General features: G+C 60.8%; 51 protein-coding genes and 1 pseudogene (1 of these 52 only partly in view). 17 read left to right on the top strand and 35 right to left on the bottom strand.

Annotation, left to right across the window (positions count from 1 at the left end; all coding sequences use genetic code 11):
* A protein-coding gene (antA, locus tag F8N80_RS23355) for an anthranilate 1,2-dioxygenase large subunit (RefSeq protein ID WP_150746286.1) crosses the window boundary here: on the bottom strand, window positions 1-776 show its 5' portion. It extends 625 nt beyond the left edge of the window; the window shows 776 of its 1,401 coding nt (coding positions 1-776); the start codon lies at window positions 774-776; its stop codon lies beyond the left edge, outside the window.
* Between the two features lie 479 nt (window positions 777-1,255).
* On the opposite strand from antA, the gene F8N80_RS23350 reads away from it, so the two are divergent.
* Complete coding sequence (locus tag F8N80_RS23350; protein WP_150746285.1) at window positions 1,256-2,245, top strand: AraC family transcriptional regulator; 990 nt, start codon at window positions 1,256-1,258, stop codon at window positions 2,243-2,245.
* Window positions 2,246-2,449: 204 nt separating this feature from the next.
* Here the strand turns inward: F8N80_RS23350 and F8N80_RS23345 are convergent.
* A pseudogene (locus F8N80_RS23345) lies at window positions 2,450-2,668 on the bottom strand (MBL fold metallo-hydrolase); the annotation flags it as partial.
* Between the two features lie 443 nt (window positions 2,669-3,111).
* Between F8N80_RS23345 and F8N80_RS23340 the strand changes: the two are divergent.
* A complete protein-coding gene (locus F8N80_RS23340) occupies window positions 3,112-3,366 on the top strand; it encodes a hypothetical protein (RefSeq protein WP_224790745.1) in 255 nt (84 codons plus the stop codon).
* Window positions 3,367-3,540: 174 nt separating this feature from the next.
* On the opposite strand, the gene F8N80_RS23335 is transcribed toward F8N80_RS23340, so the two are convergent.
* The 7 genes from F8N80_RS23335 to pchA all read right to left on the bottom strand — a co-directional run bounded on the left by F8N80_RS23335 (window position 3,541) and on the right by pchA (window position 11,022).
* Window positions 3,541-5,148, bottom strand: a complete 1,608-nt coding sequence (locus F8N80_RS23335) for a PHA/PHB synthase family protein (RefSeq protein WP_150784772.1) — start codon at window positions 5,146-5,148, stop codon at window positions 3,541-3,543.
* Between the two features lie 134 nt (window positions 5,149-5,282).
* Window positions 5,283-6,290: an MBL fold metallo-hydrolase gene (locus F8N80_RS23330; protein ID WP_150746283.1), complete on the bottom strand. Its 1,008-nt coding sequence runs from the start codon at window positions 6,288-6,290 to the stop codon at window positions 5,283-5,285.
* A 144-nt stretch (window positions 6,291-6,434) separates the two neighbouring features.
* Window positions 6,435-6,803 carry a c-type cytochrome gene (locus tag F8N80_RS23325; protein WP_150784771.1) on the bottom strand — a complete coding sequence of 123 codons (369 nt, stop codon included), beginning with the start codon at window positions 6,801-6,803 and terminating at the stop codon, window positions 6,435-6,437.
* A 60-nt stretch (window positions 6,804-6,863) separates the two neighbouring features.
* A complete protein-coding gene (locus F8N80_RS23320) occupies window positions 6,864-8,432 on the bottom strand; it encodes an FAD-binding oxidoreductase (protein WP_150746281.1) in 1,569 nt (522 codons plus the stop codon).
* Between the two features lie 13 nt (window positions 8,433-8,445).
* Window positions 8,446-9,138 carry a hypothetical protein gene (locus tag F8N80_RS23315; protein ID WP_150784770.1) on the bottom strand — a complete coding sequence of 231 codons (693 nt, stop codon included), beginning with the start codon at window positions 9,136-9,138 and terminating at the stop codon, window positions 8,446-8,448.
* Window positions 9,139-9,148: 10 nt separating this feature from the next.
* On the bottom strand, window positions 9,149-9,484 hold the full coding sequence (locus F8N80_RS23310) for a c-type cytochrome (RefSeq protein WP_150746463.1): 336 nt from the start codon (window positions 9,482-9,484) through the stop codon (window positions 9,149-9,151).
* 53 nt (window positions 9,485-9,537) lie between these two features.
* Entirely contained in the window at window positions 9,538-11,022 is a 1,485-nt protein-coding gene (pchA, locus tag F8N80_RS23305) for a 4-hydroxybenzaldehyde dehydrogenase (RefSeq protein WP_150746464.1), read from the bottom strand.
* Window positions 11,023-11,364: 342 nt separating this feature from the next.
* On the opposite strand from pchA, the gene F8N80_RS23300 reads away from it, so the two are divergent.
* On the top strand, window positions 11,365-13,218 hold the full coding sequence (locus F8N80_RS23300) for a sigma-54-dependent Fis family transcriptional regulator (protein WP_150746465.1): 1,854 nt from the start codon (window positions 11,365-11,367) through the stop codon (window positions 13,216-13,218).
* A gap of 236 nt (window positions 13,219-13,454) precedes the next feature.
* Here the strand turns inward: F8N80_RS23300 and F8N80_RS23295 are convergent, their stop codons facing one another.
* Window positions 13,455-14,390 carry a SphA family protein gene (locus tag F8N80_RS23295; protein WP_150784769.1) on the bottom strand — a complete coding sequence of 312 codons (936 nt, stop codon included), beginning with the start codon at window positions 14,388-14,390 and terminating at the stop codon, window positions 13,455-13,457.
* A gap of 204 nt (window positions 14,391-14,594) precedes the next feature.
* Entirely contained in the window at window positions 14,595-15,479 is an 885-nt protein-coding gene (locus F8N80_RS23290) for a helix-turn-helix domain-containing protein (RefSeq protein WP_150746467.1), read from the bottom strand.
* A 200-nt stretch (window positions 15,480-15,679) separates the two neighbouring features.
* On the opposite strand from F8N80_RS23290, the gene pobA reads away from it, so the two are divergent.
* Together pobA and F8N80_RS23280 are read left to right on the top strand one after the other, a co-directional pair.
* Window positions 15,680-16,867 carry a 4-hydroxybenzoate 3-monooxygenase gene (gene pobA, locus F8N80_RS23285; protein ID WP_150746468.1) on the top strand — a complete coding sequence of 396 codons (1,188 nt, stop codon included), beginning with the start codon at window positions 15,680-15,682 and terminating at the stop codon, window positions 16,865-16,867.
* A gap of 172 nt (window positions 16,868-17,039) precedes the next feature.
* Window positions 17,040-18,263, top strand: a complete 1,224-nt coding sequence (locus F8N80_RS23280) for an OprD family porin (RefSeq protein WP_150746521.1) — start codon at window positions 17,040-17,042, stop codon at window positions 18,261-18,263.
* Window positions 18,264-18,334: 71 nt separating this feature from the next.
* Here F8N80_RS23280 and F8N80_RS23275 read toward each other — a convergent pair whose 3' ends face one another.
* A complete protein-coding gene (locus F8N80_RS23275) occupies window positions 18,335-19,261 on the bottom strand; it encodes a helix-turn-helix transcriptional regulator (RefSeq protein WP_224790744.1) in 927 nt (308 codons plus the stop codon).
* A 370-nt stretch (window positions 19,262-19,631) separates the two neighbouring features.
* Between F8N80_RS23275 and F8N80_RS23270 the strand changes: the two genes are divergently transcribed.
* Window positions 19,632-21,311, top strand: coding sequence for an arylsulfatase (locus tag F8N80_RS23270; RefSeq protein ID WP_150746470.1), 1,680 nt, complete (start codon window positions 19,632-19,634; stop codon window positions 21,309-21,311).
* Window positions 21,312-21,446: 135 nt separating this feature from the next.
* Here F8N80_RS23270 and F8N80_RS23265 read toward each other — a convergent pair whose 3' ends face one another.
* The 6 genes from F8N80_RS23265 to F8N80_RS23240 form a co-directional block, all read right to left on the bottom strand.
* Complete coding sequence (locus F8N80_RS23265; protein ID WP_150746471.1) at window positions 21,447-22,748, bottom strand: OprD family porin; 1,302 nt, start codon at window positions 22,746-22,748, stop codon at window positions 21,447-21,449.
* Window positions 22,749-22,862: 114 nt separating this feature from the next.
* On the bottom strand, window positions 22,863-23,342 hold the full coding sequence (locus tag F8N80_RS23260; RefSeq protein ID WP_150746472.1) for a MarR family winged helix-turn-helix transcriptional regulator: 480 nt from the start codon (window positions 23,340-23,342) through the stop codon (window positions 22,863-22,865).
* Window positions 23,343-23,415: 73 nt separating this feature from the next.
* Window positions 23,416-24,555 (bottom strand): cyclohexanecarboxyl-CoA dehydrogenase, encoded by a 1,140-nt coding sequence (aliB, locus tag F8N80_RS23255; RefSeq protein WP_150746473.1) that lies wholly within the window; start codon window positions 24,553-24,555, stop codon window positions 23,416-23,418.
* Between the two features lie 59 nt (window positions 24,556-24,614).
* Window positions 24,615-25,397 carry an enoyl-CoA hydratase-related protein gene (locus F8N80_RS23250; protein WP_019689441.1) on the bottom strand — a complete coding sequence of 261 codons (783 nt, stop codon included), beginning with the start codon at window positions 25,395-25,397 and terminating at the stop codon, window positions 24,615-24,617.
* A 31-nt stretch (window positions 25,398-25,428) separates the two neighbouring features.
* The gene (locus tag F8N80_RS23245; RefSeq protein ID WP_150746474.1) at window positions 25,429-26,196 is read right to left on the bottom strand and encodes an SDR family NAD(P)-dependent oxidoreductase; all 768 of its coding nucleotides are present in this window, start codon (window positions 26,194-26,196) and stop codon (window positions 25,429-25,431) included.
* 39 nt (window positions 26,197-26,235) lie between these two features.
* Window positions 26,236-27,831, bottom strand: coding sequence for an AMP-binding protein (locus tag F8N80_RS23240; RefSeq protein WP_150746475.1), 1,596 nt, complete (start codon window positions 27,829-27,831; stop codon window positions 26,236-26,238).
* A gap of 229 nt (window positions 27,832-28,060) precedes the next feature.
* Here F8N80_RS23240 and F8N80_RS23235 point away from each other — a divergent pair, with 229 nt between their 5' ends.
* From F8N80_RS23235 to F8N80_RS23195, 9 genes are all read left to right on the top strand, one after another.
* The gene (locus F8N80_RS23235) at window positions 28,061-28,837 is read left to right on the top strand and encodes an enoyl-CoA hydratase (RefSeq protein ID WP_150746476.1); all 777 of its coding nucleotides are present in this window, start codon (window positions 28,061-28,063) and stop codon (window positions 28,835-28,837) included.
* 51 nt (window positions 28,838-28,888) lie between these two features.
* Window positions 28,889-29,749: an enoyl-CoA hydratase/isomerase family protein gene (locus F8N80_RS23230; protein ID WP_150746477.1), complete on the top strand. Its 861-nt coding sequence runs from the start codon at window positions 28,889-28,891 to the stop codon at window positions 29,747-29,749.
* A gap of 48 nt (window positions 29,750-29,797) precedes the next feature.
* Window positions 29,798-30,994, top strand: coding sequence for an acyl-CoA dehydrogenase family protein (locus F8N80_RS23225; protein WP_150746478.1), 1,197 nt, complete (start codon window positions 29,798-29,800; stop codon window positions 30,992-30,994).
* A gap of 11 nt (window positions 30,995-31,005) precedes the next feature.
* Window positions 31,006-32,148 carry an acyl-CoA dehydrogenase family protein gene (locus F8N80_RS23220; RefSeq protein ID WP_150746479.1) on the top strand — a complete coding sequence of 381 codons (1,143 nt, stop codon included), beginning with the start codon at window positions 31,006-31,008 and terminating at the stop codon, window positions 32,146-32,148.
* A 62-nt stretch (window positions 32,149-32,210) separates the two neighbouring features.
* Window positions 32,211-32,960, top strand: coding sequence for an electron transfer flavoprotein subunit beta/FixA family protein (locus tag F8N80_RS23215; RefSeq protein WP_150746480.1), 750 nt, complete (start codon window positions 32,211-32,213; stop codon window positions 32,958-32,960).
* A complete protein-coding gene (locus tag F8N80_RS23210) occupies window positions 32,960-33,922 on the top strand; it encodes an electron transfer flavoprotein subunit alpha/FixB family protein (protein WP_150746481.1) in 963 nt (320 codons plus the stop codon). Before F8N80_RS23215 ends, F8N80_RS23210 begins: the two co-directional genes overlap by 1 nt.
* The gene (locus F8N80_RS23205) at window positions 33,915-35,429 is read left to right on the top strand and encodes a 3-hydroxyacyl-CoA dehydrogenase (protein WP_150784768.1); all 1,515 of its coding nucleotides are present in this window, start codon (window positions 33,915-33,917) and stop codon (window positions 35,427-35,429) included. Before F8N80_RS23210 ends, F8N80_RS23205 begins: the two co-directional genes overlap by 8 nt.
* Window positions 35,430-35,431: 2 nt before the next feature.
* Window positions 35,432-36,634, top strand: coding sequence for a 3-oxoadipyl-CoA thiolase (locus tag F8N80_RS23200; protein WP_150784767.1), 1,203 nt, complete (start codon window positions 35,432-35,434; stop codon window positions 36,632-36,634).
* A 35-nt stretch (window positions 36,635-36,669) separates the two neighbouring features.
* On the top strand, window positions 36,670-37,851 hold the full coding sequence (locus F8N80_RS23195; RefSeq protein WP_150746484.1) for an acyl-CoA dehydrogenase: 1,182 nt from the start codon (window positions 36,670-36,672) through the stop codon (window positions 37,849-37,851).
* A gap of 112 nt (window positions 37,852-37,963) precedes the next feature.
* Here the strand turns inward: F8N80_RS23195 and F8N80_RS23190 are convergent, their stop codons facing one another.
* From F8N80_RS23190 to F8N80_RS23130, 13 genes are all read right to left on the bottom strand, one after another.
* Window positions 37,964-38,653, bottom strand: a complete 690-nt coding sequence (locus F8N80_RS23190; protein WP_150746485.1) for a nitroreductase — start codon at window positions 38,651-38,653, stop codon at window positions 37,964-37,966.
* A gap of 87 nt (window positions 38,654-38,740) precedes the next feature.
* On the bottom strand, window positions 38,741-39,508 hold the full coding sequence (locus F8N80_RS23185; protein WP_150746486.1) for a MaoC family dehydratase: 768 nt from the start codon (window positions 39,506-39,508) through the stop codon (window positions 38,741-38,743).
* 5 nt (window positions 39,509-39,513) lie between these two features.
* On the bottom strand, window positions 39,514-40,272 hold the full coding sequence (locus F8N80_RS23180; RefSeq protein WP_150746487.1) for a 3-hydroxybutyrate dehydrogenase: 759 nt from the start codon (window positions 40,270-40,272) through the stop codon (window positions 39,514-39,516).
* Window positions 40,273-40,286: 14 nt separating this feature from the next.
* Entirely contained in the window at window positions 40,287-42,239 is a 1,953-nt protein-coding gene (locus F8N80_RS23175) for an AMP-binding protein (RefSeq protein ID WP_150746488.1), read from the bottom strand.
* A gap of 30 nt (window positions 42,240-42,269) precedes the next feature.
* On the bottom strand, window positions 42,270-43,253 hold the full coding sequence (locus tag F8N80_RS23170; RefSeq protein WP_191632967.1) for a branched-chain amino acid ABC transporter permease: 984 nt from the start codon (window positions 43,251-43,253) through the stop codon (window positions 42,270-42,272).
* Window positions 43,254-43,257: 4 nt separating this feature from the next.
* Complete coding sequence (locus tag F8N80_RS23165) at window positions 43,258-44,145, bottom strand: branched-chain amino acid ABC transporter permease (RefSeq protein WP_150746490.1); 888 nt, start codon at window positions 44,143-44,145, stop codon at window positions 43,258-43,260.
* Between the two features lie 21 nt (window positions 44,146-44,166).
* On the bottom strand, window positions 44,167-45,432 hold the full coding sequence (locus tag F8N80_RS23160) for an ABC transporter substrate-binding protein (RefSeq protein ID WP_150746491.1): 1,266 nt from the start codon (window positions 45,430-45,432) through the stop codon (window positions 44,167-44,169).
* Window positions 45,433-45,490: 58 nt separating this feature from the next.
* On the bottom strand, window positions 45,491-46,213 hold the full coding sequence (locus F8N80_RS23155; RefSeq protein WP_150746492.1) for an ABC transporter ATP-binding protein: 723 nt from the start codon (window positions 46,211-46,213) through the stop codon (window positions 45,491-45,493).
* On the bottom strand, window positions 46,206-46,964 hold the full coding sequence (locus tag F8N80_RS23150; RefSeq protein WP_150784766.1) for an ABC transporter ATP-binding protein: 759 nt from the start codon (window positions 46,962-46,964) through the stop codon (window positions 46,206-46,208). The genes F8N80_RS23155 and F8N80_RS23150 overlap by 8 nt, the downstream gene beginning before the upstream one ends.
* 73 nt (window positions 46,965-47,037) lie before the next feature.
* A complete protein-coding gene (locus tag F8N80_RS23145) occupies window positions 47,038-47,295 on the bottom strand; it encodes a hypothetical protein (protein WP_150746494.1) in 258 nt (85 codons plus the stop codon).
* 616 nt (window positions 47,296-47,911) lie between these two features.
* Window positions 47,912-48,835 (bottom strand): sugar ABC transporter substrate-binding protein, encoded by a 924-nt coding sequence (locus F8N80_RS23140; protein WP_150746495.1) that lies wholly within the window; start codon window positions 48,833-48,835, stop codon window positions 47,912-47,914.
* Window positions 48,836-48,883: 48 nt separating this feature from the next.
* A complete protein-coding gene (locus F8N80_RS23135; RefSeq protein WP_150746496.1) occupies window positions 48,884-50,038 on the bottom strand; it encodes a phytanoyl-CoA dioxygenase family protein in 1,155 nt (384 codons plus the stop codon).
* Window positions 50,035-50,886, bottom strand: coding sequence for an SDR family oxidoreductase (locus tag F8N80_RS23130; RefSeq protein ID WP_150746497.1), 852 nt, complete (start codon window positions 50,884-50,886; stop codon window positions 50,035-50,037). The genes F8N80_RS23135 and F8N80_RS23130 overlap by 4 nt, the downstream gene beginning before the upstream one ends.
* A 124-nt stretch (window positions 50,887-51,010) precedes the next feature.
* Here F8N80_RS23130 and F8N80_RS23125 point away from each other — a divergent pair, with 124 nt between their 5' ends.
* On the top strand, window positions 51,011-52,036 hold the full coding sequence (locus tag F8N80_RS23125; protein WP_150746498.1) for a LacI family DNA-binding transcriptional regulator: 1,026 nt from the start codon (window positions 51,011-51,013) through the stop codon (window positions 52,034-52,036).
* A gap of 1 nt (window position 52,037) precedes the next feature.
* Here F8N80_RS23125 and F8N80_RS23120 read toward each other — a convergent pair whose 3' ends face one another.
* From F8N80_RS23120 to F8N80_RS23105, 4 genes are read right to left on the bottom strand one after another with little or no spacing between them, the layout of a single operon-like run.
* Window positions 52,038-52,871 (bottom strand): 3-keto-5-aminohexanoate cleavage protein, encoded by an 834-nt coding sequence (locus F8N80_RS23120; RefSeq protein ID WP_150746499.1) that lies wholly within the window; start codon window positions 52,869-52,871, stop codon window positions 52,038-52,040.
* Window positions 52,872-52,896: 25 nt separating this feature from the next.
* A complete protein-coding gene (locus tag F8N80_RS23115) occupies window positions 52,897-53,964 on the bottom strand; it encodes a maleylacetate reductase (RefSeq protein WP_150746500.1) in 1,068 nt (355 codons plus the stop codon).
* A gap of 4 nt (window positions 53,965-53,968) precedes the next feature.
* On the bottom strand, window positions 53,969-54,382 hold the full coding sequence (locus tag F8N80_RS23110; protein ID WP_150746501.1) for a nuclear transport factor 2 family protein: 414 nt from the start codon (window positions 54,380-54,382) through the stop codon (window positions 53,969-53,971).
* Window positions 54,383-54,420: 38 nt separating this feature from the next.
* Window positions 54,421-55,266, bottom strand: a complete 846-nt coding sequence (locus tag F8N80_RS23105; RefSeq protein WP_150746502.1) for a dioxygenase — start codon at window positions 55,264-55,266, stop codon at window positions 54,421-54,423.
* A gap of 171 nt (window positions 55,267-55,437) precedes the next feature.
* On the opposite strand from F8N80_RS23105, the gene F8N80_RS23100 reads away from it, so the two are divergent.
* A complete protein-coding gene (locus tag F8N80_RS23100; protein ID WP_150746503.1) occupies window positions 55,438-56,352 on the top strand; it encodes a LysR family transcriptional regulator in 915 nt (304 codons plus the stop codon).
* The last annotated feature ends 123 nt before the right edge of the window (window positions 56,353-56,475 follow it).

Below are 56,475 nucleotides of genomic sequence, written 5' to 3'. Positions count from 1 at the left end.
TCGCCGGCGCCCAGCTTGCTGTAGTCCAGGGTGCCGCTGGCAGCCAGGCCTTTCTCGGCGTTGACCTGCTGGCGATGTTGCACGGTGGCCACGTAGTTGTAGTGCACCGTGCTGACGTGATAACCGTCCAGGCCGTTTTCGTTCTGCAGTTTCCAGTTGCCGTCGTAGGTGTAGGACGACTTGCCCGGCAGCACCTCAAGTTCACCAGTGGCTGACTGCGCGACCATCATGTCGAAGAACACCCTGGCGTCGCCCAGGAAGTCCTCCAGCGAATCCTTGCCGTCAGCATCAAGACTGACGAAGACAAAGCCTTTGTAGCTTTCGATGCGAGCTTTTTTCAGGCCACGGGTGGCCTTGTCGAAATCTTCGGGGTATTCGCCGGGCGCCTTGACTTTGACCAGGCGGCCGTCGCTTTTGTAGCACCAGGCATGGAAGGGGCAGGTGAAGGTCGATTGGTTGCCCTTGCCGACCCGGGTCAGGGTGGTCCCGCGATGCTGGCAGGCGTTGATCAGCGCGTTGAGTTGGCCTTCACCGTCGCGGGTGATGATCAGCGGTTGACGACCGGCACGCAGGGTCATGAAGTCGTGCTTGTTGGCGATCTCGCTTTCGTGGCAGGCATAGATCCAGTTTTTCTCGAAAATCAACTCCATCTCGAGATCGAACAGCGCCGGCTCGGTGAACATGTCCCGGGCGATGCGGTACACGCCTTCCACGGGACGAAAGTCCAGACAGCCCTTGATAAAGTCCTGCCACTCGGCAATAGATTTGGTGCTCATGGAAATCTGACCTTTGCTTGCTGCGGGGATGGACTGATTAAACCCCCGACCCCGCCCCGGCACTATTCGGCTATAACGTAATTGCTATGCAGTTTTGCGGATTTCATCAGGCTGTGGGCAATGTGTTCACGCAGAGGAGTGGCAGACTGATGGTGCTTGACGTGCGGTCACGAGCGAAATAGCGTGGCCTTGAATGGTTCCCCCAAAAGAGCGGAAGTCAGACCTTCGCGGTCTGAGCTCTATTTGTTGCAAGACCTGATATCGGTGGTTACCCCGCTCAAGGAGCCATTTTTATGGCTGGGATGTGGTCTGAAATTATCCACTGAGGGCGATGCTGCGCGTGCATCAGACGCAGAACTGGTTTGGCTACCGTGATCTGGCAATGCAGGAAGCGCTGTACGAAACATCAGGAAGGACGCCGCACTGTTTCACGCTTTTAGCCTACAAAAGCCACACTAAGTGGCTACCGAGGAAATGCCATGCTTTACCCCCAAAATAAAAACAATGTAATTCGTCAGCAATTCTCAACAGTTCTCAACACCCCCGCGCAAGCCGTACAGTGGATGTTGAATATCAACGGGCCACATGATCTTGAGGTTCCCAAGCCCCGCGAACTGGATTTTCGCCATCACGGGACCATCATCGGCAATGCAGCTATTGGCGTAATCGAATACTCGACCTTGGTAAGTGTCAAGATCGAAAATCTGGAGCAGAGCTACAGTGTCAACTTGCCTCTGTACGGAGAGCAAAGTATTGAGCATCAGGGTAGTTCATTCGTTTCCAATTCTTCAGTGGGGGCGATCCTCTCGCCTAACCAGTCCTTGCGCATGACCATTGGTGAGAAATGCCGCAAAAAGATGGTTAAGCTCTCGCGCAGGGCACTGGAGGTGAAATTATCAAAGCTGCTGGGCCGGCAAATTTCGCAGCCGATACTTTTCGAACCCATGGTGAGTTTGGATGGTGCAATGCAGCAGTGGTGGCAGATGGTGGAAAATTTTCAAGAGATTCTGCAGGCTGAGAGCTCCTTATGCGATCTGCCAGACGTGTGGAGCAACCTTGAAAACAGCTTGATCACCAGCCTCTTGTTCTCGCAACGACATAACTATTTTGATGAATTGCTGGCGCGCCAAACGGGGCGCCCACAGTATCTGGCACAACTTGAAACTATGTTTAATGCGTCCTTGGAACTCCCCCTGACGCTCGAAGATCTTGAGCGAGCTGTGGGCGTCTCCCGCGAGCGGCTTTATCGTGATTTTCATACGCATTACGGCATGACGCCGATCGCGTATTTTCGCCAATTACGCTTCGAGCAGGTTCGCTTACGCCTGACCCAGGCGCGATCCTCGGAGAGAGTGTCCAGTATCGCCATGGATTACGGTTTTCAGCAGTTTGGACGCTTTTCCAAGGAGTACAAAGAGCGTTTTGGGGAGTTGCCTTCGCAAACCTTGAAGTTGCACCGTGCCAATTGAAATTTCTGATTGCAGTGATCTATGTAGATCACATTACTGATTGCACAGGCAATCACTGAGTGATGGCAGTTAGGTAAGACCGTTGTTGGCATAATCCTCCTGGCGGTCCCGAAAAAAGAGACCGCTGCACAGCCCAAATCACTTACTCATTCGGCCTCAGTCACCCGCACCTACTCGCGCGGGTCGATCTGATCCAGCATCCAGGCGCCCCGACATGCCAGCAGTGGCCAGCAGGCCGGGTAAGCCGAAGCAATGATCACCGTGTACATGCGTTATGAAGCACCCGCGAAGGTTTTTTACCGACAAGGGTGTGCATAGCAGTTGATGCTGGGTGGCTTCACCGCAATCCACCAGATACCAGCCCTTGCCAGAGGATTCGATGAGCGCGGTGCCACTCAAAGTCAAAGAGGCGGGAGTGGGTATTTTTTTGCCTGAATAAAATGAGCGAACACATCGATTAGCGTCGCAGGCGCACCTTCTCCCAGCTGCGGTCAACGTAAAACGATCCCGTATCGCCCCGAATGGAATAGAGCGTCGCTCTATAGAAAGCCGTACGGCGAGAGCAGTGCAGCCCGCGCAGTTTTTGGTAGGCCCATTTCCAGCCGTGCTTAGGTGCGCTGCTCATAGTGTTCCCTATGCCAATGTCATCCGTTCCTTGAGCGTAGCGGGTAGCTAATTAGTGGCCAACCATTGATTTCAGGCGTCAAAAAAACGTTCTGGAGACGGCCGGATTTGTTTTTGCGGCCCGAGTGCAGATGAGCACTCCCACCTGGGCCGTCGAGGGCCTTTGGTGCAAGTTCGTGCTATTCATCGGATCCGCAAGAACGTTCCTTGCTGTAGTTGTCCGTAGCCGCTAATAGTTAGTAATGAGAGTGCTCGACGGTGAACTCGAAGAGGGCGGGAAGATGGCCTTGAGATTCGGTGTTGTTCCTGCATTACCCACGGATACGGAGTCTATGCGTAACGGAACGCGCCCTTACTGTAAAAACGCGACCGAAGGTTTTAACCTCTACGACAGCGAGAAAAAGCTGCGGCTGCAGACGACCTATCAAACCCGGGCAGAGGCGGAGTACGAGTGCCAGCAGCGCAACATGGAGCGGCTGCAAATCGTCCATGGTTAGCGCAGGATCTGATCGATCAACCAAAGCACAGCGATTCGGTGGTCGCCGTAACATGTCCGGCTTCTTCATGACCGAGCCCGGATGGCAGAGGAACGCGAACAGCGCTGGCTCAACTCCAATGAGTTGAGCCAGCGGATCCATAGGCGAACTTTTCAAGGCTTGGTGGTGATAGCGTCACTCGTGGATATAGCGACCCGGCGCTGCCTCCAACACCGGAAAACGCTTGCTCCCCGCTGTCTTCGGCGCATTGCGCTCGGCACCGGCACGGTCGATGACCCACTGGCTCCAGTGCGTCCACCAGGTGCCGGTTTGCTCGCTTGCTTGCGCCAGCCAGTCGTCGGCGTCGATGTCCGGTGCCGGGCCGGTAAAGTATCGGGCCTTCAGGTTGGTGGGCGGGTTGACCAGGCTGGCGATGTGCCCGGCGTTACTGAGCACAAAGCTGCGTTCGCCACCGAACAGCTGAGCTGAACGGTAACAACCCTGCCAAGGCGTCAAATGGTCAGCCTCTGCTGCCATAAAATAACTGTCGCATTGGATCGACCCGGCCTGAAGCGGCGAGCCGAGTACGCAGAGCTCGCCCTCGATCAGCGCGTTCTTGCTGAAGATATCCAGAAACTGGCTGTGCAATGCCGCTGGCAGGCGGGTGCCGTCGGCGTTCCAGGCCATGATATCGATCGCCGGTGGGGCTTCGCCCAGCAGGTAGTTGTTGTGCCAGTAGTTCCAGACCAGATCGTTGGGGCGCAGCCAGGTAAAGGCGGCCGACATGTCATTGGCGTTCATGATCCCGGTCTTGGCGGCGCGCCGGCGCGCCAGGTCAAGCACGGGTTTGGGCGAGAAGGCGCCGATGGGGCCCGGGGTGTCAAAATCCAGCAGCATCACACCAAAGGAGGCTGCATGGACCGGACTCTTGCCTTGCGTCGCCAAGTGGTTGAGTGCACAGCTGAGTACCAGGCCGCCAGCGCAAAAGCCATGGGCATTCACATCGGCGGAGCCGGAAATCTCTTGCACCACTTCCAGCGCTTCAATCACGGCTTTGGTATAGGTATTAAGACCCCATGCGGTATGTTGGCCGCGGGGGTTACGCCAGCTGATGGTGAAGAAATGCAGGCCACTACCGACCGCGTACTCGATAAAGCTGCGCCCCGGTGCGAGGTCGAGGAAATAATACTTGCCGATCATCGGCGGAACCAGCAGCAATGGGCGCTCACGAACCTTTGCAGTGCTCGGGCGATATTCGATCAGTTCGAACACCTCGTTGCGGTACACCACCGAACCTGGGGTCACAGCCAGGTTCTCGCCGACCTTGAAACCTTCGGTGTCCACCTGTGACGGCATGCCACGGTTATGCCGCAGATCGCTGAGCCTGTTCTTTGCCCCGCGCACCATGCTGCTGCCACCCGAATCGAAGGCCTTCTGCAGGGCGGCCGGATTGCCCAACAGGCTGTTGGTCGGCGCGGCAGCGCTGGTCAGCACATTCAGGGTGAAGCGCAGTTGCTCCCTTTTACGCCAATCGGGAGTATCGAGCTGATCAGCCAGGCCATTGACGCTACGCGACCAGACCAGATAAGCCTGACCCAGGCGACGATAAGCGGGGTTATTCTCCCAGGCCGGGTGATTGAAACGCCGGTCGCCCTTGTCCGCTTCCACCTGGGACCTGCCCAGGCCAACAGCGGCCAGGTCGAGCATCATCCTGGCACTGACCGAGGCGAGGCGACCACCGTTGCTCGTCAATCGGGCAAGTCGGGCGAGCTTTGATTCTTTGGGATTGTTTTTATTTGTCATCGGATCACTTGTACAGGTTCAGTCGACAGGGTTGGCCGAAGATGCAGATGCACCTCGCACCACTAAAAATCCTGAGAAGAAGTAGAGGCTAGTTCAATATTTCAAAATAGCTGTACAAAATCATGTCTGTCACTTTATCGGTTATCTTTGGATTGCATGACTTCTTCCAACCCGTAGTCAAAGTCAGCAACGACTTGCAGACGACCATCCCGATCAAGATGGTAGCGTTGCAGATCACGCGCCAGGATCAACTGGCCGCTGAAATGTTCCGATGCTTCCGCGCGGATATCCCCAATGAACGGGCTGTGTTCGGGATCGGATTGATAGCGTGCACTGAAGTGGGTGAGCACCAGGTTGGGAATACCTGCCGACTCGGCAAAACGCGCCACGGCGGCGGCGCTGCTGTGTCCATAACTCTCGCGGGTGCGATCGATCAATGACTGGGTGAAGGTTGCCTCGTGCACCAGCACGTCCGCACCTGGAACCACCTTGGCCAGCAGTTCGGGGGTGTCGTTATCGCCACAGACGATGAAGCGTTGACCGGGTCGCGCAGGGCGTAAATAGTGCTCCGCACGCAATATTCGTCCGGCGTGCTCAACCTCGCGTCCATGCGCCAACTCACCCCAAAGCGGGCCGCGAGGAACGCCCTCGGCCTCCAGACGTTGCACATCCAGTCGCGGGTCAGGAGTTGATTCGGCAAATATGTAGCCATGACTGGGAACACGATGGGACAGGGCAACGGTGTTGACCTGAACAGTGCCGTTTCGCCAGCCATTCAAGGTTTCGGTCGCATGCAAATGCACCTCGAAGGGCAGGCAGGTCCTGCTGACGCTCAGGCTGAGGCGCACCCAGTCATGTAGCGCAGCCGGCAACACTACATCGAGCGGTTCCAGGCGCCCCGACATGCCAGCAGTGGCCAGCAGGCCGGGTAAGCCGAAGCAATGATCACCGTGTACATGCGTTATGAAGCACCCGCGAAGGTTTTTTACCGACAAGGGTGTGCGTAGCAGTTGATGCTGGGTGGCTTCACCGCAATCCACCAGATACCAGCCCTTGCCAGAGGATTCGATGAGCGCGGTGCCGCTCACATTTCGATTTCGGGTAGGCACTCCTGCTGAAGTACCAAGAAATATGAGATCCATGGCCGATCCTTCATTCAGGCAGTTGATCTGAACAGCAGTACACACCAACTTGTGGCGAGGGGGCCACAGTATTTGGCAGCCCCAGAAAGATGTGAGGGAGCGATCAGTCAAACAAGATCAAAAGCTTCGCCGGCAAGCCGGCTCCTACAGGGTCTTGAGGTACGCGATCAGGTTCTGACGGCTTTGCGCGTCGGCCTGCCCCGGGAACATCATCATGTTGCCCGGCAGCAGTGCGGCAGGGCTGGCCAGCCACTTGTCCAGATTGGCGTCATTCCACTGCAGCCTGGCGCCTTGCAGGGCGGCGGAATAGGTGAACGCCGGTGCCTGGGCGCTGAGACGACCGAAGACACCGTGCAGGCTCGGCCCCATCAGGTTCTTGCCCGCTTCGGGGCTGTGACAGAAGCCGCACTGAGTGCTGAAAAGGGCTTGGCCTTGAGCGGCGTCGCCCTGGGCCAGTGTCAGGGGGGCGGCCAGCAGCAGGGCGCTGGCAACCAGCAATTGTGTGTAAGTCATTGCGTTTCCTACCAATGGAAAATCCCCGCCAGGACAAGCCTGGCGGGGCCTCAAGTGCATTCAGAATGGGTTGGCCAGGTCGATGCCCGACTTGCCCGGTGCCAGAATGTTGTTCGGGTCCAGCGCACGCTTGATGGCATGTTCAAGCTTGCGTTTGACCGGGCCGTAGCTCTGCGCAACCCGATCCTGGAAGGCGGTGTTGACGCGGTAGACGGCGTAGCCTTCCTTCTCGAATACATCCAGCAATTCGGCAAAGCAGGCGTTAGCGCGTTTGGTCTCTTGCGGGTTGGTGCGGTCATACAACACGTCGATGACGTGGTGCATGTCGCGCCAGCCGACGATGAACTCGCCGACATAGTCCAGGCCGTGCTTGTTGAGGGTCTTCTTGGCCAGCGCCTGCTGTTTGTCGCACTCGCTGCCCCGGGCCTGGCTCACCGGGGCGAACCACATCGAGCCACCGCCGCCACGCCAGTTGTACAGGCCGAATTCCTGCAGGTTGGGCACCCCGGACATCAACTGGGCGCGGTACTTGAACGGCTGGGTGTCACCGGCCTCTTCCTGGGTGACGATTCGGCCCTTGCCCAGTTGCTTCAGGGCGCCGGTGACGATATTCCAATTGACGTCAACCTGCTCCTGGGTGCCGTAGAGGGCGGCGTAGACGTTCCAGGCGCCGAGGTTCTTGTCTTTCTGGATCTGCTTGAGGATCGCGTCGGAAGTCGCGCCCGGCTCGCTGGTGTAGTCGGAGCGGCGGGTGTTGCAGGTAGAGGCTTCCCAGAGTACGCCAGCGATCACTACCGAATTGGGAATGACCTGGGCGATGCGCAGCGGGCGGATGAATTCGACGATCTCGGCGATGTCCGATTCGTTCTCGAACTTGATCTCGAACGGTTTGATCACGGGCGGTTTGGGCATCAGCCAGAAGCCCATCTTCGTGCAGATACCGTAGTTGGCCTGGGTGAACATGCCGTCCAGGGTCGGGCCATAGCCCCACTTGAAGACCTGCCAGGCGTTGTCGCCTTTCACGCCGCCCATGCCGGTGCGGTACACATCGCCATTGGCCAGCACCACTTCCATGCCGCACTGCATCAGGAAGTGTTCGCCGTAGGGGGTGTAACCCACGCCGCGATCCATGGTGTTGCCCAACGGTCCGGCGATGGCCGACGGCGCAGAGAACGACAGCATCAACGGCAGGTTGCGTTCCTGGATGTAGTCGTAAAGCTGCTGATAGGTCACGCCTGGCTCAACCAGGGCGGTACCCAGTTCAGCGTCGACGTGGAGGATTTTGTTCATCTTCTTCAGGTCGAGAATGATCTGGCCACGCTGGCCTGGTGCTGCGGAGCCGTAACCGAAGTTGCGACCGGTGGAGATGGTCCACACCGGGACTTTGTGCTCGTTGCAGATCTTCACCACGCCCTGCACCTGTTCGACGGTGGTGGCGGTGACGGCGGCCGACGGTGTGTGCGCGGCATTGTCCACTGCCATCATGATCTTGTTGTACGGGATCAGTTGATCGTCCTTGACCAGGACGTTGTCATCGCCCAGCAGTTGGCGAAACTTGGCGATGGCTTGCTCGAAGTTTGCGCTGTCGACGCCGCGCGGGAGCAGGGTCTTGTTGATTTGCTCAGTCATTGGATTAGCTCCTTCAAGCTTCGATCGAAAACGAAACGAAATTACCGGTAAGCGGCGACAGTCGGCGGGTGACCAGTGGGGCTTGCCCGTTATGGGTGCTGCCCAAGGCGGCGAGGGTGTAGCCCAGCGTGGCCGCCCACTGGTCTGAGCCGGCGCTGTTGCGGGCAGCCGCGGACACTTGCAGCGGCGCCTGCAGGCCATGCATACGGTGTTCGGTCAGACTGAAACCGGTGCCGCAGGCGTTCAGGCTCAGGCCCAGTTGTGGCGCACAGCCGCTGGCGGCTTCGGCGCTGAGCAGGCGGTGCTGTGAGGCGTTGGCCGTGGCGCGGTGCTGGCCGAGCCACTGCACGCGCGCGCCGGCGCTGCGCGCCAGGTCAATGATCAGTGCGGCACTGGCATCGTCGACCAGGCCGATGATGCGTTGCGCTTGACCGCTGCGCAGGCGTTTTTCAAAGCCCAGGATGAAGTCCAGGCTGAGGTCGGTGCGCTGCACCTTGACCTGTTTGCCCGCCGGGCTGGCGTTGACCCCCTGGAGGAAAACCGACTCGGCCACTTCACTGCTGACCAAGGCCAGGGTCGGCAACGCTGGCCTGGCCTGAGCGCCCAAGACACTGTTGGCCATGGTCAGGCCGGAGCTGCTCATGGCGATACCGGCCAGGCTGCTCAAAGCCAAACCCTTTAGCACCAAACGACGTTCGACGTTCATGGCTGACTCCTCAAGGCTTGGCCGCCGGGGCGGGCATTTTGGAAATGTACTCGGCGACCTGTTGCAGCGAGTTATCGTCGATGAACGAGGCGGGGAACGCCGGCATGGCGCGAAAGCCATTGCGCACGATGGCCGTGATGTACTGCGGTGGCAGCTGGCGACCGGTGATTGTCGGGCCGACCTGTTTTTCGTGGCAGTGGCCGCACACCTTGGCATAGACGTTTTCGCCGCCTTTCCAGACGCCGTCGCCATCGGCAGCGGCGTTGCCGGCCAGTACGATAAAGGGCAGGGCAAAGCAGGCAGACAGGGTCCGTTTCACAGCTGAGCTGTTGAGGAGTGAAGACATTTCGTACTCCATTTTCTTATTGGCAGGTGGGTTCATGGGTGCCTTGGTCCAGCTCAGAACGGATACGCTCTTGGAGCATGTTGCAGGGTGATCCAGTGGTCAGTGGTGAACTCATCGATCGCCCAGTCGCCGTTGAAGCGACCCAGGCCGGAGTTTTTCTCACCGCCGAACGGCGCGTTGGGTTCGTCATTGACCGGGATGTCGTTGACATGGGTCATACCGGCGTGGATGCGTTGGGCGAACTGCACGCCGTGCTCCAGGCTTGCGGTGAATACAGCGCTGGAGAGTCCGTATTCACTGCTGTTGGCCAGTTCAAGGGCATGCTCGGCGTCACGGGCGGACTGAATGCCCACCAGTGGACCGAAGATTTCTTCACGGGCAATGTCCATGTCGGCGGTGACGTTGCCGAACACGTGCGGCGGCAGGACGTTGCCCTGGGCTTCACCGCCAACCAGCAGCGTGGCGCCTTCGGCTTTAGCGGTGGCGATCTTTTCTTGCAGTCCGGCCAGTTGCTTGCTGTTGATCACCGGACCGATCACGGTTTGAGCGTTACTCGGGTCGCCATAGGGCAGTGCCTTGACTCGCTCGACGAATCGCCGGGTGAACGTTTCCAGCAGCGGCTGCTCGACGATGATGCGGTTGATCGCCATGCAGATTTGCCCCTGGTGGAGGAATTTGCCCACCACGGCGGCGTTGACGGCCTGCTCGACGTCGGCATCGGCCAGGACCACGAACGGGCTGTTGCCGCCCAGCTCCAGGGCAACGTGCTTGAGGTGCTCACCGCCGCTGGCGATGCGGCCGATGTTGCGTCCGACCTGGGTCGAGCCGGTGAAGGAAATGAACGCCGGTACCGGGTGCTCGACGAAGGCGTCGCCGATTTCCGCGCCGGAACCGACCACCACACTGAGCACGCCAGTCGGCAATCCGGCTTCCTCGAAGATTCGCGCCAGCAACAGGCCGCCGGTGACGGGGGTGTCGCTGGCCGGCTTGACCACCACGGCGTTGCCCAGCGCCAGGGCCGGTGCCAGGGAGCGGGCGGTCAGGTGCAGGGGGAAGTTCCACGGGCTGATCACACCGATCACGCCCAGGGGGGTACGGTAGACGCGGCTTTCCTTGCCCGGGATGTTGGAGGCAAGAATGCGCCCATGCACGCGGCTTGGCAGGCTGGCCGACTCCAGGGTTATGGCGCGAGCGGCGCCCCATTCGATCTGCGCCTTGATGCGCGTACTGCCGGACTCGCGAATGATCCAGTCGATGATCTCTTCACGACGTTCGTCGAAGATCTTCACTGCGTTGAGCAGCACCTGGCCACGCTCGGCCGGCCCTTTGGTCGCCCAATCGGCCTGGGTTTCGCGCGCCTTGCGATAGGCCGCGTCGAGGTCTTCGCGATTGGCCAGTGTGATCTGCAGCAAGCGCGTCCCGGTGAAGGGGTCGAACACCTCCAGCGGGCGACCGGCGCTGCCGGCCCGCCATTGACCGGCGAGTGGCTGCAATTCAAGGTTCTGGTAGGCAGGGCGAGCGGAATGGGTAGTCGTCATGTCGAGGTCACCTCTATTTTTTATTAAAGTGCACAGAGGCTGACTAACAATTATCGTGCCATGTCTTTTTATGGGATTAATTACCTTTAAAAACAATATGTTGCGTTATTTGGTGGTTGCGCAAAACCTGCCTCGGGCAGGGACTGGAAAGCAGTGGTGCGCAAATTTATGCAGAGAAGTCGCCGCCCTGTTGAAAGCTCAACGCCAGGTTGGCTGAGCAGAACCTGTGCGGTTATCGGACAAATGGCTAGCCGGGAGAGCGGAGTCGATCGCTGGCGGATTGACCCGACGGGAGGGCTGGGCATACTCATAGGTTACCCACCTGCCTCTTGTTGACTGCCCATGACTCGTACTACGCCTCCCAAGACCGGTCGTCCTGCCGATGAGGAGTTCCTCATGCAGATGCTTGGCCGGCAGAAGCACCTGATCGTCGACCGCGCCAGTCAGTTCGGCGCCAGCGGCCTGCCAACGGCTGAGCAGCTGGCGCAGACCGTGGCCTTTTCCCCGCAGGACGGCAGCGTCTGGTTGTGTGGCCAGCGCATGATGCTGCTGCAAGGCTCTGCGTTTGGCGCCATCCGCCGCGAGCTGATCGAGGCGCTGGGGTTCGACAAGGCACGTGGCCTGCTCACGCGCATCGGCTGGCAGGCCGGTGCGCGTGACGCTGCCCAGGTCAGCGAGCAGTGGCCAGAAGGTGATGACGCCAGTCTGTATAGCGCCGGACCGCGGCTGCACATGCTCGAAGGCATGGTCAATGTCGAGGTGGTGCGTTTCGAAATCGATTCTGGCGTTGGCCACTTCTATTCCGAGTTCCTTTGGCACAATTCACTCGAAGACGACGAGCACATTGCCGCCTATGGCCTGGGCGGCGAACCGGCCTGTTGGATGGAGATCGGTTATGCCAGCGGCTACGCCTCGTCGCTGCTCGGCCGGCTGGTCGTGTTTCGCGAGCAAGAGTGCCGCTCGATGGGCCATCCGGCCTGCCGGATCGTTGGCAAACCGGCCGATCAGTGGGACGACATCGATGTCGATCTGGCCTATCTGGACCCGGGCGACTTCCTCAGTCGCAGCACCTACGCCTCGGGTACCGAGACCACCGTTGCCGAGCTGGAGCAGCCAGCCGACGGCAAACCGCTGGTGGGCATTTCGGCGGCGTTCGTGGTGGCCACTCAATTGCTGCAACGCGTCGCGCCGACCCAGGCGACGGTGTTGTTGACCGGGGAATCGGGGGTCGGCAAAGAGTTGTTCGCCCGCTCGCTGTATCAAGCCAGTTCCCGGCAGCAGATGCCGCTGGTGGCACTCAACTGCGCCACCTTGCCGGAGAACCTGGTGGAGGCCGAACTGTTCGGTGTCGAGCGGGGTGCCTTTACCGGTGCCGATCGTTCCCGTGCCGGGCGTTTCGAGCGAGCCCATGGCGGGACGTTGTTCCTCGACGAAATAGCGACCTTGAGCTTCAGTGCGCAGAGCAAGATTCTGCGCGCCTTGCAGGAAGGCGAAATCGAGCGGGTCGGTGGCACAACGCCGATCCGGGTGGACGTACGGGTCATCGCCGCGACCAACCTGGATCTGCGACGCGAGGTTGAGGCCGGACGTTTTCGTGAAGACTTGTTCTACCGATTGAATGTGTTCCCTATTCATCTGCCGCCGTTGCGCGAGCGTCGCGAAGATATCCCGCTGCTGATGAGTTACTTCCTGCGTCATTTCAGCCTGCGCCATGGACGCCAGCTGGCGGGGTTCAGCACTAGGCTGGTCAACGCGCTGCTCACTTATCGGTTTCCCGGCAATATTCGTGAACTGCAGAACCTGATCGAGCGTGGGGTGATTTGCGCTGGCGATGGCGAGGTTATAGACATCGTGCATCTGGCCGAGGTCGGGGCGCCGTTGATGGCAATGGCGATCGGCCTGACTCCTGAGGGGCGCTTGTCTGCTACCGAGCGACGTGAAGAGGCGGCCGATAAGGTGCGGGCACCCACAGCTTCAACTGACGAAGATAATGCAGGCTCACTTCGCGCGCCGGTGTTGGAAGGCCTGCAGGCCTTCGTCTCCGGGCGCCAACAGGTGTTGCATACACCCTTGGCAGAAATCGAATTGCACCTGGTGCGCCTGGCAATGGAACGCTCGGGTGGCAACATCACGGCGGCGGCGCAGATGCTCGGCATGAGTCGCGCGCAGGTCAGCTATCGCCTCAAGGGCAGCTAGGGCTGGGGAGACCCTGGGCCCAACCAGACGCCCCGCGACCTGATGGTCACGGGGCATCTTGTGGGTGCTGCAAAACCTGTGGGAGCGGGCTTGCTCGCGAAGACGGCGGTCCAGTCAATATTGATGTCGCCTGATACACCGCTTTCGCGAGCAAGCCCGCTCCCACAGGGTCCGCGCCTTAACTAGTTGGCATTAGGGCTTGCCCGCGAACGCGGTGTATCAGGCGAAGATGGGACTCAGAGCCCAACGGTGAACTTCAGCCAATAGGTCTGGCCATCGGTACGATTGCGTACCCCGGATTCATCTTGCCATTTGGCGCTGAGGGACCAGCCATCCTTGCTCGCATATTGCACGGCCGGACCGATGGAGAAGGAGCTGCCGCGGTTGCCATCGGCGGCCTCGACCAAGGCTGCGGCGGCGCACTGGGAGGCGCTGCACTGGTCATCGCTCACCTGCTTGTAAGCGTGGCCACCGACACCGAGTACCCAGCCATTGCCCATGCCCCAGCCAAGGGTGTAGTCGGCATGCAGCTCGCGGCCGGACTGGTAGTGGGTGTCCCGGTTTTCGAAGTTGTAATCGTACATCAGGCGCACATCGGCGTTGAAACCCTTGGGGTCCATGTAGGTCATGGCATACACCGCTTGTACGGTGTAATAGTTCGTGCCGAGGTTGACCAGGTCGTTCTTGTCGTACTCGCTGGCGGTGGGCAGTACGAAGTCGACACCCACAGCGGTGTGGAATTTTTCACTGTGGTGGAAACCGACCACCGGCCCGAGGTGAGCGTCACCGATGCCGCGCTTGTGATCGTGCGGGCCGTTCTTGATATTCAGCCGTATGTCATTGAGCGGTAGCAATGCGTGGAAGCCCAGGCTGCCCCCGAGTACCTGCTGTTCGGTGACCCAGATGAACCGAGGCATGACAGTGGTGACGCGCAGGTCGATGTCGGCCACCTTGTCGCCGGCGTTATCGCGCAGGGTATCGGCCAGGTAGTCGCCGACGAAAATCTGACCGTAGGTGCCAGGTGGCGGCAGGATACCCATGCCGTAGATTTCAATGCCCAGCGGCCAGGACGACACACCGCCTTCGGTAGCCTGGGCCAGTGAGGCGCTGCCAGCGAGCAACAGGGCAGCGCTGAGCGAAAGGGGAGTGCAGCGGGTGAGTGTGTTGTGCATGGGAGGCCAACCTTATTGTTATGAGCAGCGGCTTTTAATTGCGCAAGGTTGTCCTGTTCAACTATTGTGCCAGGTTGGATTTTATTATTTTTCCATGTAAATCAATGGCTTGAAATCTTCATGTTAACTATTCAAGACCTGGGCAGCTCGCGTGTGGCGGTTCTTGTTAAGAAAATTCGACCCCATGCGCAAAGTTCGTGATGTTCACGCGCCGCTTTGCCCGACGCTATGGCGGAAGGCATTCGGTGTCTGGCCGCCGAGGCGGCGGAAAAAGCGTGAGAAGTAAGTCGGGTCGCTGAAGCCCAGGCTGTCGGACATCTGGCTGATGCTCATGTTCGTGTAAGTCAGATTCCGCTTGGCTTCCAGCAGCAGGCGCTGGTGAATGATCTGCAGCGCGGTTTGCCCGGCCAGTTCGCGGCACAGGCTGTTGAGGTGCACGCTTGAAACGCCGATGCGCTGAGCGAAGATTTCCACCGACAGGTGCTCGCGGTAGTGCTGCTCGACCAACTTGATGAAGTGGCTGAGCAAATGCTGGTCGCGCTCGCCACGATTGCTCGGCGGCGTGTTGAGTTGGCGGTGGCGGCTGGTCCAGACCATCAGCACGCTGACCAGCGAGTGCATAAGCACGTCGCGCGCCGGTGCGCTGCTTTCGTATTCCTGAAGCAGGGCGGCAAACAGGGTGTTGATGTAACGGCGATCACGCCCGACCGGGTAGCACCCGCAAGACGCCAGGACTGTCAGCGGTGCGCCCAGTTGCGACTCCAGCCTGGCCACCAGCGGCGCGGCGAGGGTGAGCACATAACCCTCGATATTTTCCGAGAATTGAAACCCATGCACGGTCAACGGCGGAATCACCTGAATGGCCGCTTCCAGCACGTCGCTGCGCTTGCCCTCGATGTCGACCACCGCCTGGCCGCGTTGCACATACAGCAGCTGGAACAGGTCGGCGTGACGGTGAGACTTGATCTCCCAATGGTGCAGGCTGCTGCGTTTGGGTATCGATTCGCAGTGCAGCAAGTCCGGGGTGGACCAGGCCTTGTTTTCGCCATACAGCTTGAACACAGGGATGTTATTGACGCTGGTTTTCATCGTGCTCGGCGACCTTGAAAGTGGAAATGCACAGTGTGTCGGTCGTTCGATAATCGAACCGAATTTGTAAAAGTGCAATTCAAACCGGAAAAAGCACCTTTTTTGCCGGGTTTTGTCAGCAAAAATGCAGGAGGAATACATAACAACAAAATCCGGTCGCCGTTTGCAAGCGGTTGGAACGCACATCAGAGATTAAAACAATGAAAACTCAGGTTGCTATTATCGGCGCCGGCCCTTCCGGACTTCTGCTCGGCCAATTGCTGCATAACGCCGGCATCGCCAACGTCATCCTCGAACGCCAGACACCGGATTACGTCCTCAGCCGTATTCGTGCCGGGGTGCTGGAGCAAGGCACTGTCGACCTGCTGCGCGAAGCGGGTGTATCCGAACGCATGGATGCCGAAGGCCTGGTCCACGAGGGCGTCGAGTTGCTGGTGGCCGGCAAGCGCATTCATGTCGACCTCAAGGCACTGACCGGCGGCAAGACCGTCATGGTCTATGGCCAGACCGAGGTCACTCGCGATCTGATGGAGGCCCGCAGCGTCAACGGCGCGCCAATTATCTATTCGGTCGAAAACGTGCAGCCCCACGAAATGAAGGGCGAAACCCCTTACGTCACCTACGAGAAAGATGGGCAAACCCACCGCATCGACTGCGATTACATCGCCGGTTGCGACGGTTTCCACGGCGTCGCCCGCCAGAGCATTCCTGCCGAGGTTCTCACCCACTACGAGCGCGTGTATCCGTTCGGCTGGCTGGGACTGCTGTCCGACACGCCACCGGTGAACCACGAGTTGATCTATGCCCACCACGACCGCGGTTTCGCGTTGTGCAGTCAGCGCTCGCTGACCCGCAGCCGTTACTACCTGCAAGTGCCGCTGACCGACAAGGTCGAACAGTGGTCCGATGAACGTTTCTGGGGTGAGCTCAAGGCACGTCTGCCACAGGACATGGCGGACAAGCTGGTGACCGGTCCTTCGCTGGAGAAGAGCATCGCGCCGCTGCGCAGCTACGTGGTCGAGCCGATGCAGTACGGCCGGTTGTTCCTGCTCGGCGACGCCGCCCACATCGTCCCGCCCACCGGTGCCAAGGGCTTGAACCTGGCCGCCTCGGACGTGTGCTACCTGTATCGCATCCTGGTCAAGGTCTACCGGGAGGGTCGTACCGACTTGCTGGAAAAATACTCCGCACTGGCACTGCGCCGTGTCTGGAAGGGCGAGCGTTTCAGCTGGTTCATGACCAATCTGCTGCACGACTTCGGCGAGCACAAGGACGCGTGGGACCAGAAGATGCAGCAAGCCGACCGCGAATATTTCTTCAGTTCACACGCAGGCCTGGTCAACATCGCCGAGAACTACGTGGGCCTGCCCTACGAAGAAATCGAGTAACCGGCAACAATACCTGCGCTGCGCAGCCAGTCGTTACGCGCAGACGATAACGGCTGGTGAGCGGGCTGCGGATACTGAACCTCTACAACAACAATAAAAATGTGTAGAGGCATCCATGAACGATACAAACGCAGCTGTACCGCGCCCCGCTGCTGGAAAACACCTGAAGGCCATGGGCCTGATCGGGGTGATGATGCCGCTGGCCGCGCAAGCCGACTTTGTCCAGGACAGCCAGTTGAACCTGGGGTTGCGCAACTTCTATGTGGACCGTGACTTCAAGGGCGATAACCCGAGAACCTCGCGCGATGGCAGTTGGAGCCAGGGCTTTGATCTGCGCTTTACTTCCGGTTATACCCAGGGCCCACTCGAGTTCGGTCTCGATGCGGCCGCGCAATACGCCTATCGCCTTGACGGTGGCGGCGGTCGTGGCCCGGACAGTGTCTTGCCCTATAGCCAAAGCAAGCGGGAGCCGGCCACGGATTACGGCCGGGCGGCGCTGACCGGCAAAGTTCGCTACTCGAAGACCGAGCTGAAAATCGGTGAGCATCGGCCGACGTTGCCGGTGGCCTTCCAGGACGACTCCCGGCAGTTGGTGACGACCTTTCATGGTGTTCTGGTCAAGTCCAACGAGATAGACAACCTGACGCTGACGGGCGGGCGATTCACCGAGATCAGCAGCCGTGAATCCTCCAACAGGGAAAAGATGTACCTGTTCACCAAACCAGGCGGGCCCCGCCACACCAGCGATGGACTGGACTTCGCCGGCGCCACTTATGCCTTCAGTCCCAACCTGTCTGCCAGCTACTTTTATGCGCAGTTGGAGGATATTTACCAGCAACAGTACCTGGGCCTGACGCTCAATTCCGACCTGGGTGGTGGCTACCGCCTGAAGACCGATCTGCGCTACTTCAACAACAAGGAAGCGGGTGAGGCGCTGTACGGCAATATCGACAACCGCTCCTACGGCGCCATGACCACCTTGAAGAAAGGCGGGCATAGCTTCGGCGCAGGTTATCAACGCATGCTGGGTGACAGCACGTTCCCGACCCTGAACGGCTTCGCGCCGCAACCCTATCTGGTGAACTGGTCGGCCGTGGCCTTCATCAAACCCAACGAAAGTTCCTGGCAGGCGCGCTACGACTATGACTTTGCGGCCATGGGCATGCCCGGCCTGACCCTGACCACCCGTTACCTGCGCGGCACGGGCATCGATCGCGGGGGTGACCTCAGTGACAGCGCTGAAAACGAGCGCGATCTGTTTCTGGCTTACGTGGTGCAGAGCGGACCCCTGAAGGGTGTGGGCATGGAGTGGCGCAACATCAACGCGCGGTTCAAGCATGGCAATGACTACGATGAAAACCGTGTGATGACTACCTATACCTGGAAGTTCTGGTAGGTGGCGGCGGTCGCTCGGCCTGGAGCGGCCTGACCGCCATGCTTACGCGCAGAAGCAGTCGGTGAAAAACCTCAAAGCGGCCTGGCCAGTGTTTGCGAGGGCAACTCACCGAAGGCCTGCTTGTAGGCCGCGGTAAAGTGGCTGGGTTGCGCAAAGCCCCAGTGAAACGCCAACGCCGATAACTGCACCTCTCCGGGTTGATGGCTCAGCAATAGTTTGCGTATCGCCTGCAGCCGGCACTGCTGGATATAGCGTTGCGGGCTGGTCCCCAGGCCGTTGCGAAACGCCTGCTCCAGACTGCGTCGGCTGGTACCGCTGATGCTCACCAGTTGAGTGATGCACAGCGGCTGGTCGAGATGGGCATGAATAAAATCCACCACCCGCTTCACTGTACCGGGCAACAGGCGGCGTTGCGGCTCGGTGTGCAGGCTGGGGATCAGTTGCAGCAGGTTTTCGCAAAACAGATGCTGCACATGGGACTGGCTGGTTGGGGTTGCCAATAAGCCTGAGGCGTTGCCGGTTTCGCTGTCTACCAGGCGCAGCAGGCTGCCCAGGCTCTGCATGGCGCGATGGCTGCTATCGAAGAGCAGCGTCCGGGTCGGGCGCCGAGTCTCTTGGGTCTGATAGTGGCGCTCCAGGTGATCGAGCAGCAAGGTAGCATCCAGGACAATGACGATCGCCTTGACCCCCTCATGCCAGATGACATCCACCTCATGCCCGGGGCTGAATACCAAAAGCTCTCCGGCATTCGCTTGCAGGCCATCGGGGCGACTGCTGATCGCACCCTGCAAGGGCAAGATCCCATGCCAGCTGTTCAAGGGGCTGGAGCTCACGCGCACCTCACGGCCCCAGTGCGCCCCGAACAACTTCATCTGTGGCAAGGACTGCAAGGTGAAATCAATGTCCAGGGTTCCTCGTCCCCCGAGGCTGATCCGCCGTTCTTCAAGATGGTTGTTGAGCAGCGCCTCGGCGTCTTCGATATTGCGCGAGCGCAGCACAGGCTCGGCTGCAAAAGGAATATTCCTCCCAGGGCAGGCGTCGCCGGTGCGTTGATGTGTCCATGAAGGAGGGGGGAGGCCGCTGATACAGGGCGTATTCATCACCGTAACCTTTGTTCTTATCAGTCTGGGTTGACCAGTCTCGGCTGTTGGTTGCACCAGCCATTATCCAGGTAGGCGGCAGCGCACATAAGGTCCATATCTTGCGCCGCTCGCTCAAGACCGGCCATTACCACGCGTCGGGCCTGTTCAGGCCCGGCAAATAACGACGCAGGTGAATAAGCGCTTGCGCAACCGCGTTAGCGGCACGCATCGGCCCATCTGCATACTGGCGCCTCAGCCAATAATAACAACCGAGGAACCGCCCCCCATGAGCTGGATGACGAAACTCATGATTCCCCTGATGGTTGCCCTGTGCAGCCACGCGGCCATGGCCGCCGATGAGCGCCCGAACTTCCTGGTCATTGTCGCCGATGACCTGGGTTACAGCGACCTGGGCAGCTTCGGCGGTGAAATCAGCACCCCGAACATCGACTCGCTTGCCCGGGACGGCGTGCGCCTGAGCAACTTCCACACCGCCCCCACCTGCTCGCCGACCCGGTCGATGATGCTCTCCGGTGCCGATAGCCACGTGGCGGGGTTGGGTAACATGGGCGAGCTGCTTCAGCCGTTCCAGCAAGGCAAGCCCGGCTATGAAGGGTACTTGAACGAACGCATGGTCACGGTCGGGCAAGTGCTCCAGGACGCTGGCTACAACACCTACACCACCGGTAAATGGCACCTGGGTCGCACTGAAGAAACCAGCCCGAAGGCACGGGGTTTTGACCGCTCCTTCATTCTGGTCCAAGGCGGCGCCAGTCACTTCGATGACCAGCACGCCATCATTGCCAAGGACCCGAAAGCGATCTATCGCGAAGACGGCAAACAGGTGGAAGTGCCCAAGGGTTTTTACTCCAGCGAGTTCTACACCGATCGGCTGATTGACTACATCGAAGCCGACAAAGCCAGTAACAAGCCGTTCATGGCCGTCTTGTCCTACACCGCGCCGCATTGGCCGCTGCATGCGCCGGATGACTGGCTGGACAAATACAAGGGCCGCTACGACGCAGGCTATGAGCCGATCCGTCAGGCCCGTCTGGAGCGTCAGAAACAACTGGGTATCGTCGCGGCCAATACGACGCCCAACACGCCGATGGCCAAGGGTCTTCCCGGCTGGAACCAGTTGAGCGACGAGCAGCGTCAGCGTGAGTCGCGCAACATGGAGATCTATGCGGCGATGGTGTCCAACATGGACTATCACATCGGTCGACTGCTGCAGTACCTGGAGAAAACCGGCAAGCTGGACAACACCTTTATCGTGTTCATCTCCGACAACGGTGCCGACGGCAACAGCCCGCTGGACCTGCCCGGCAACAAGGAGTGGTTCGCCAGTGAGTTCGATAACAGTCTGACGAACCTTGGTCACAAAGGCTCGTATGCCGACTACGGCGCACAGTGGGCCCAGGTCAGTTCCACCCCGTACCCGCTGTTCAAGGGCTTCACCAACGAGGGCGGGATTCGCGCGCCGGCGATCATCAGCGCGAAAATGCTGAAGAAGGCCCACCTGCAAGGCACCCTCAATCATGACATGGTCCATGTGATGGACCTGATGCCGACCCTGCTGGACATGGCCGGCGTCCCGGCATTGGGCAAGACATTCCACGGTCGCCCGGTGCAAACCATCAGCGGCAAGAGCATGCGCCCGTTGCTGGAAGGTCAAGCCATGGGTGAACGTCAGATTGGCTGGGAATTGTTCGGCCGCAAGGCGTTGCGCAAGGGCGACTGGAAAATCACCTTGGTCAACCCACCTTACGGCAACGCCGACTGGCAGCTGTACAACCTCAAGAGCGACCCTGCCGAAAGCCGCGACCTGGCCCGGAGCGAACCGGCCAAAATGAAGGAAATGTTGGTGGCGTGGGACCAGTACGCCAGGGAAAACAACGTGCTCGATGGCCCGTTCGAACTCAAGTACGGGTTCCAGACTTGCCTCTATGAATATTGCTTCAAGTAAGAGGGCACCCGATAACGCCACTATCCTGTAGAAGCGCGGCTTCGACACTGACCCCCCGGCCGCTTCCGGCCTGGCCCATTCGTTGAGCCAGGTCCGTGTGACAGGCGCTGATTTCTGCGCCTGTCGCACCTCGATTCACCAGAACTTGAAGGTGTAGGCGACGATCAGACGATTCTCGTCGACGTCCGTTGTGTCGCTGCCGCGATAAGTCACATTGCGCCAGCGCAGGCTGAGGTTGCGCAACGGTCCGCCCTGAATCACGTAGGCGATGTCGGTGTTGCGTTCCCACTCCTTGGCGCCAACCCCGCGAATATCGAAATCATCGCCGCGCATGTAGCGGGTCATCAGGGTGAGCCCGGGGATGCCCAGGGTGGCAAAGTCAAAGTCATAACGCAGTTGCCAGGAGTCTTCTTTGGCGCGGACGAAGGGCTGGTAAGTGCCGTTGTTCAAGGCCCAGGGGTCGGCGACCAACAGGTAGGGCAGGCCAGTGTCACCGCTCTGGTTCTGATAGCCCAGGCCCAGGGCGTGGCCGCGGCTGCTCAAGGTCAGCATGCCGCCCAGGTATTGGTTGTCGACGTTGGTCCGGCCCTCGTCATCGCTGCCGAAGTAGCGCAGGTCGGCCTTCAGGTTGACGCTTTCGCTCAAGGGCGTCTTGTATAAAAGGCTGGCGGCATTCTGGCTGTAGTTGTCTTTCAGTTCGGCGCGATAAAACGTGGCGCTGAGGTTGGGTCCGAAGGCGTAGGTCATCCCGCCATAGTTGAAGCGATCGGTAGGCACGCCGCCGGAGGAACCGTCGGCCGCCATCCGCATGTCTTCATAGTCGGACGAGTCACGCTGGTGGGCCTGGCGAAATTGCCCGGCCGCGAGGCTCAGGTTCTGAATGTCGGTGGAGACGACCTGGCCACCCCGATACGTTTGTGGCAGCAGGCGCGTGTCATTGCGAAACAGCACCGGCATCACCGGTTCGTGGTTGCCGAGGGTCACCAGGGTCTTGGCGATCTTGAGCTTGGCGGTCGGTGCCAGGAAGCTGTACTCATCGACGGGCTCGCCGGTCCGCTGGTTGCGCTGCAGCACGCCGGTACCGCTGCTGCCGCCACCGGAGTCGAGCTTGACACCGACCAGCCCCAGTACATCCAGGCCCACGCCAACCGTCCCTTCGGTGAACCCCGAATTGCCGCGCAGGATGAAGCCTTGTGCCCAGTCTTCAGCCTTGCTTTGCGGTTGGCCGTCATGGCGCGGGCCGTCAAACAGGCCGGCATCGCGGTAGTCGCGGTTCATGTAGAAATTGCGCGTTTCCAGGCTCAGGTGACTGTCGCCGAGCAGGTCCGCCTGGGCCTGGGTGGTGAGCAATAACGCCGAGACACAAGGGACTTTCAAGAAATTCCGGGCACGAGTCGACCCGGCCAGATGCCCGGTGACGGGATTGGCTGTACGCATGATGAGAAGTTCCTGCCTGCTGTGAGTAGTTGTTGTTCAGCCAGCCCCGCAAAGGGGCTTTCAGGTGTTCATGAACAGTGACGCTTCGGCGAGGGCAGGAAGGATGGGGTCAGCCTATTGCGCCTCGTCGTCTTGCTGCTCGTTGCCGAGCGATATGGCCGCCATGTCGTCTTGTAGCTTGTTGAGAAAATGCAGCAGGCTGATGCCGTCGTCGAAACTGAAGCTTTTCAGGCCCTGCTCGTAAAACGCCTGGATCCGCTCCTGCAATGAATCCCAGAACGCCTTGCCGGTGTCAGTCAATTGCACCAGGCGCGCGCGCCCGTCGTCCGGGTGCGGCACGCGCAGCACATGGTTGTCGCGCTCCATGCGCTTGAGCACGCCGTCCAGGCTTTGTCGGCTGACGACCAGGTACTCGGTCAGTTCAAAGAACGAGATACCGCCTTCATAGCCTTGGCGTGAGAGTGCGCCGAGCACGGCCCATTGCACCGTGCTGATGCCCATTTCTTTCTGGACCTGCCTTTGCAGGACGTTGCCGGTCTGGAACAACCGGAAAAACAGTCTGTTGGGGACGGATCGGGTGTCGCTGTTGTTCATGGGTGTTCCTTGTCGGCTCCGTGAGGTCGAGCGCGGTGGTATGAGCGCCCGGCCTGGTGGAGCAGGCAGGGCATCAATGGGGGACGAACTCGCGCGCAATGATATTTTTCATGATCTGCGCGGTGCCGTCACCGATTTGCAGGCCAAGCACATCGCGCAAGCGCTGGGCAAACGGCAGATCCTCACCGTAACCGGTGTGCCCGTGGGCCAGCAGACACTGCTTGACCACATCGAATGCCAGCTTCGGCCCCCACCATTTGTTCATGGCCGCCTCGGCATTGTGCGGCAGCTTATTATCCTTGAGCCACAAGGCGTAATAACACTGCAGGCGCGCAGCATGCACGTAGGTCTGCAATTCTGCCAGAGGGTGAGTCAAACCCTGGAAGGAAGACAAGGCCTGGCCGAAGGCCTTGCGCTCGGTCAGCCACTGCCAGGTTTCATCCAGCGACTGCTGGGCCAGGGCCAGGCACTGCAGGCCGATCAGAGCGCGACTGTAGTCGAAGCCTTGCATGACTTGCTTGAAGCCCTTGTTCTCATCGCCCAGGCGATGGTTGACCGGCACCTGGACATTGTCGAAGAAAATCGAGCCGCGCCCGATGGCGCGCTCGCCGGTATCTTCGAAACGCGTGGTGCTGATGCCCGGCAGGTCCATCGGTACCAGGAAGGCGCTGATGCCGCTGGCGCGTTGTTCCACAGTGCCGGTGCGGGCGAAGACCACGGCGACGTCAGCCTGGTCGGCCATGGAAATGGAGGTTTTTTCGCCGTTGAGCACATAGACGTCGCCCTTGAGCTCGGCCTTCAGGCGCAGGCTGGCGGCATCCGATCCGCCGCTGGGTTCGGTCAGGGCGATGCAGGCGACCTTGCGCCCGGCAGTCATTTCACCCAGCCATTCCCGGGCCAGCGAGGAGTCGGCATATTGGGCGATGATCTGGCCGTTGAGCGAAGTCAGCAGCGGGATATACGCCACATTGAAGTCGCCACGGGCCAGCTCTTCGATGATCAGGCCGGCGGTGACGCAGTCCAGGCCGCTGCCGCCGAAGGCTTCCGGCAGCTCGCCGCCGAGCAGACCCATTTCGCCCATTTGGGCAATGACTTCGCGCTCGATGCGGCCGTCGCGATCCCGTTGGCGGTAACCGGGGGCGAGGACGTCGGCGCTGAATCGTGCAACGCTTTCGCGGATGGCATTTTGTTGTTCTGTGAAGGCGAAATTCATGATGCTCTCCAGGCCATTCAGGTGCTGTGCCGGCAGCAGGGTGGCTGCCGGCGCAGGGCTCACTTGTAGAACTTGCGGAACTCGGGCTTGCGCTTTTCCTTGAAGGCTGCGACACCTTCCTTGGATTCCTCGGTGTCGTAGTACAGGCTCAGGGCCTGCATGCCGAGGCCACCGATACCGCCGATGTTGGCGCTGTCGGCATTGAACGAACGCTTGGCGATGGACAGCGCTGTCGGGCTCTTCTCGAGAATCTCCTCGCACCACTTCTGCACTTCTTCATCGAGCTGCTCGTGGGGCACCACGGCGTTGACCAGGCCCCAGTCCAGTGCCTGTTGGGCGCTGTACTTGCGGCACAGGTACCAGATCTCGCGGGCACGTTTTTCGCCAATCAGGCGCGACAGGTACGCCGTGCCGTAACCCGGATCGACCGAGCCGACCTTGGGGCCGACCTGGCCGAACACGGCTTTGTCGGAGGCGATGCTCAGGTCGCAGACCACGTGCAGCACGTGCCCGCCGCCGATGGCAAAGCCGTTGACCCGGGCGATCACCGGCTTGGGCACTTCGCGGATCAGGTTCTGCAACTCTTCGACCGGCAGGCCGATCAAGCCGCGACCGTCGTACTGGCCTTCATGGGCGCCCTGGTCGCCACCGGTGCAGAAGGCCTTGTCGCCTGCGCCAGTGAAGACGATGACGCCGATTTCCTTGTTCCAGCCGGCGCGGTTGAAGGCGTCGAGCAGCTCCATGCAGGTCTGGCCGCGGAACGCGTTGTAGCGCTCCGGGCGGTTGATGGTGATGGTGGCGACGCCGTTGAGTTCCTGGTAGAGGATGTCTTCGTAGTTCATTGCGATATCTCCTGGTAATGGGGGGGCGGGCTTAGCCGGCCATCGTCAGTCCGCCGGACACGCTGATCACTTGTCCGGTGATGAAGTTGGCATCGTCGCTGGCGAGCAGGGCGATGATGCCCGGGTAGTCTTCGGGCTGGCCGAGGCGACGCATCGGCACGGCATTCTTGAAGGCTTCCAGGAGCTTTTCCGGGTTGCTGGAGGTTTCGGCCACGCTCTTGAGCAGCGCGGTGTCGGTCGGGCCGGGGCAGACCACGTTGACGTTGATGTTCTTGGTCGCCAGTTCCCGCGCCAGGGTTTTGCTCAAGCCCACCAGGCCCGCCTTGCAGGCGGCGTACACGGCCTCGCCCGAGGAACCGACGCGGGCTGCATCGGAGGCGATGTTGATGACTTTGCCGCCACCGGCCTCGAGCATTTTCGGCAGCACCACGTGGTGCATGTTCAGGGCACCGGTCAGGTTGATCGCAATCAGCTGCTCCCACATTTTGGGCTCGGTCTTGAGGAAGGGCATGAAACGGTCGAAGCCGGCGTTGTTGACCAGTACCGTCGGTACGCCCAGGTCTTTTTCGATGGCGGCCACGGTGTCGGTGATGGCGGCGTAGTCGGCGATGTCGGCGGCGTAGGCAACCGCTTTGCCACCGGCTTCGCGGATCAGGTCGACGGTGGTTTGCGCGGCGGCGCTATCGCGATCGAGCACGGCAACCAGGCTGCCTTCGGCGGCGAAACGCTGGCAGACGGCGCGACCGATGCCGCCGCCACCGCCGGTGATGATCACGGTTTTTCCACTAAGGCCTTTCATAGGGGCATTCTCCAAGTCAGTTGTATTTGGGTGAGTGCTTCAGCGGCGCTTGACCGGGTCGATGCGAATGCTCGCGGCCCGCTCATGCAGCTTGAATTTCTGGATTTTTCCGGACGGTGTGCGGGGCAGGGCAGGCAGCACTTCCAGGTATTCGGGCAAGTAGTTGCGCGACAGGTTGTGTTCGACCAGGAAGGCCACGGCGTCTTCGAGGCTCAGGTCCGTATAACCGTCATGCAAGGTGACGTAGGCACAGACCCGTTCACCGAGACGCTCGTCGGGGCAGCCGACCAGTGCCACCGCCGAAATGGCCGGGTGCTTGTAGAGCAGGTTCTCGACCTCCACGACCGGGATGTTTTCGCCACCACGAATGACCACATCCTTGGTCCGCCCGGTGATGCGGATATAGCCCTGGTCATCCATGCGGGCCAGGTCACCGGTGGCGAACCAGCCCTGGGCATCGACGCCATAGAGATCGGGGCGCTTGAGGTAACCGACGAACAGGCTGGCGCCGCAGACCTGCAGATGACCTTCGCTGCCGGCTGGAACCTCAAGCCCGGCATCGTCGACCACCCGTACCGCCGCCAGGGGCAGGGCCACGCCGTCGGTGAAAATGGCCCGCTCGGGATCGTCTTGCGGGCGGGTCATGGTGACGGCACCGGTTTCGGTCATGCCCCAGGCCGAGACGATTTTCGCGTTGAGGCTGTTGCCCGCCTTTTCCACCAGGCTTTCCGGAATCGGCGCGCCGGCCGAGACAAAAATCCGCAGGCTCGACAGTGCATCGCGGTGCTCAGGCGCAAGCTCGATCAGGTCGGCGAGAAAGGGCGTCGACGCCATCGTGAAGGTCGGGCGCTCGGCGGCGATGATCTTCAGCGCGGTGCGCGCATCCCAGACATCCTGCAATACCGCTGACGCACCGAGGTAGATGGGCATCAGCATGCCGTACAGGAAACCGGTCTGATGAGCCATGGGCGAGGCCATGAAGATAATGTCGTCGCGGCCTAGCGCCAGGCGTTCGGCGTAGGGGCCGACGTTGTTCAGCAGGGTGCTGGAGGTATGCAGCACACCCTTGGGCTCGCCGGTGGTGCCGGAGGTAAAGAGCAGCTGGACGATGTCGTCGGCATGGGGGCGGCGCTGGGCAAACAGGCTCTGGGTATCGCAGCGTGTTTCCCATTCCTGGTTCAGCAGTTGCTGTTCAAAGCTGTTGTCGCCGTCACCACCGATCACCAACACGTGGCGCAGTTCCGGCAGTTCTGCGCGCAGGCCTTGCACCATGCCGGCGTAATCGAACCCCCGGAAGCGTTGCGGCACTATCAGCAGGTGACTGCGGGCGTGGTCGAGCATGAAGCGCAATTCGCGTTCACGAAAGATCGGCATCAGCGGATTGAACACCGCACCGAGGCGGGCGCAGGCCAGGAGCAAGGCGGTCATCTGCCAGCAGTTCGGCAACTGGCAAGACACCACGCCGCCTTTTTCCACACCCAGGGCGGCCATGCCGGCAGCCATGCGAGTGACCAGGGTATCCAGCTCGGCGTAGGTAAACGAGACGGGATTGTCCTCACCCGCCTGGTAGCTGGTCAGGGCGCGGCAACCTGCGCTTCGGACAAGCTGCGCGTTCCATAAATCTGTAATGGACATGTCATTACTCGCACTGGTTCTGGAATGACGATCTGGTGGTGAGCCTTTGCAGATATTCATTTCGACGTATCGACTCTTAAGGGTTGCAGTTGTTGTTGTCGTAGAATCTGGTGGTGCCCTTTCGATGTGCTGAAGATAAGGCTTTAAAAATTAATATGTCAACATGTTGTCTTTATATTTTTCTGTGGATATAGTCGAAGCCAGCCCCGAATAACAAGAGGTAGGTGACATGGCTTTCCTGAACATCCTTGTCGAACAGCGTGCGGCCGTTGGCCTGATCCGTCTTAATCGCCCGACTGTCCATAACGCCCTCAATGACACCTTGATGACCGAGCTGGGCCAGGCGTTGCTGGCCTTCGAGGCCGATGAGCAGATTCGGGCCATCGTCATTACCGGCAACGACAAAGCCTTCGCCGCCGGCGCCGACCTCAGCGAATTGCAGTTCAAGGGATTTTCCGATGTGTACCTGGAGGATTTCGTCACGGCCAACTGGGAAACCGTCACCCGCTGCCGCAAACCGGTGATTGCCGCGGTTGCCGGCCTGGCGCTGGGGGGGGGCTGCGAGCTGGCGATGATGTGCGACATGGTCATCGCCGCCGACAACGCCCGTTTCGGCCAGCCTGAAGTCAAGGTCGGCACGTTGCCCGGGGCCGGCGGTACCCAGCGCCTGACCCGCGCCATCGGCAAGGCCAAGGCGATGGACCTTTGCCTGACCGGGCGTTTCATGGAGGTCGATGAGGCCGAGCGCTGCGGCTTGATCAGCCGCGTGGTGCCCCTGGCCGACTTGCTTGATGAAGCCTTGGCTGTCGCCGAGCAAATCGCCGGTCACCCGGCCTTGGCGGTCAAGCTCAACAAAGAGGCGATCAACCGGGCCTTCGAAACCACTCTGGCGGAGGGTGTGCAGTTCGAACGGCGTTTGATGCACGCCAGTTTCGCCAGTCAGGACCAGAAGGAAGGCATGCAGGCCTTCGCCCAGAAGCGCAAGCCGGTGTGGACCCACCGCTGAGAAGTGCGATTGATTGGCAAGCCGCATAACAACAAGAAGAGGAACTGTCCGATGACTGCAGTCGTGCAAATGACCCGCGAGGGAGGCGTGGCCTTGATCCGGGTCGACAATCCACCGGTCAATGCCCTTGGACACGCCGTGCGCGCCGGCCTGCTGAACGCCTTTATCGCGGCCGAGCAGGACGAGCGAGTCGAATTGATCATGCTCTATTGCGAGGGCAAGACCTTTATCGCTGGCGCTGATATTCGCGAGTTCGGCCAGCCTGCCCAGGCGCCGATCCTGCAAGAACTGACCCTGGCCATCGAGAACGGCAACAAGCCTTCGCTGGCGGTGTTGCACGGTTCAGTGCTGGGCGGCGGACTGGAAATCGCGCTGGGCTGTCACTACCGCATTGCCCACAGTGCCACTCGGCTGGGCTTGCCGGAAACCCGTCTGGGCCTCTTGCCCGGCGGTGGCGGCACCCAGCGCCTGCCGCGCCTGGTGGGTGTGGAAACCGCGCTGGACATGATCCTCACGGGCGAGCCGATCGAGGCGGACCAAGCCTTGGGACTCGGTCTTGTGGACGCTCTGTTCGACGATGAGCCTCTGGCCGCAGGCCTCCAGTATGCGCGGCAGCTGTTGGCCAACCGGGCCCCAGTGCGGCGCGTCGGCCAGATCGAGATGTCCACGACGTCTGCCAGGGACAGCGCATCGATTGCCGCCCGGCGCAGCGAAATTTGCCGAACCCAACCTGATTCGTTCTCGGCACCGCGCTGCCTTGCCGCAGTGGACGCGGCGACCCGGATGCCATTGATCGACGGCCTGCAGCACGAGCGTGCGCTGTTTCTCGAATGCATGGCATCACCCCAGCGCGCGGCGCTGATCGAAGACTTCTTTGCCCGGCGCCAGGCGGCCAAGAACCGTCAAAGCTGAACCCGCGGCCAGCCTGGAGTTGGCCTGACTATCGATCGAGGACTTTGCATGGACATCCACTACACACCTGCCGAGCTTGAGTTCCGTACCGAGGTGCGTGCCTTTCTTCGTGACGCGCTGCCGGCAGACATCGCCACCAAAGTTCGCCTGGGCAAGCGTTTGAGCAAGGACGATCACCAACGCTGGCAGCGGATCCTCGCCCGGCGCGGCTGGTACGCGGCCAATTGGCCGCTGGCCTTTGGTGGCACCGGTTGGGGCGTGGTGCAAAAACACATCTTCGAGGAGGAGTGCGCCGCCTGCGGAGCGCCGCGCCTGATCTCCTTCGGAGTCAACATGGTTGCCCCGGTGATCATGAAATTCGGCAGCCCGGCACAGCAGGCACATTACCTGCCGCGCATTCTTTCGGGTGAAGACTGGTGGTGCCAGGGCTATTCCGAACCAGGCGCAGGCTCGGACCTGGCCAGCCTCAAGACCCGCGCCGTGCGTGAGGGTGAGCACTATGTGGTCAACGGCCAGAAGACCTGGACCACCCTCGGCCAGCACGCCAACATGATTTTCTGCCTGGTGCGCACCGACAGTGAAGCCCGGCAGCAGCGGGGCATTTCCTTCCTGCTGATCGACATGACCACGCCCGGTATCAGCGTGCGCCCGATCATCACCCTTGAAGGCGAGCACGAAGTCAACGAAGTGTTCTTCGACAACGTCCGCGTACCGGTGCAAAACCTGGTGGGTGAAGAGAATCAGGGCTGGACCTGCGCCAAGTACCTGTTGACCCACGAGCGTACCGGGCAGGCGGGTATCGGCCAGTCCAAGGCGGCGCTGGCGCACCTCAAGCAGGTCGCCCTGCAGGAATTGCGCAACGGTCGGCCGTTGCTGGAGGACCCGCAGTTTCGCTTGCAGGTCGCCGAGGTGGAGATTCAGCTGCTGGCCATCGAGATGAGCACCCTGCGCATCCTCGCGGCAGCCCAGGCGGGCGGGGTGCCCGGCGCCGAGAGTTCGATCCTGAAGATCAAGGGTTCGGAAATTCGCCAGGCCATCAGTCACTTGCTGCGCAAGGCGCTGGGCACCAAGGCGTTGCCTTTTGTCGAGTCGGAACTGCACGACGACTTCTGCGGTGTCCCGCTGCACACCGACTACAGCGCCGCTCCCGCCAGCCAGTATTTCAACCTGCGCAAGCTGTCGATCTACGGCGGCTCCAACGAAATTCAAAAGAACATCATCGCCAAGATGATTCTTGAGCTTTAAGGAGGCACGCAATGGACTTCACACTCAGCTCCGAGCAGCAGATGCTGCAAGACACCGTGGCCCGACTGGCCCGCGATCACTACAGCTTTGAAGCGCGGGAAGGTTACTACCACAGCGAAGCCGGCATGAGCCCGGCGTTCTGGAACCAGATGGCCGAACTGGGCCTGTGTTCGGTACCGATTGCCCAGGAACATGGCGGCTTTGGTGGCAGCGGCGTGGATAACATGCTGATCATGACCGAGCTGGGTCGCAACCTGTGCCTGGAGCCGTTCTTGCAGTCGCAGATTCACGCGGCCGGTCTGTTGCAGCAACTGGGCGATACCAGCCAGCAGGCAGACCTGTTGCCGCAAGTGGCTGAAGGCTCGCTGCAATTGGCGGTGGCTTTGGAAGAACTGCAAAGCCACTACCAATTGCACGATGTGCAGACCCAGGCGCGCCCGGTCGAGGGGGGCTGGTGTCTGTCCGGACGCAAGATTGCAGTGGTTGGCGCTGCCAGTGCGGGGTTGATCCTGGTATCGGCGCGCACCGACGGTGATGCGCGTTGCGAACAAGGCATCAGCCTGTTCCTGGTCGAGGCGCAGGCCCACGGGCTGCAGCGTCGCGATTACCCCTGCATCGATGGCCCACGTGCCAGCGACCTGATCCTCGACGATGTGTTTGTGGCCCGGGGCGCTTTGCTCGGCAACGTCGGCGAGGCCTTGCCGGCCTTGCGTTATCAGCAGGGTCGCGCCATTGCCGGGCAGTGCGCCGAAGCCATTGGTGGCATGCAGGAAGCCTTCCGCCTGACCCTCGACTATCTCAAGACGCGCAAGCAGTTCGGCGCGCCGATCGGCAAGTTCCAGGTGTTGCAACACCGCATGGCCGACATGCGCGGCGAGCTGGAAATGGCCACTTCCATGGCCATCCTTGCGGCCTGCGTAGCCGATGAGGCCGACAGCGACGAGCGCTCCCGGCAACTGGCCGCGGCCAAATTCGTGGTGGTGCGCGCAGCGCGCCTGATGGCCGAGCAAGCGATCCAGTTGCACGGCGGTATCGGCATGACCTGGGAGTACAGCCTGGCTCATCACGCCAAGCGTCTGGTGATGTTGGGGCATCAGTTGGGTGATGACGACCACCATCTGCAGGCCTACGCAGACTTGCTGCGCAGCGCCTGATCAATCACTTCAAGCGGTGACCGCCTCGGGCACAGGTCGCCGCGCCAAGACGGGAACACACTATGAAAGTACTGGTGGCGGTAAAGCGTGTGGTGGATTTCAACGTCAAGGTCCGCGTCAAGGCGGACAACTCTGGCGTCGACCTGGCCAACGTCAAGATGGCGATGAATCCCTTCTGTGAAATTGCCGTGGAAGAAGCGGTGCGCCTGAAAGAACAAGGCATTGCCACTGAGGTGGTGGTCGTCAGCATCGGCAGCAGCGCGGCACAGGAGCAACTGCGCACGGCGCTGGCGCTGGGGGCCGACCGCGCCATCCTCGTCGAATCTGCCGAAGATCTGACTTCCCTGGCCGTGGCCAAGCTGTTGAAAGCGGTTGTCGACAAGGAACAACCGCAACTGGTGATCCTCGGCAAGCAATCCATCGACAGTGATAACAACCAGACCGGCCAGATGCTCGCGGCATTGAGCGGCTACGGTCAGGGCACTTTTGCTTCGAAAGTCGCCATCAGCGGTGACAGCGTTGCGGTGACCCGCGAAATCGACGGCGGCGCGCAGACGGTTGCCCTGAAACTGCCGGCCATCGTCACCACCGACCTGCGTTTGAACGAACCGCGCTACGCGTCGCTGCCCAACATCATGAAAGCCAAGAAGAAGCCGCTGGAGGTGCTCACACCCAGCGCTCTGGGCGTCAGCTGCGCTTGCACCGTGCACACCTTGAAAGTCGAAGCGCCGGCCGCTCGCAGCGCCGGGATCAAGGTCAAGTCGGTGGCCGAACTGGTCGAGAAACTGAAAAACGAGGCGAAGGTAATCTAATGGCTATCCTGGTTATCGCTGAACACACTCACGCAGCACTGGCAGCTGCCACCCTCAATACCGTGACCGCGGCTCAGCAGATCGGTGGCGACATTCATGTGCTGGTCGCAGGTCAGGGCGCTGGTGCCGTGGCAGAAGCGGCGGCGAAGGTGGCTGGCGTGACGAAAGTGCTGCTGGCCGACAACGCCGCCTACGCTCACCAACTGCCGGAAAACGTCGCTCCTTTGGTCGTCGCTCTTGTTCAGGACGCAGGGGCTGACCGCTACAGCCACATCCTGGCTGCCGCCACCAGTCACGGTAAAAATATTTTGCCGCGAGTTGCCGCGCAACTGGATGTGGATCAGATCTCGGAGATCATCGCGGTCGAAAGCGCCGATACCTTCAAGCGCCCGATCTATGCGGGTAACGCCATCGCGACGGTGCAGTCGACTGCCGCCATAAAGGTGATCACCGTGCGCGGTACCGGGTTCGACGCCGCTGCCGCCGAAGGTGGCAAAGCAGCCATCGAAGCCCTCGCCACGGTCATCGACAGCGGCCGGTCGGCTTTCGTCAGTGAAGCGCTGGCCAAGTCCGATCGCCCGGAGCTGACCGCCGCGAAGATTGTCGTGTCCGGTGGCCGTGGCATGCAGAACGGCGACAACTTCAAACACCTCTATGCGCTGGCCGACAAGCTCGGCGCGGGCGTGGGTGCGTCGCGCGCTGCCGTCGATGCCGGTTTTGTGCCGAACGACATGCAGGTCGGCCAGACCGGCAAGATCGTGGCGCCGCAGTTGTACATCGCCGTGGGCATCTCCGGGGCGATCCAGCATCTGGCCGGCATGAAGGACTCCAAGGTCATCGTGGCGATCAACAAGGACGAAGAGGCGCCGATTTTCCAGGTGGCCGACTACGGGCTGGTGGCGGATCTGTTCGACGCCGTGCCGGAACTGGAACGGGCGATCCGGGGAGGTGCTTGTGAATAGTTTCAAACAAATCGGTGTGATCGGCAGCGGTGCCATGGGCCGGGGAATCGCTCAGCTGTTCGCTACCGCCGGCGTTCCGGTGTTGCTGTATGACAGCCGCAACGAAGCGACTGAGGAGGCGTTGCAAGCCAACCGGGCACTGCTCGAGCGCTCGGCAGCCAAGGGCAAGTTGAGCCGTGAAGCACTGGCGACCGCACTGGCCTGCATGCGGCCGGCCGTAAGTCTTGAGGCCCTGGCCGATTGTGATGTGTTGATCGAGGCGATCGTTGAAAACCTCGAGGCCAAGCAGGGGCTGTTCCGCGCGTTGGAGCAAGTGGTCAGGGCCGACGCGGTGCTGGCAACCAACACCTCATCCTTGTCGGTCAGCCTGATTGCCAGTGCCTGTCGGCATCCCGAGCGGGTGGCCGGGTTTCACTTTTTCAACCCGGTGCCACTGATGAAGATCGTCGAAGTGGTCCGCGGTGAGCTGACCGACCCGCAGGTGGTCGAGCGCCTGGCGGCGTTGGCCGGGCATGCTGGACATTTTGCCGCGACGACGCCTGACTCCCCAGGCTTCCTGGTCAATCATGCCGGTCGGGCCTTCGGTCCGGAGGCCTTGCGTATCCTGGGCGAGGGGATTGCCACCCCGGCGCAAATCGATCGCATCCTCAAGGACAGCCTGGGCTTTCGCATGGGGCCGTTCGAGCTGTTTGACCTGGTGGGTCTCGACATTTCCCAGGCGGTGATGGAGTCGATCCACACCCAGTTTTACCAGGACCCACGCTATACACCGTCGGCGCTGGTACCACCCCGCCTGGCCAGTGGTTTGCTGGGGCGCAAGACAGGGCAGGGCTTCTATCGCTACCAGGACGGTCGTGTGGTCGAGGAAGCGCCGCAGGCGCCGCCGCAGGTGGCCATCACCCAGCCGTTCTGGCTGGACTGCGGCGACTCGGCCATGCGCGAGCGGATAGCGGCGGTGCTGTCTGTCGCCGGAGTTGTTCTGGAGCAGAGCGATCAGCCCAGTGCGAACGCCATCTGCCTGGTGACGCCGCTAGGCGAGGATGCCAGCAGCGTGATTGCCCGCAAGCGGCTGCCGCCGCGACGCAGCCTGGCGCTGGAAACTTTCGTCGGTTTCGACACGCGCCGCGTCCTGATGCGCCAGCCGGCGCTCGACGCGCAGGTACTGGCACAGGCACGCCAGGCCCTGGGCGCCGATGGCGTGCCGGTGGAAGTCATCAACGACTCGCCGGGCTTCATTGCCCAGCGCGTGCTCGCCGGGATCGTCAACCTGGGTTGCGAGATTGCCCAGCGCCGTATCGCCGAGCCCGCCACCTTGGACCGTGCGGTGCAGTTGGCCCTCGGTTACCCCCATGGTCCGCTGGGTTTTGGTGACCATTATGGTGCGTTGCAGATCCAGCAGATCCTGCACCAACTGCATGAGCTGTACCAGGAACCGCGCTATCGGGTCAGCCCCTGGCTGCGGCGCCGGGTCCAGCTCGGCCTGCCACTGACCACTGCCGAGGATTGAGCATGACGGCCTATATTTATGATGGTTTGCGTTCGCCGTTCGGTCGCCACGCCGGGGCTTTGGCTGATGTGCGCCCCGATGACCTGTTGGCCAGTGTGGTGCGTGCCCTGGTGGCGCGTAACCCGTTCGACGTGCGCGACTATGAAGACCTGATCGCCGGCTGCAGCAGCCAGGCAGGTGAGGACGGGCGCAACCTGGCGCGCCACGTTGCCCTGCTGGCCGGTCTGCCGACGGCGGTGGGCGGTTTGACCGTCAACCGCCTGTGCGGCTCCGGCCTGGCCGCGGTACTGGATGCTGCCCGCGCCGTGCAGGTCGGCGAAGGCGAGCTGTTCATTGCCGGCGGCGCCGAGAGCATGAGCCGCGCACCTTTCGTCGTTGCCAAGGCGCAAAGCGCCTGGTCACGGGACTTGCGCGTCTATGACAGCAGCATCGGCGCACGCTTCCCCAACCCCAAGGTTGAGTCCGAATTCGGTGCCGATTCGATGCCGGAGACGGCCGACAACGTCGCCCGTGAGCTGGGTATCAGCCGCGAAGACGCCGACACCTATGCCGCCCGCAGCCAGGCGCTGTTCGAAGCAGCGGTGCAGGACGGTTTCCAGGCCGGTGAAATCTTGCCGATCGAGGTGCCACAGGGACGTAAGCAGCCGCCGAAGATTGTCGAGTGCGACGAGCATTCGCGTCCGCAAAGCACCTTCGAAGCGCTGTCGCGCCTTCGCCCACTGTTTGACGGCGGCGTTGTCACTGCAGGCAATGCCTCGGGCATCAACGATGGCGCGGCTGCGCTGCTGATTGGCTCGCGCGGCATCGGTGAGAAGGCCGGTCTAAGACCTCGGGCGCGCATTCTGGCCGGTGCTGTGGCCGGTGTCGAACCGCGCCTGATGGGGCTCGGGCCGGTGCCTGCCTGCCGCAAGGCCTTGCAGCGCGCCGGCTTGACCCTGGCCGACATGGACCTGATCGAAATCAACGAAGCGTTTGCTGCGCAGGTGCTGGGCTGCGCCAAACAGCTCGGCCTGGCCTTCGATGATCCGCGCCTGAACCCCAACGGTGGCGCCATTGCCGTCGGTCACCCGCTCGGTGCTTCCGGTGCCCGTCTGGCCTACAGCGCGGTGCGTCAGCTGGAACGCAGCAACGGGCGCTACGCCCTGGTCAGCTTGTGCATTGGCCTGGGCCAGGGCATTGCCTGCGTGATCGAACGCCTCGACTGACAAACACCACAAGAATGAACCCGGAGAAAACACCCATGGCCAACAAGGCAAGCTTCAACTGGATCGACCCGCTGCTGCTGGATCAACAACTCACCGAAGAAGAGCGCATGGTGCGCGACAGTGCCCAACAGTTCGCCGCTGACAAGCTGGCGCCCCGGGTGCTGGAGGCTTTTCGTCATGAACAGACCGATCCTGCGATCTTCCGCGAGATGGGCGAGACCGGCTTGCTCGGCGCCACCATTCCCGAGACTTACGGCGGCAGCGGCCTGAACTATGTGTGCTATGGCCTGATCGCTCGCGAAGTCGAGCGGGTCGACTCTGGCTACCGCTCGATGCTGAGCGTGCAGTCCTCGCTGGTGATGGTGCCGATCAACGAATTCGGCAACGAAGCCACCCGGCAGAAGTACCTGCCGAAGCTGGCCAGCGGTCATTACATCGGCTGCTTCGGCCTGACCGAGCCGAACCATGGCTCTGACCCGGGTTCGATGATTACCCGGGCGAGAAAAGTCGACGGCGGCTACCGTCTGACGGGCAGCAAGATGTGGATCACCAACAGCCCGATCGCCGACGTGTTCGTGGTCTGGGCCAAGGACGATGAAGGGCAGATTCGCGGCTTCGTCCTGGAGAAGGGCTGGCAGGGTCTGAGTGCGCCGGTGATCCACGGCAAGGTCGGCCTGCGTGCGTCGATTACCGGTGAAATCGTCATGGATAACGTGTTCTGCCCTGAAGAGAACGCCTTCCCGGATGTGCGTGGTCTGCGCGGTCCGTTCACCTGCCTGAACTCGGCGCGTTACGGCATCGCCTGGGGCGCGCTGGGTGCGGCGGAAGACTGTTGGCACACCGCGCGCCAGTACGTGCTGGATCGCAATCAGTTTGGTCGCCCGTTGGCGGCCAGCCAGTTGATCCAGAAGAAGCTGGCGGATATGCAGACCGAGATCACCCTGGCCCTGCAAGGCTGCCTGCGCCTGGGAAGGATGAAAGACGAAGGCACGGCGGCGGTAGAAATCACCTCGATCATGAAGCGCAACAGCTGTGGCAAGTCGCTGGATATTGCGCGGCTGGCGCGCGATATGTTGGGCGGCAACGGCATCAGCGATGAATTCGGCGTGGCCCGTCATCTGGTCAACCTGGAAGTGGTCAACACCTACGAAGGCACCCATGACGTGCATGCGCTGATCCTGGGTCGTGCGCAGACCGGAATCCAGGCGTTTTTCTGATAGCCCGATGCAATATCCAAGGCCGCCTTCGCCGGCAAGCCGGCTCCTGCAGGTAATGCCGTTCAGTTATGCGAATGCGGTCCTACATTCCTTAACTGAACGGCATTAGCTCCTACAGGGGCGCGTGCTCTTTGAAGCCGTGGAATGAAGTGAAGGCGGCCACCGGCTCACGCTGTGTCTGCAGGCTGTTTTCCGGTGCATTGCGGTCTTCATGTCCCAGTGCGATGCCGCAGACCAGGATGTCTTCATCCGCCAGCGGCACATGACGGCGGACGATCTGGTGATACCAGGCGAACGCGGCTTGGGGGCAGGTGTGCAGGCCCTGGCCACGCGCGGCGAGCATGATGTTCTGGATGAACATGCCCAGGTCGATGTAGCTGCCGGTATTGAGTCGTCGGTCGAGGCTGATCAGCAGGCCGACCGGCGCGTCGAAAAAGTGGAAATTGCGCAGGTTCTGGCGTTCGCGTGCCTGCAAGTCGTGTCGGTCGATGCCGAGCGCTTCATACAGGCCGAAACCGGAGGCGCGACGGCGGCTCTGATAGGGTTCGAACCAGTTGTCCGGATAATACTGATATTCGGGATCATGTTGCCCGGTTTCAGCCGCCGTGGATTCAAGGATGTCGGCGCATAGCGACTGCTTGGCATCGCCGGTCAGCACATGCACATGCCAGGGCTGCAGGTTATTGCCGCTGGGCGCCCGTGAAGCCACCTTCAGAATATGTTCGATCACCGGTTTCGAGATGCCAATGGGCAGAAAGCGGCGCACTGACTTGCGTGAACGTATGGCGTTATCTACATGCATGGATTGTCTCCGGGTTGAGAGGCGAGCAGCCCTTGAGTGAGCGTATTGCCGGGTTTTTTGCGATTGTCCAATGGCGCCTTTAACCCGTCAGTCGAGTTCGGCATAGCCTCTGATTCGAATGCGATCGTTTTCGTTGGCCAATATAAGGTGGCGGCTGCTGGCGCCTGTCTGGTACAGCCTTGGCTGGTCTCCCAGGGCAATGGGCGACAGGAATCGCACGCCAAAACGTCGCAAGCGCGTGCCGGGCAACAGCGCGCCCAATAGCCCCATTCCGAGCATTCCCTGGGCAAATACATCCGGGTGGCCGGCCTGGTGTGCAACGGCCGGATCCAGGTGAACACGGTTGTCATCCCCCGACGCGCGGGCAAATGCCTGGATCAGCTCACGACTGACGACGGTCGCGGTTCGGGCCGGTTGCCGGTCTTGCGACTCGAATGCCGGCCCGGTGCCTGGCGTTCCCGGTTGCGGGAGGGCCACATAGATACTGAGCATCTCGCACGCCAGGGAGCCGGTCGGGGCGAACAGGCGGGTTTGTTTGTGCAGCAGGCTGAAACGTGGCTTGTTGATGACCTCGCTGAGGCGGGCTCTGCTGCGGTAGACCTGGCCCGGCTGCAAGGGGCGGTGGTAGTGGAAATGCTGTTCGCCGTGCAACAGTTGATGCGCCTCAAGGCCGGTCAGCGTGAACAGCTGGTTAACCACCCCGTGATCCATGTCTGCACTGAAGGCCAGGGTTGGCGGCGGCTGGTTGCAGCCAGGGGAGATGCCAAGGGCATCATTGAGCGCCATTACCCGTTCGGGCTCGAACGACCATGGGTATTCAGGAAACCGGTAGCCGGTGAGCGCCGTGAGAAACATGACGCTCACCAGCCGCCGGCAACGCTGAGCGACTCGCCGGTAATGGCGCGCGCAGCGTGGGAAGCCAGGTAAACCGCACTGTCGCCGATCTCGCTCGGCTCCAGCAGGCGCTTGAGGGGTTGGCGCGCAAGGATGTGCCGTTGCAGGGCTTCTTCCTCGCTGATGTGGTCCTGGGCGGCCAGTTGCGGCAACTGCTTTTCCACCAGCGAGGTGCGCACGGCGCCAGGCAAAATGGCGTTGGCGGTGATGCCCCGGTTGACCGTTTCCAGTGCCAGTGTGCGGGTCAGGCCGATCAGCCCGTGCTTGGCGGCGACGTAAGCGCTTTTATAGGGCGAAGCCAGTTTGCCGTGCACCGAGGCGATGTTGATGATGCGTCCGTTGTGTTGCTTGAGCATGCTCGGCAGGGCGTGCTTACTCATCAGGAAGGGCCCTGTCAGCATCACCGCCAGCAGGGTGTTCCATTGGCTCAGCGGAAAGTCTTGCACGGGCGCGATGTGCTGCAGGCCGGCGTTGTTCACCGGTACATCGACGCAAGGTCTCTCGGACAGCAATTGTTGGTAAAAGGCGACGATCTGCGCCTCGCTGGTCACGTCCACGGCAAAGGCGCGGGCGTTGGGTAATTGACTGGCAGCCTGTTGCGCGGCGGCCAGGTTGATGTCGCACAAGGCCACGAAATCACCTTGCGCGGCGAAGGCCCTGGCAATTGCCAGGCCGATGCCCTGCGCTGCGCCCGTGACTACGACGGTACGTTGTGTCTGGCTCATGTCGGCACTCCTGTTCAGGCCGGTTGCAGGCGGCAGCGACTGACGGTGCCAAGGGCGGCGAGGTTTTCCATCGACGTCAGGTCGCCGGCGTCCAGCCCCAGGTAAGCGGCGCGAATCACCCGGCGCATGACCTTGCCGTTGCGAGTCTTGGGCAGCTCGCTGACGTAGTGCAGGCATTTGGGGCGCATGGCCTTGCCCAGCCGGGTGTCGATCATGCCGAGCAGTTCCAGCTCCAGCACAGTGGTCGCTTCGGTGCCTGGATGCAGCACCACGAAACACACCGGTGTCTCGCCCTTGATGTCATCGGGAATACCTATGGCGCCGGCTTCCAGCACCTGGGGGTGGCTGACCAGGATCGACTCCATCTCGGCCGGGCCGATACGCTTGCCGGCTACATTCAAGGTGTCGTCAGAGCGCCCGGTAATGGTCCAGAAGCCTTCGCCATCGATGATCGCCCAGTCACCGTGCACCCAGGTCTGCGGGAAACGGTTGAAGTACGAATGTTCATAGCGCTGCGGTTCCTGCCAGAAACTTTGGGTCATGCCGATCCACGGCTGTCGCAGAACCAGCTCGCCCAGCGTCTGGCGCACCGGCTGACCCTCGGTGTCGCAGACGTCTGCCGCCATGCCCGGCATGCGACTGTTGAAGGTCACCGGGGCAATGGGCTTGATCAGTACGTTGGTCAGGATGCCGCCACCGATCTCGGTGCCGCCCGCATAGTTGATGATGGGGTAGTGACCCTGGCCGACGGTATTGAACAGCCACAACCAGGGCTCCGGGTTCCACGGTTCGCCGGTCGAGGTGAAAGTGCGCAGGGCGCTCAGGTCATGGCCCCGGGCAATGGCATCGCCATGTTGCATCAGTGAGCGCACAAGGGTCGGCGATACGCCGATGTGGGTGGCACGATGGCGCGCGCCCAGCTTCCACACCCGGTCCGCTTGCGGGTAATCCGGCGAGCCTTCATAGATGACGGCACAGGCGCCGTTGATCAGACTGCCGAAGACCACCACCGGGCCGGTCAGCCAGCCCATATCGGTGATCCAGAACAGGCGGTCGTTCTGCCCGACGTCCATGCACAAGCCGACATCCAGCGCCGCCTTGAGCGGGAAGCCGCCATGGGTGTGGACCGCGCCCTTGGGTTTGCCGGTGGTGCCCGAGGTGTAGATGATCATCATCGGCGCCTGGCTGTCCACGACCACTGTCGTGCACTGACTGCCGTCGCAGGCTTGCAGCGCGGCAAAGTCCAGGTCGCGGGTTGGGTGCCAGGGGATTTCACGCCCCAGGCGGCGCACCACGACGACCTTGTCCAGTGACGGGCACAGATCGGCGGCCTTGTCGGCTTCTTCTTTCATGGCGATCACTTTGCCGCGCCGCATGAAGCCATCGGCGGTGATCAGCAGCTTGGCACCGCAGGCGTCGATGCGGGTGGCCAGGGCTTCGGCGCCATAGCCTGAAAAGGCGGGGGTGAAGATGGCGCCTAGCTTGACCACGGCCAACAGAGCGACCACGGTTTCAATCAGCATCGGCATGTAGATGGCGACACGGTCGCCGCTGACCACGCCCAGTTCGCTCAGGCCTTGGGCAACGTTGTTGACCCGGCGCGCCAGTTCGCCATAGCTCACTTCAAGGCTCTGGCCATCTTCGCTTTCCCAGATCAGCGCGTTGTTCTGCGCTTGCAGCGGGTCGGCAGCCCAGCGCTCCAGCGCCGTGCGCACAATGTTGAGTTGGCCGCCCTCGTACCAGCGCGGATGCTGGATGCCGCCAGCGGCGTTGAGCGGCGTCTGGCAAGGCTGGTCCCAGACGACGCCGAGGGCTTTTTCCAGGGCGCTGGCGAACCACTGGGGATCGTTGGTGGAGCGCTCGAGGAAGGCGTCATAGTCGCGCTCGCCCAATTGTTGCATCCACTGATGCAGGCGGGTGCTTCGGATATAGTCGGCGGATGGTGTCCAGACGGCGGAGTTGTTCATGGTCATGTCCTTATCGCTTATCAATATGAGTCACTTGAAATTCTTCTTCACAAGCAGCTTGATCGAGCCGACGACGCCGGAACGAAAACAGAGAACACAGAGCACGAAAATGCAGCCGAGGATCGGCGTCCCCCAGGTGCCCAGCGGAGATTGCGCCAACAGGTGTTGCAGCGAGACCACGATGCCGGCGCCGACAAATGGGCCGAGGAGGGGGCCGACACCGCCGAGCAAGGTCATGAGCACCACCTCGCCGGACATGTGCCAGTGTGCGTCCGACAGCGTTGCCAACTGAAACACCACGGCCTTGGTAGAGCCGGCCAGGCCCGCGACACCGGATGAAATGACAAAGGCCAGCCACTTGTACCGCGAGACGTTGTAGCCCAGCGAAGTGGCGCGGTCTTCGTTTTCGCGGATGGCCTGAAGAATCTGGCCGAAGGGCGAGTACACCACGCGCTTGACCAGTGCGAAGCCAAGCATGGTGATGGCCAGCACGAAGTAGTACATGGCGTGGTTATCCGTCAGGTCGATGAAGCCCAGCAGCTTGCCGCGACTGAAGCCATGCAGACCGTCTTCACCGCCGGTGAAGGGCGCCTTGAGAAACAGGAAGTACAGCAACTGCGCGAGGGCCAGGGTAATCATGGCGAAATAAATACCCTGACGCCGAATGGCCAGGGCACCGAACAGCGCCCCTACCAGTGCAGCGGCAGCCGTGCCGCCGATGATCGCCAGTTCCGGGCCGATGCCCGGATGTTGGCTCAACAGGTAGCCCGTGCTGTAGCCGCCCGCCGCCAGAAACGCCGCGTGACCGAAAGACAGCAGGCCGGTATAACCGAGCAACAGGTTGAACGAGCAGGCAAACAGGCCGAAGCACAGGAGCTTCATCAGGAACACCGGGTAGGCGATCCAGGGTGCGATCAGGCCGAGCGCGATCAGGGTGATGTACAGCATGTTGAGTTGACGTTGTTCAAGGATCCCGCGCTGTTGCGCGATAGCCAGCAGAGATTGGGCATTCATGAATTCAAGCCTCCTTACCGAACAGACCATTGGGGCGCATCAGGAGCACCAGAATCATCACCAGGAAGATTACGGTGCCGGAAGACTCGGGCCAGAACACCTTGGTCAAGCCTTCGATCAAGCCCATGGCGACCCCGGTGAGGATGGCGCCCATGATCGAGCCCATGCCGCCGATGACCACCACCGCGAAGACGACGATCAACAGGTTGGAACCCATGGTCGGCGAAACCGAATAGATCGGCGCCGCCAGGACGCCGGCAAAGGCGGCCAGCGCCACACTGAAGCCGTAGGTGAGGGTGGTCAGCAGCGGCACGTTGACCCCGAAGGCCTGCATCAGTGCAGGTTTTTCAGTGCCGGCGCGCAGGTAGGCGCCCAGGCGCGTTTTCTCGATTACGTACCAGGTCATCAGGCACATCCCCAGTCCGGCCACCAGCACCCAGGCGCGGTAGGCCGGCAGGAACATGAAGTCCAGCTTGAAACCGCCTTGCAGTGCTGGTGGAATCGGGTAGCTGCTGCCGGACACGCCGAACAGGTTGATGAAGCTGCCTTCGATAATCATGGCCAGGCCGAAAGTCAGCAGCAGGCCATAGAGATGATCCAGGTGCGCGATGCGCCGCAGGAGCAGGCGCTCGATCAATATGCCCAGGGCGCCAATCAGCAGTGGCACCAGAAACAGCGCGACCCAATAGTTCACATTCAGGTACTTGAGCAGCAGCAATGTGGCGAAGGCGCCGAGCATGTATTGTGCGCCGTGGGCGAAATTGATGATCCGCAGCAGGCCGAAGATCACTGCCAGCCCCAGGCTCAGGAGCGCATAGAAGGCGCCGTTGATCAGGCCCAGCAATAGCTGGCCGAACAGGGCTGCCAGGGGTATCCCGAATATCATGGTCATGTCAGGTGTCCTCGGGCTGGGTCACGGGCGCGACGCGCCGGCCACTTTCTGGTCGGCGTTGACGAGCTTGCACTTGCTTTGTGAAAGCGGCAGGAACGCCTCGTCTGCGGGAATGGTGCCGAGAATCTTGAACAGGTCCCACTCACCCTTCGATTCCTCGGGCGTCTTCACCTGGGCCAGGTACATGTCGTGCACCATGCGGCCATCGACACGAACCCGACCGTTCTTGGTGAACATGTCGTTGATCGGCGTTTTCATCATGTATTCGCGCACTACCTGGGGCTCGTCGGAGCCGGTAGCCTCCACTGCTTTGAGGTACTGGAAAGTGCTGGAATACATGCCGGCCTGAACCATGGTCGGCATGCGCTGGGTGCGCTCGAAGTAGCGGTTGGCCCAGGCGCGGGACTCATCGTTCATGTCCCAGTACCAACCGGAAACGAACTGGGTGCCTTGGGCGGTGGGCAGGCCGATGGCTTTGATGTCGGTGATGAACACCATGAGGCTGGCCAGGGTCTGGCCGGATTCCATGAGGCCGAATTGCTTGGCGGTGGAAATGGCATTGACCAGGTCGGAGCCGGCGCTGGCAAGGCCGATGATCTTGGCGCCGGATGCCTGGGCCTGCAGGATGTAGGAGGAAAAATCGGTGGTCTGGAACGGGTGGTTGGCTTTGCCGATGATCGTGCCGCCGCTTTCGACAACGGCCTTCGAGACCTGCGCATCCATGGCGTGGCCGAAGGCATAATCGGCGCTGAGCATGTACCAGGTGTCACCGCCGCTGGCGACGATGGCCTTGGCCGCACCGTTGGACACCGAATAGGTGTCGTACACGTAATGCAGGTGGTTGGGCGTGCAGTATTCGTTGGTCAGGGTGGCAGCGGCGGCGGTGGAAACGATGGCGAAGCGGTGTTTTTCTTCCACCAGTCGGGTGACCGCGATAGCCACCGCAGAGGAGTTGAGCCCGGCGATCAGGTCGACATTGCGCTGGTCTATCCACTGGCGGCTGATGTTGGCGCCGAGGTCGGCATTGTTCTTGTGGTCGGCAGAGAACAGTTCGATTTTGTGCTGGCCGATCTTGCCGCCAACGTCCTCGATGGCCATGCGCATGGCCTCCAGTCCGCCGGGGCCGGCCAGATCGCTGTAGGGGCCACTCATGTCGTCCAGGTAACCGATGCGAATCTCATTGTCGCTGATACTGGCCTGGGCGGTACTGGCGAGCAGGCCAGTGAACAGGCTGACAGTGATCGTTCTGGTCAGAGTGGCGGCATTGAAGTTGAAAGCTGCTGACATGCGAGTCTCCACGGCTTGAGAGGGAGCCAATTGTTGTTAGGGGTCGGATACAGCAGGGTCAGACGCCGAGCATGGCGTTGAGTTGATCGCGTTTGCCGTCCAGTTCCCCGGCGGTAAAGTGTTCGACAACCTGGCCGTGTTCGATCAAGTAATGACGGTCGGCCAAGGGGGCGGCGAAACGGAAGTTCTGCTCCACCAGAACAATGGTGATACCCCGGCGCTTGAGGTCGACCAGGACCTCGCCCAGGCGCTCGACGATGACGGGTGCCAGGCCTTCGGTGATCTCGTCGAGCAGTAGCAGGGTGGCGCCGGTGCGCAGGATTCGAGCCATCGCCAGCATCTGCTGTTCGCCGCCGGACAGGCGTGTGCCCTGGCTTTTGCGGCGCTCGTAGAGGTTGGGGAACATGCTGTAGATGTCGTCGAGCGACAGGCCGCCGCTGGCCACGGTCGGCGGCAGCATGAGGTTCTCTTCGACGTTCAAGCTGGCGAAGATGCCGCGCTCTTCGGGGCAGAACCCGACACCGCGGCGGGCGATCTGGTGCGCGGGCACCTTTATGGTGTCTTCGCCGTTGATGCAGATTGAGCCGGTGCGGCGACCGACCATGCCCATGATCGACTTCAGGATGGTGCTGCGACCGGCACCGTTGCGACCTAGCAGTGTGACCAGTTCACCGCGATTCACGGTCATGTCGACACCGTGCAGGATGTGGGATTCGCCGTAAAAGGCATGCACGTTGGACAGGCGCAGTTGTTCACGCACCGGGCTGTGTACTTCAGACATGCGCGACCTCCTTGCCCATGTAGGCTTCGCGCACCTGCGGGTTGGCCGAAACGCTGGCGTAGTCACCTTCAGCCAGCACGCTGCCGCGCGCCAATACCGTGATGCGATGGCACAAACTGCTGACGACGCGCAGGTTATGTTCGACCATCAGCACCGTGCGGCCAACGGCGACTTTGCGGATGAGCTCTACCACGCGGTCGACGTCCTCGTGGCCCATACCCTGGGTCGGTTCGTCGAGCAGCAGCACCTTGGGCTCCAGGGCCAGTGTGGTGGCCAGCTCCAGTGCGCGCTTGCGGCCGTAAGGCAATTCGGCGGTTTTGTGCAGGGCAAAGTCCTGCAGGTCGACTTGTTCGAGCAGGTGCATGGCCCACTGGTTGAGGTGGTCGAGCGAGCCCGCGGCTTTCCAGAAATGAAAGGAGGTTCCGAGTTCGCGCTGCAAGGCTATGCGCACGTTTTCCAGCACGCTCATCTGCCCGAACACGGCCGATATCTGGAAAGAGCGCACCAGCCCCAGGCGGGCAATCCTGTTCGGCGCAAGCTTGCCGATGACCTTCCCTTGATAGAGCACATCGCCGCGGGTGGCGGGCAGGAAGTGGGTCAGCAGGTTGAAGACCGTAGACTTGCCGGCACCATTGGGACCGATCAGGGCGTGGATATGCCCCTCCTGCACTTGAAGAGAGACCGAGTCGACGGCGGTGAAGCCATTGAACTCTTTGGTCAGCCCCCGGGTTTCGAGAATGACGTTGCTCATCGGTTTTCTTCCTGCCTGGTGATGTTGTTCTTATGTGACCAGCCCCAGTGCCAATCAGGCTGGGGGTTAACCGTTACCGCTGGATGCGCGCGCAGGGAGGGTGGGGCCTGCGGAGGGGGAAGAGGAAGGGAATGCAAGTGATGTTTTGTGCATCGGGGCTGCCCAGCGAAAGGCCCTCGTCCTCTTGTAAACAGTCGGTGATCAGAGCGCAACGATCAGCCAATGCAGGCAGAATGACAAAACGGATAAATGCAATCATATTGTCATTAACTCCGATGGTTACTGGAGTTGCAGAACAGAAAGCTGGCGTGCTCTTTTTGGTTTGCTTCATTTTGGCGCCGTATTCACAGGGTTTGATTGTTTTTATGGTTATGTGAAGGACCTTTGCAGTGAGATCGAAGATACGCTTCGTTCTTTTAATATGTCAATGTGTTGTCTTGTTGTTTTTGCTGAGGCTCGCTTGCCCTGGGTGGTGCTCAGGTAGCACTTGTCCGGGTAGACGTTGCCGATATCCCAGAGCGCGCCGCCAACAACGCCAACGATTTCTGGTTGGGCAGTTACACGGTGGTCGATGCTTTCGTGCGATGGGAGGTGCCGACGTTCGGGTACAAGACCTCGCTGCCTCGATCAACTGGAGGGCTGAGCATGAGCCAGACTCTTATTCCTTGTCTGATGATGCGCGGCGGCACTTCCAAGGGGGGCAAACAGACAATGGCGCGCTGGTTGGCTGTGGGCTGCTGCGCACTGCCAGGCTGCTGTTTGATGGTCAGGTGTGTGTGCCCCCTTTCATTTGGTCGGGCAAAAATTCCGGGGCTAGGTAATGGCGATCATTACCGAGCAATGAGGGAAAAAACCCGATCATTCCAGCGTCGGGCTTTTTCACGGGTGTGTCGTTGGCTTGTTGGTCCTGGCCCACCTTCACCGGTCGACCGTGCAGCCCGCTCCAATCAAGGGTTAACAAAGTCCTGATAGTTGGCCTTGGTAATCAGCTGATAGGGAATGGTCAACTCTGCGGTATAGAGTTCTTTCCTGATCATCTTCAGTGCCAGGTCAATGGACCCGATGGCCTGGCCTTTGTTGTCCTGGTAGACGGTTACCAGCAGTTGATCTTTCTTGATCGCGTCCAGGCCGGCGGGACCGCCATCGCTGCCACCGACCAGGATGTCCTTGCCTGAGCGCATGCCAGCCTGGTTGATGGCCATCGCCGCGCCGATCGCCATTTCATCGGCGTTGGCGGCCACTGCATCGATTTTCTTGCCCGACAGAATCCAGTTGTTCATCAGGTCCATGGCCTTGCTGCGCTGCCAGTCGGCGCTCTGTTCTTCAACCACGTGGATGTCCGGATAGCTTTTAAGCACTTCCTTCACGCCCCGGGTGCGGTTGAGGGTGGCGTTGTTGGAAAGCAGGCCGAGCATGATCGCCAGATTGCCTTTACCGCCCATTTTTTCCGCCAGGTAGCGCATTTGCATCTCGCCGGCCTTGATCTCGTCCGAACCCACATAGCCGATGCCAGGCGGCAATTCGGCCTGGTCGGGGCGGCGGTTGACATAGACCAGGGGGACGCTGGCCTTCTGCGCCTCAACGGTGATCTTTTGCGTGGCGGCGGTGTCCACCGGGTTGACGATGATCGCGTCCATGCTCTGGGCGGTGAAGTTCTGCACCTGGTTGAGCTGGCGTACCACATCGCCCTGGGCGTCTTCGAACTGCAGGGTTACGCCCGGCAGTTCCTTGGCGTGGGCGGCCATGTAGTCGCGCATCTGCGCCAGGAACACATCGTCCACCTGGGCGATGCTGACGCCGATGCGGACATCGGCCAGTGCCAAGGGCGCGAAGAGGGTGGCGAAGAGCAAGGTCAGGAGTGGTTTTTTCATGGTTTCAGTCCGGTTTGTTGTTATTTTTGAATAGTCTGGAAACACAGGTCATGCCCGGCGCTTGGCGCTCATCTGCGCGACACGTTCGGCAAAGGTCACGTAGGTCCAGCGTTCCGTCAGCGCTTGCAACATCAGCTGTTGCCCGGTCTGCGGGGCCAGGCCATGCAGGGGCGGGTCGGTATCGAGGTTGGTGGGGAAGGCGTAGCCGTCGGCCGTGCAGGCGATCACCGCGTCCAGCGCCTGGGCGTCCAGCACCTTGTCGCCCAGGCGTTGCAGCAGGCACGGGTAGAGCGCCAGCATCATGCGGTCGCGGTCCAGGGCTTCCATCGTCTTGCCGAACGCCGAGGAGATTTGCAGCAGGTTGGCCATGCGCTGGCGATCCCGCGTGCGGTTGCTTCCGGCAGCGTGGAACAGCGCCGGGTTGAAGAACAGCAGGTCGCCTTTGTTCAGCGGCAACTGCACGGCGTGTTGCTGGAAGTAGTCGATGAATTCCGGGCGGCGCCAGGCCAGGTAACCCAGGGCGTATTGCTGGGAAAACGGCAACAGCAGGGTTGGGCCGGTTTCCAGCGGCATGTCGGAATGGGCCACGGCACCCTGCAACGTCAAGTACTGGGACAGCACATGCAGGGGCAACGGAAAGCGCTCGACGACTTCCTCCGTCTGAAACCCCAGGTGGTAGTCACGATGGGGCTGTTGCGCCTGGCCGCCCGGATGCACCACGTTGACCTGGGCCGTGACTTGATAACCCGGGCCCAGCCAGGCTTCGGCAATCAGCCCCAATAGCGGGTTGGCGTAGTACTCGACAAAAGACGACGGGGATTGCAGCGCCGCCTTTTGCAACGAATTCCAGATGCGCCCGTTGCTGCCGGCCTTGGCGAAGTGATCGGCGGCCATGCCCCGGGCGGCTTCCCGGGCGAATATCGCCTCGAACACCTGGCTGTGGCGATCGACCACGGCCAGGTCTGTATAGCCCTGGCGTACCACCATGACTCCAGGGCCGTCGCGAAACAGCCGGTGCAACTCGTTCATCACCCCATTGCGGTCACCGTCGCGCAACGTCTGCGCGTGATAGATCGGCACGTTGCCTTGCACTTCGCTGCAGTGGGGATAGTCCTTGGGATCGGCCTGCTGTTCGCACAGTCGGGTGAAGACCTGCAACTGCACTGCATCGGCACGCACAAAAGCTGACAGCGGCTGATTCATGGCTGCGCTTCTCCCGTCAGGCTCAACGGGCTGGCGGGGCGCGGGGCGGTCTCGTCGCCGCAGCCGATCACGCCTTGTTCCAGATCGATCACGGTGCCGGTCATCATTCCCGATTCGCGGGACAGCAGGAACGCAACGCTTTGTGCCACTTCCTCGGGCTTGAGCAGGCGTCCGAAAGGCTGCGCGCGCTCGGTGGCCGCCAGCCAGCCATCCTCGGCGCCATGGTAGCGGCGCTGGATTTCGTCTTCATGAGGCGTATCCATCCAGCCGATGTTCAGGCCGTTGACCCGAATGCGGTTGCGCAGGGCGCTGAAGGCCACGTTTTTGGTCAGTGTCGCCAGGGCACCCTTGGACGCCGAGTAAGGGGTCAGATACGACGGCCCGCCGTGGCTGACGATGCTTTGGATGTTGACGATGGCACCTTCCACGCCTTGGCTGATCATCAGTTTCAGCGCTTGCTGGATGAGGAAGAACGGTGCTCGCACGTTGAGCGCGAACAGGCGATCGAACAGCTCGGGGGAGGTGTCGAGGATGCCGCCGCGATCAGACATGCCGGCGCAGTTGACCAAGCCATGCAGGGTGCCAAAACGGCTGCGGGCGGCGTCGATCACCGCACGACAATCCTCGATGCGCTCCAGGTCGGCCTCGACGAAAAATGCCTGGCAATCGAGCCCCGCCAACTGGCGGACCTGGGCCTGGCCCTGGTCGGCGCGGCGTCCGCAAATGATCAGGCCGGCGGCACCCCGGCGCGCCAGGGTGTGGGCCACCGCCGCACCGAGGCCCTGGGTGCTGCCGGTGACGACAAAGTACTGGCCACGGAACGAGGTGCTGAGGTCGGTTTGAGGCATGGGGTTCTCCTGGATTCTTGTTGTTGTCCTTGCCCAGGCTCGACGCCTGGCGAAACTGAGACTAGCATTGGCATAACCTCAGTAACGCCCAAAAAGACCTCAAGAAAACCTCAGGCTCAAACCGATGCTCGAACGTGCCAAACACTTTTCCATCAAGCAGCTCGCCACCCAGGCAGGCGTCAGCAAGGCGACGGTCGATCGCGTGCTGCATCAGCGCGGCAGCGTGCATTACCAGACCCACCGCCGTATCGAGCAGGCCCTGAACGAACTCGAGGCCCAGGAAAAGAACGGCCTCGCGGCGGGGCGTACTTTCCATGTCGACGTGATCATGCACACGCCGCAACGCTTCAGTGCGGCGGTGCAGGCGGCAATGACCGCGCAATTGAGCAGTCTGGCGCCGTTTCGCATCGCACCGCGGTTTCACTTGTTTGAACAAATCGAGCCTCAGGCGATGCACGACCAGTTGCTGCGCTGCGCAAGCACCGGCAGCCAGGGCGTGGTGCTCAAGGCCGCCGATGAGCCGGCCGTTAACCTGGCGGTCAAGCAATTGGCCGCGGTCGGCATTCCGGTGGTCACCCTGGTCACTGACTTGCCGCACAGCGAACGCATCGGCTACGTCGGCATGGACAACCGTACCGCCGGGCAGACCGCCGCCTACCTGCTGTCGCGCTGGCTGATCCCGGTGCCACAGGACGTCGCCGTGGTGATCGGTAGTGAGCTGTTTCGGGGTGAGGAAGAGCGGGAAATGGGCTTTCGCATGTGGCTGCGCAGCCGTGCCGCCCATTTGCGGGTGCTGGACATCAGCGGTGGCTACGGGGTTTACGAACGCACCTTCGAGCGTGTGATCGAGGCGCTGAAAAGGTATCCCTGCCTCAAGGCGGTCTACAGCGTTGGTGGAGGCAACCGGGCGATCGTCGACGCGTTCGCCGCGCTGGATCGCCCGCTTGAGGTGTTTATCGGCCACGACCTGGACGAGGAAAACCGCCAATTGCTAGCGGAGGAAAAAATCGCCGCAATCATCGACCACGACCTGCAGATCGATGCGCGTCAGGTTTTCCTGCATATCCTGCAGTTTCATCGCTTGTGGAAGGTCGGGCCGATTGCGCCGTCACAGGTGCAGATCGTCACGCCGTTCAATCTGCCTTACTGACTCATCCCCATACTGGTAATCCCAGCATCAACCGCGCCTCGGCAGGCGTTGCTGGCCGTGCCGCATGCCTGGCACATCGTTCAACCGCAATCTCCACCAGTTCGGCGTTACTTTTGGCAAGCCGATCCTGGCTGATCCGAATATTGTCTTCCAGCCCTGTGCGAACCGCGTCGCCATTGCGTTTCAGCACCCAGTCGATCACCTCGGTCTGGTACCGGCCGATGCCGGCTGCCGTCCATGTCGCCTTGGGCAGGACGCGCTTGAGTTCACTGAGCAGAATATCCAGCAAGTGTTCTTCCACCGGCATGGCATTTTTTATTCCCATCACGAACTGCACATGCGGATGATCGGTCAGCAGGCCGCTCTCGACCAGGCGTTGGGCGCCATAGATATGCGACAGATCGAAAATTTCAATCTCTGGCACAACCTCATTCGCTTTCATGCGGGTAGCCAATTCCACGACCAATGCTGGCGCATTCTCGTAGACGATGGTGGGAAAATTGACCGACCCGGTGGCTAGCGACGCCATGTCCGGCTTGAGTGACAGCGGATTTCCCCGCGCGCTTTGATCGCGGCCCCGGCCGCCCGTTGAAAACTGTACGATCATCCCCGGGCAGTGTTTGCGCACCCCCTCCAGCACCTGTCCAAATAAAGCAGGTTCCGAAGACGAGCTTTCATCAGGGTTGCGAACATGAAGATGGACCAGTGATGCGCCTGCTTCGAACGCTTCATGTGTCGATTCGATCTGTTCGGAAACGGTCACGGGAATGGCCGGATTATCCTTTTTACGTGGCACCGATCCGGTAATCGCCACGGCAATGACTACAGGTCTCATAAAATTTCTCCTATTGGGGAACTGCTTACTGTGGACGCTCACCATCAAAAGCATTCTGTAGCAACTGGCGAATCGCCACGGCTTCGATAGGCCTTGGGTTCCAGTACGGGTTTGACATCGCGATGTCGGTGGCACGGTCCAGGTCGGCTTCGGTCAAGCCCAGATCCTTGAGCCGGGTCGGTGCGCCCAGTGAGCTGGACAGGTCGAACAGTGCGGCCGCCGGGCTGCAATTCTCAACGTCCAGCGCCCGGCAAATGCGCGACAGGCCCGGCGCGGCAGACTGGTTGTAGGCAATCGCGTGCGGCAGCACGATGGTATGGGTTTGTGCATGGGGCAAGTTGAAACTGCCGCCCAGGGTGTGGCAAAGCTTGTGATGCAAGGCCATGCCGACGTTGCCGAGCACGGTGCCGCAGAGCCAGGCGCCATACAGGCAATCATCGCGGGCGTCGAGATCGCTTGGGTTGTGACGGATGGTTTTCATGCCGGCGGCGAGCGCCCGAATGCCTTCCTCGGCCATCAGCGACATCACCGGATTGCCATCCTGGGCATACAAACCTTCGGCGGCGTGGGCAATGGCGTTCATGCCGCTGGTGATGGACATGTCCACGGGCAGGCTGACGGTAAGCGCCGAGTCGTAGATCACGGTTCTGGGCAGTACGCGAGGATCTTTGCCGGTGCGCTTGAGGCCGTTTTCGGTCAGGCCGAATACCGGCGTCATCTCGGATCCGGCATAGGTGGTCGGGATCGCCAGGATAGCCAAGCCGGAATCCATCGCGATGGCCTTGCCGAGACCTGTGGTTGAGCCGCCACCAATGGCCACTGCACAATCGGCGCCCAGCTTGCGTGCCAGTTCGCGGGCTTCACGGGCGGTTTCGATGGGCACGTGCATGACGGCCTTGTCGAAAATGTCCGCGGCGCGGCTGCCGAGTAATTGGGCAATATGTTCAGCTTGGGCGCGTTGTTCTGGCGTGCAGAGGACTAACGCCCGCTTGGCGCCCAGTCGATCGATTTCCGCTTCCAGTTGTTGCAGCGAACCTTGGCCGAAGATGACGCGCGATGGCTGACCGTTATAAATAAAGGGGGACGTGGACATACGTCTATTCTCCGCAAGCAGGTAGGGATGATGAACGAGGGGCGATAGGGGTCGGTTGATAGGCAAACAATTGCCAATCCATTCCTGTCCTCAGCCAGACATTCAATGTTCGGTTCTGGATTGTTTTAGCCACGCCATGGGAAGTGATATCGGCAACCATTTCGCCAAAGACGATGGCGGTATCGCCTGACTGATGGACTTTATGAACCACGTGTTGAATTCGGTGATAGATGGAAAGTCCATCACGCAGGTTGTTCAAAAAGCTCTCGCGGTTATCCACTTTTCCACTTGAGTGAACATAACTGAGTTCGGGGTGCAGCAGACGCTGAATGTTCTCCAGGTCATTACTTTGCATCGCTTGATAACGCCGTTCTTCCAACGATGAAATCAATGCGGTGATGGACGGCTCGTTGCTCATGGGGCCCTCGAGACTGGAATTGACAAGGTGATCGACGACTACTCTTTCGCCAGGCAGAAATCGAACGCCAGGGTATAAAACGGATCATTGCTGACAGTCCCGTCTGGCGTCTCGCCGGGAGGTTGTTGCGCCCAGTGAGTGATCAGTGAAGAACGCACGCCGAACAAGGCATCGGAATCAAGGTAGGGATCACCTTCGCGGAACACATGGGTGACCAACCGTTTGTAACCGGGGGCACTGATCACGAACTTCAGGTGCGCCGGGCGCCAGGCGTGGCGATTGAGCGCCGTGAGCATTGAGCCGACAGGACCGTCATGGAGTACGCGGTGGCTTTGCGGCACGACGGTGGAGAAAAAGTAGCGGCCGAGCGGGTCGGATTGCAGCAAGGCGTGGTCGGTATCGTTCGCCACAGGATTATGGACGTCGCTACCTGGCTGGCTGACCTGTATGGCAGCATGGGGCACCGGATTGCCTTTGGCGTCACGGATGGTGCCGCTCATGTACCCTTTGGCACCGTGGAGCCCGGCACTGATGTCGGCGCCCAGGTCATACATCGTGGTGTTCCGGGTCTGTGGCATGTCGAAGGCTGTCGCCTCGGTGCAACCCGTCGGCTTCCTGTCGTTCTGTGCCAGCACCAGGGTCGACAGACCCAGGGTGTGGGACAGGAGCACAAACTCCTGGCGATCGGACGAGCAGGCTTTGCCCACTTGTTCGAGAAAAGCAATGCCGCCGCGCCACTCTTCTTCGGTCAGTTTGATATCGCGAGCGAAAGCATGAAGATGTTGTACGAGGCTGGTCATTACCTCGCACAAGCGCGCATCAGCGGTGCTGCTATGACGCGCCAGAACGGCTTGCGTAATGGTCGCTTCGTCCAGATTTCGCATCTTGGCTCCTTGATTTTGTTAAGCCCAAAGCACCCCTGGTGTTTGCGAGATACGTCTTGGGCCACTCTTTTCAGGTCATAGCGCTGCACGTTATAGTTCCGCACAGTGTAAAAAAAGTCCGTCTACGGAATTCTTTATTTCACCTATGAAAAAATACCCGCGGAGCACAGGATGGATCGGCTGACCGAACTGGAACTTTTTGTAACGACGGCGGAAGTCGGCACCCTGACCAAGGCCGCGGAAATACTCGGGCTGTCGAATGCCGCTGCAAGCCGGCACCTGGTTGCGTTGGAGCAACGGCTCAACGTCAGATTGATTGACCGCAACACACGACGCCTGGCGCTGACCAATTCCGGTCATCAGTTTTATGCGCGCTGCAAGAGCCTCCTTGGTGAGCTGAAGGAAGCCGAGGCTTCCCTCAGCGAATCGCTGGTGCAGCCAGTTGGCACGCTGACGATTACCTCTTCCATCTCGTTTTGCATGCTGCATATTGCGCCGCTGATCCCGGCGTTTCGCAAGAAGTACCCGCATATCACCGTCAAGGTGCTGGGTGAAAACCGCTATTTCGACATTATCGACAGCGAAATCGACCTGGCGATCAGGACCAAGGAATACGAGCCGGATTCCAATATCACCATTCGCCGGCTCGCCGAAACCCGGCGGGTGCTGGCCGCTTCACCCGGTTATCTGCAGCGCAAGGGCACGCCGAAGACCCTCGACGATCTGGCCGATCACGATCTGTTGCTTTACAGCCACGCCAACCAGCCCCGGGTCATGCGCTTTACCAAGGGAGATGAAGAGCGCGTGGTCAAGGTCGACCCTATCCTGGAAACCAACGACGGGCAGATTGTCCGCGCAGCGGCCTTGGCCCATGGCGGCATCCTGGTGCAACCGAAGTACATCATCAATGCCGACCTGGTGGCAGGGCGCCTGATCCCGGTGCTGGATGATTGGGACTTGCCGCGCCTGACGATCAACATGGCTTTTCAAAGTCGTCGTTATATGCCGACCAAGCTGCGTGTGTTCATCGATTTTCTGCTCGCGGATTTTGCCGAGCATGAATATGAGCGCTACTGGACGCGCTAGTGGCATGAGCGGTTAATTCATTTATTTATATTTTGGTCAGGAATATACTAAGCGCCCAATATTATGGCTTGGTTATGCGCATGGCCCGACCGACTTCCCCCTTCGCTTTAACGCCTTCTGATC

It is taken from the genome of Pseudomonas fluorescens, assembly GCF_902497995.1.
Lineage (GTDB): Bacteria > Pseudomonadota > Gammaproteobacteria > Pseudomonadales > Pseudomonadaceae > Aquipseudomonas > Aquipseudomonas fluorescens_BK.
Note: the sequence above shows the minus strand (reverse complement) of the source record. Positions and strands in the feature narration are given on the sequence as shown.

What these genes read in the sequence shown, in the direction of transcription:
- pobA (WP_150746468.1), top strand. Translation starts at nt 15,680, where the DNA reads ATGAAAACTCAGGTTGCTATTATCGGCGCCGGCCCTTCCGGACTTCTG.
- F8N80_RS23195 (WP_150746484.1), top strand. Translation starts at nt 36,670, where the DNA reads ATGGCCAACAAGGCAAGCTTCAACTGGATCGACCCGCTGCTGCTGGAT.
- F8N80_RS23160 (WP_150746491.1), bottom strand. Translation starts at nt 45,432, where the DNA reads ATGTCAGCAGCTTTCAACTTCAATGCCGCCACTCTGACCAGAACGATC.
- F8N80_RS23100 (WP_150746503.1), top strand. Translation starts at nt 55,438, where the DNA reads ATGGATCGGCTGACCGAACTGGAACTTTTTGTAACGACGGCGGAAGTC.
- F8N80_RS23165 (WP_150746490.1), bottom strand. Translation starts at nt 44,145, where the DNA reads ATGACCATGATATTCGGGATACCCCTGGCAGCCCTGTTCGGCCAGCTA.
- F8N80_RS23185 (WP_150746486.1), bottom strand. Translation starts at nt 39,508, where the DNA reads ATGTTTCTCACGGCGCTCACCGGCTACCGGTTTCCTGAATACCCATGG.
- F8N80_RS23175 (WP_150746488.1), bottom strand. Translation starts at nt 42,239, where the DNA reads ATGAACAACTCCGCCGTCTGGACACCATCCGCCGACTATATCCGAAGC.
- F8N80_RS23110 (WP_150746501.1), bottom strand. Translation starts at nt 54,382, where the DNA reads ATGAGCAACGAGCCGTCCATCACCGCATTGATTTCATCGTTGGAAGAA.
- F8N80_RS23325 (WP_150784771.1), bottom strand. Translation starts at nt 6,803, where the DNA reads ATGACTTACACACAATTGCTGGTTGCCAGCGCCCTGCTGCTGGCCGCC.
- F8N80_RS23120 (WP_150746499.1), bottom strand. Translation starts at nt 52,871, where the DNA reads ATGAGACCTGTAGTCATTGCCGTGGCGATTACCGGATCGGTGCCACGT.
- F8N80_RS23265 (WP_150746471.1), bottom strand. Translation starts at nt 22,748, where the DNA reads ATGCGTACAGCCAATCCCGTCACCGGGCATCTGGCCGGGTCGACTCGT.
- F8N80_RS23105 (WP_150746502.1), bottom strand. Translation starts at nt 55,266, where the DNA reads ATGCGAAATCTGGACGAAGCGACCATTACGCAAGCCGTTCTGGCGCGT.
- F8N80_RS23130 (WP_150746497.1), bottom strand. Translation starts at nt 50,886, where the DNA reads ATGCCTCAAACCGACCTCAGCACCTCGTTCCGTGGCCAGTACTTTGTC.
- F8N80_RS23245 (WP_150746474.1), bottom strand. Translation starts at nt 26,196, where the DNA reads ATGAAAGGCCTTAGTGGAAAAACCGTGATCATCACCGGCGGTGGCGGC.
- F8N80_RS23210 (WP_150746481.1), top strand. Translation starts at nt 32,960, where the DNA reads ATGGCTATCCTGGTTATCGCTGAACACACTCACGCAGCACTGGCAGCT.
- F8N80_RS23115 (WP_150746500.1), bottom strand. Translation starts at nt 53,964, where the DNA reads ATGTCCACGTCCCCCTTTATTTATAACGGTCAGCCATCGCGCGTCATC.
- pchA (WP_150746464.1), bottom strand. Translation starts at nt 11,022, where the DNA reads ATGACGACTACCCATTCCGCTCGCCCTGCCTACCAGAACCTTGAATTG.
- F8N80_RS23290 (WP_150746467.1), bottom strand. Translation starts at nt 15,479, where the DNA reads ATGAAAACCAGCGTCAATAACATCCCTGTGTTCAAGCTGTATGGCGAA.
- F8N80_RS23170 (WP_191632967.1), bottom strand. Translation starts at nt 43,253, where the DNA reads ATGAATGCCCAATCTCTGCTGGCTATCGCGCAACAGCGCGGGATCCTT.
- F8N80_RS23180 (WP_150746487.1), bottom strand. Translation starts at nt 40,272, where the DNA reads ATGAGCCAGACACAACGTACCGTCGTAGTCACGGGCGCAGCGCAGGGC.
- F8N80_RS23200 (WP_150784767.1), top strand. Translation starts at nt 35,432, where the DNA reads ATGACGGCCTATATTTATGATGGTTTGCGTTCGCCGTTCGGTCGCCAC.
- F8N80_RS23150 (WP_150784766.1), bottom strand. Translation starts at nt 46,964, where the DNA reads ATGAGCAACGTCATTCTCGAAACCCGGGGGCTGACCAAAGAGTTCAAT.
- F8N80_RS23335 (WP_150784772.1), bottom strand. Translation starts at nt 5,148, where the DNA reads ATGACAAATAAAAACAATCCCAAAGAATCAAAGCTCGCCCGACTTGCC.
- F8N80_RS23215 (WP_150746480.1), top strand. Translation starts at nt 32,211, where the DNA reads ATGAAAGTACTGGTGGCGGTAAAGCGTGTGGTGGATTTCAACGTCAAG.
- F8N80_RS23315 (WP_150784770.1), bottom strand. Translation starts at nt 9,138, where the DNA reads ATGAACGTCGAACGTCGTTTGGTGCTAAAGGGTTTGGCTTTGAGCAGC.
- F8N80_RS23230 (WP_150746477.1), top strand. Translation starts at nt 28,889, where the DNA reads ATGACTGCAGTCGTGCAAATGACCCGCGAGGGAGGCGTGGCCTTGATC.
- aliB (WP_150746473.1), bottom strand. Translation starts at nt 24,555, where the DNA reads ATGAATTTCGCCTTCACAGAACAACAAAATGCCATCCGCGAAAGCGTT.
- F8N80_RS23135 (WP_150746496.1), bottom strand. Translation starts at nt 50,038, where the DNA reads ATGAATCAGCCGCTGTCAGCTTTTGTGCGTGCCGATGCAGTGCAGTTG.
- F8N80_RS23145 (WP_150746494.1), bottom strand. Translation starts at nt 47,295, where the DNA reads ATGAAGCAAACCAAAAAGAGCACGCCAGCTTTCTGTTCTGCAACTCCA.
- F8N80_RS23140 (WP_150746495.1), bottom strand. Translation starts at nt 48,835, where the DNA reads ATGAAAAAACCACTCCTGACCTTGCTCTTCGCCACCCTCTTCGCGCCC.
- F8N80_RS23155 (WP_150746492.1), bottom strand. Translation starts at nt 46,213, where the DNA reads ATGTCTGAAGTACACAGCCCGGTGCGTGAACAACTGCGCCTGTCCAAC.
- F8N80_RS23310 (WP_150746463.1), bottom strand. Translation starts at nt 9,484, where the DNA reads ATGTCTTCACTCCTCAACAGCTCAGCTGTGAAACGGACCCTGTCTGCC.
- F8N80_RS23235 (WP_150746476.1), top strand. Translation starts at nt 28,061, where the DNA reads ATGGCTTTCCTGAACATCCTTGTCGAACAGCGTGCGGCCGTTGGCCTG.
- F8N80_RS23260 (WP_150746472.1), bottom strand. Translation starts at nt 23,342, where the DNA reads ATGAACAACAGCGACACCCGATCCGTCCCCAACAGACTGTTTTTCCGG.
- F8N80_RS23320 (WP_150746281.1), bottom strand. Translation starts at nt 8,432, where the DNA reads ATGACTGAGCAAATCAACAAGACCCTGCTCCCGCGCGGCGTCGACAGC.
- F8N80_RS23125 (WP_150746498.1), top strand. Translation starts at nt 51,011, where the DNA reads ATGCTCGAACGTGCCAAACACTTTTCCATCAAGCAGCTCGCCACCCAG.
- F8N80_RS23270 (WP_150746470.1), top strand. Translation starts at nt 19,632, where the DNA reads ATGAGCTGGATGACGAAACTCATGATTCCCCTGATGGTTGCCCTGTGC.
- F8N80_RS23240 (WP_150746475.1), bottom strand. Translation starts at nt 27,831, where the DNA reads ATGTCCATTACAGATTTATGGAACGCGCAGCTTGTCCGAAGCGCAGGT.
- F8N80_RS23295 (WP_150784769.1), bottom strand. Translation starts at nt 14,390, where the DNA reads ATGCACAACACACTCACCCGCTGCACTCCCCTTTCGCTCAGCGCTGCC.
- F8N80_RS23280 (WP_150746521.1), top strand. Translation starts at nt 17,040, where the DNA reads ATGGGCCTGATCGGGGTGATGATGCCGCTGGCCGCGCAAGCCGACTTT.
- F8N80_RS23330 (WP_150746283.1), bottom strand. Translation starts at nt 6,290, where the DNA reads ATGGATCTCATATTTCTTGGTACTTCAGCAGGAGTGCCTACCCGAAAT.
- F8N80_RS23250 (WP_019689441.1), bottom strand. Translation starts at nt 25,397, where the DNA reads ATGAACTACGAAGACATCCTCTACCAGGAACTCAACGGCGTCGCCACC.
- F8N80_RS23220 (WP_150746479.1), top strand. Translation starts at nt 31,006, where the DNA reads ATGGACTTCACACTCAGCTCCGAGCAGCAGATGCTGCAAGACACCGTG.
- F8N80_RS23300 (WP_150746465.1), top strand. Translation starts at nt 11,365, where the DNA reads ATGACTCGTACTACGCCTCCCAAGACCGGTCGTCCTGCCGATGAGGAG.
- F8N80_RS23225 (WP_150746478.1), top strand. Translation starts at nt 29,798, where the DNA reads ATGGACATCCACTACACACCTGCCGAGCTTGAGTTCCGTACCGAGGTG.
- F8N80_RS23190 (WP_150746485.1), bottom strand. Translation starts at nt 38,653, where the DNA reads ATGCATGTAGATAACGCCATACGTTCACGCAAGTCAGTGCGCCGCTTT.
- F8N80_RS23350 (WP_150746285.1), top strand. Translation starts at nt 1,256, where the DNA reads ATGCTTTACCCCCAAAATAAAAACAATGTAATTCGTCAGCAATTCTCA.
- F8N80_RS23340 (WP_224790745.1), top strand. Translation starts at nt 3,112, where the DNA reads ATGAGAGTGCTCGACGGTGAACTCGAAGAGGGCGGGAAGATGGCCTTG.